Origin of the sequence: Photobacterium sp. TY1-4 (assembly GCF_025398175.1) — a bacterium.
Lineage (GTDB): Bacteria > Pseudomonadota > Gammaproteobacteria > Enterobacterales > Vibrionaceae > Photobacterium.
Genome location: NZ_CP099734.1, coordinates 400,284 through 457,954 on the forward strand (window position 1 = coordinate 400,284; position 57,671 = coordinate 457,954).

Here is a 57,671-nt window from a genome sequence, read left to right on the forward strand (position 1 = left end):
GAAGCCATCAAGGCAGAGCTGCAAGGCTCAGATATGATCTTTATCGCAGCAGGCATGGGCGGCGGTACCGGAACCGGTGCGGCGCCAATCATTGCGGAAGTGGCGAAAGAGCTGGGTATTCTGACTGTAGCTGTGGTGACCAAACCATTTAGCTTCGAAGGCAAGAAACGCATGGCGTTTGCCGAGCAGGGTATCGAAGAGCTGTCGAAGCATGTGGACTCTCTGATCACGATTCCGAACGAGAAGCTGCTCAAAGTACTGGGTCGCGGCATCACGCTGCTGGACGCGTTTGCGAAAGCGAACGATGTGCTGAAAAATGCCGTCCAGGGCATTGCAGAGCTGATCACCCGTCCGGGGATGATCAACGTCGACTTTGCCGACGTGCGTACCGTGATGTCCGAAATGGGTCACGCCATGATGGGCAGCGGCGTTGCGACCGGTGATGACCGTGCGGAAGAAGCGGCTGAAATGGCGATTTCCAGCCCGCTGCTGGAAGATATCGATCTGGCGGGCGCACGCGGCGTGCTGGTGAACATCACTGCCGGTCTGGATATGCGTCTGGACGAGTTTGAAACTGTGGGGAACACCGTGAAGGCGTTTGCGTCGGATAACGCTACCGTCGTGATCGGTACCTCGCTGGATCCGGAAATGTCAGACGAGCTGCGCGTGACTGTCGTTGCAACCGGGATTGGCAAAGAATCGAAGCCAGACATCACGCTGGTGACGACTTCGAAGCCCGTGCAGGCGACGACCGCGGTACAGGAAAAAGCAGCGCCCGTGGTTGCGGAAGAGCCAAAGCAGGCGCCGCTGACACAGCAGCCGGCTGCGGAAAGCAAGGTTCAGTCGGGCGGTACATCCGCGGCAGCGAAATCCAAGCCGCAGGCGGATCACGACTACCTGGATATTCCAGCCTTTTTGCGCAAGCAGGCGGACTGAACCGGGTAAATTATTTGGGTTACCGCTTGAACAGTGGTATTATGTCTGCCCATTTCTTATACGGCTGTATAAAAATGGGCCGATGTATTGGCTAACAATAGTTGAGAAAAGCAGATGATCAGACAACGAACACTGAAAAGCATAGTGCAAACGACTGGGGTGGGACTTCACTCCGGACGTAAAGTGACGCTTATTCTGCGTCCTGCCGCTGCAAATACCGGTGTGATCTATCGTCGTATGGATCTCAATCCACCCGTGGATTTTCCTGCGAATGCAGATTCTGTGCGAGATACCATGCTCTGCACCGCGCTGGTGAATGAAGACGGCGTTCGGATCTCAACTGTTGAGCACCTGAACGCCGCGTTAGCTGGCATGGGCATCGATAATGTCATTATCGAAGTGGATGCACCTGAAATTCCGATTATGGATGGGAGTGCCAGCCCGTTTATTTACCTGCTGCAATCTGCCGGGATTGATACCCTGAATGCGCCGAAGCGTTTCCTGCGTATCAAGAAAACTGTTCGCGTCGAAGATGGCGATAAATGGGCAGAGCTTCGTCCGTTCAACGGGTTCCGCCTGGATTTCGAAATCGAATTTAACCATCCGGCGATTGATTCAGAGCAGCAGCGTTTGGTGCTGGATTTCTCCAGCCAGTCATTTGTCAAAGACATCAGCCGCGCCCGGACCTTCGGTTTTATGCGTGATATCGAATATTTGCAGTCCCAGAACCTGTGTCTGGGCGGCAGCTTCGATTGCGCAATTGTGCTGGATGATTACCGCATCCTCAATGATGAAGGCCTGCGTTTTGATAACGAGCTGGTGACCCACAAAGTACTGGATGCCATTGGCGATCTGTACATGTGTGGTCATAACATCATTGGCGAAATGGTGGCTTATAAGTCAGGCCATGCCCTGAACAACAAGCTGCTGCGCGCGGTGCTGGCCGATCAGGAAGCTTATGAGTGGTCAACCTTTGTGGATGAGCAAGAGGTGCCGGTGACATTTGCCCAGCCAGGCATGGTGTTAGCGTAAGCTGAATTAAATCCTGTCATGAATACTGAAAACGCCGGACCCTGTCCGGCGTTTTTGTATCTGTTTTGTATTATAAATTTTTGCATCTGTTTTGTATCAAAGATGCGGCCGGCTGGATTTCAGCCGTGTGGTTTGCCGTGAGATGATTTACGGAAACGGGCTCAGCAGTTGGACTTTTTGGCCGACAGTGCCGCCAGTCGCTCCAGTCGGGCTTTGACTTTCGCCGGGGCATCCTGGGCGGTATTGAGCAGATACTGTGCTGCCAGGGGAGAAATCGGCTTTTGCACGATATCCGGTGCTTTGTCTTCCGGCCGCGAGATGGCGGCGGCCAAGGCCGGATTAACCCGGATTTCGATATTGGTCAGATTGGGTAAGAGCTGAGCACGCAGTTTGCGCATCAGGGTGTTGCGCTCATAATTGAGCCGCATCGACCAGGCCGCGGAAGCGACTTCGAGGATCAGGGTGCCCTGACGGTAGTTACTGACCCGGCAATGTTCGGCGCAGGCCAGGTGTTGCTTGACGGCATTGTTCAGCTTGCCGAGGGCTACAGCACGCTGCTGGATGTTGCCCAGCTGCGTCTCATCCAGCAGGCTGGCCGTCGATTGGGGGCGATGATCGCGCATGAAACACGGCTCCGGATCACTAATTAGCGGTAAAGTTCTAATTTTTCATTTATGAAAAGCGGGTCACCTGTTTTTATCATAGGCGGCCTTGGTAATATGTCATATTATATCAAGTCTATAGGATGCAGGTGAATCTTTGCCGCTGACTATAGCTGAGGCCCACGGGCCTTCGCCGGGCGACTTGCTGCAAGTATCTTTGCGGCGGTTGCTTTTCGGCAAATCCGGGTATTGTTTTCGTTCCACCCTTGAAAAGCAGTCAGGGCGTCACAATATCATTTTTATCCGATGTTTTTCGTGTCGGCTTCTGCGTCACTATGGGTGGCGAATTCAGATGGGACAGGGATGGCAATACCGGAGCAATTCATGCCTGAACATCACGAGAGCCGTGATGGATATGGCCAGAACATTTTTCCCGGTTGTGAAACCCAGATTTAGCGATGCAGCCTGTGCTGAAGCTGAAATAAACAAAGAGAAAACGGCAACGCCATGTTATCAAAACTACTGACCAAAGTTATCGGTAGCCGTAACGACCGCACCTTGCGTCGTTTGCGTAAAATTGTTGATCAAATCAACAAGCTAGAACCTCAATTTGAAAGCTTGCAAGATGAAGCGCTGAAAGCGAAAACGGTTGAATTCCGTGAGCGTATCGAGCAAGGCGAAACCCTGGATCAGTTGCTGCCGGAAGCGTTTGCAACCGTACGAGAAGCATCAAAGCGTGTCTTCGGCATGCGCCACTTCGATGTTCAGCTGATTGGCGGGATGGTGCTCAATGGCTGCCAGATTGCCGAAATGCGTACCGGTGAAGGGAAAACCCTGACCGCGACGCTGCCGGCTTACCTCAATGCCCTGACCGGCAAAGGGGTTCACATCGTTACCGTCAATGACTATCTGGCGAGCCGCGACGCCGAAACCAATCGCCCGCTGTTCGAATTCCTGGGAATGACGGTCGGGGTGAATGTTCCGAACATGCCGCCGCACGCCAAGAAAGAAGCCTACGCAGCAGATATCCTGTACGGTACCAACAACGAATTTGGCTTTGATTATCTGCGCGATAACATGGCCTTCCGTCCGGAAGATCGCGTGCAGCGCGAGCGTTTTTTTGCCGTGGTCGATGAGGTGGATTCGATCCTGATCGATGAGGCCCGAACGCCGTTGATTATTTCCGGTCCGGCGGAAGACAGCTCAGAGCTGTATACCAAGATTAATACCCTGATCCCGGAGCTGGTTCGCCAGGACAAAGAAGACAGCGAAGAGTACCGCGGGGAAGGGCACTACACAGTCGACGAGAAAGCCAAGCAGGCTTACCTGACCGAAAACGGCCAGGAATTTGTCGAAGAGCTGCTCAAGCAAAAAGGCATGATGGACGAAGACGATACCCTGTATTCGCCGGCCAATATCAGCTTGCTGCACCACGTGCATGCGGCGCTCCGTGCCCACGTGCTGTTTGAGCGGGACGTGGACTATATCGTCAAAGATGATGAAGTCATCATCGTTGATGAACATACCGGTCGTACCATGCCGGGACGTCGCTGGTCGGAAGGCCTTCACCAGGCGGTTGAAGCCAAAGAAGGGGTGAAGATCCAGAACGAAAACCAGACTCTAGCGTCGATCACCTTCCAGAATTACTTCCGTCTGTACACCAAGCTGTCCGGGATGACCGGGACAGCGGATACCGAAGCATTCGAGTTCCAGTCGATTTACGGTCTGGAAACGGTGGTGATCCCGACCAATAAACCGATGGTCCGTGATGATATGGGCGATCTGGTTTATATGACCGAGCGTGAAAAATTTGCGGCGATCAGTCAGGACATCAAGGCTCGGGTTGAGAGCGGCCAGCCGGTTCTGGTAGGGACCGTATCGATTGAGAAATCGGAGCTGCTGTCGAACGCCCTGAAAAAAGAAGGCATCAAGCACCAGGTGCTGAACGCCAAGTTCCATGAAATGGAAGCGGAAATCGTCGCCCAGGCCGGTCAGCCGGGTGCGGTGACGATTGCAACCAACATGGCCGGTCGGGGTACCGATATTGTGCTGGGCGGCTCCTGGCAGAATGAAGTGGCAAAACTGGATAACCCGGATGCGGGCCAGATCCAGCAGATTAAGACCAAGTGGCAGGATGTACATGAACAAGTCCTGGCAGCCGGTGGTTTGCATATTATCGGCACCGAACGCCATGAATCGCGCCGGATCGATAACCAGCTGCGGGGCCGTTCCGGTCGTCAGGGGGATCCGGGCTCTTCCCGCTTCTACCTGTCGATGGAAGATGGCCTGATGCGGATCTTTGCCTCAGATCGTGTGTCGAACATGATGAAAAAACTGGGGATGGAAGAAGGCGAAGCGATTGAGCACCCATGGGTGACCAAGGCGATTGAAAATGCCCAGCGCAAAGTGGAAGGTCGCAACTTCGACATCCGGAAGCAATTGCTTGAATTTGATGACGTGGCCAATGATCAGCGTAAGGTGGTTTACGAGCTGCGTGATGAGCTGATGAATGCCGAAGACATCAGCGAGATGATTGAGCAGAACCGTGAAGATGTGCTGCAAACCATGATTGATGGCTATATCCCGCCACAGTCGCTGGAAGAAATGTGGGACATTCCGGGCCTGGAAGAGCGCCTGAAAGCGGACTTCGATCTCGAGCTGCCAATCCAGCAATGGCTGGACAGCGAAGAGAAGCTGTACGAAGAAGCATTGCGTGAGCGGATCATCGAGAAAGCGGTTGAGATCTATCGTCAGAAAGAAGAAGTAGTTGGCGCCCCGGTGCTGCGCAACTTCGAGAAGACGGTCATGCTGCAGAACCTGGATACGCTGTGGAAAGAGCATCTGGCTGCGATGGATCACCTGCGCCAGGGGATCCACCTGCGTGGTTATGCACAGAAGAACCCGAAACAGGAGTACAAGCGTGAGTCGTTTGAACTGTTTGAAGGCATGCTTGAAGCGCTGAAATCGGATGTGATTGCGATTTTGAGCAAGGTCCGGGTGCAGCAGCAGGAAGAAGTTGAGCGGGTTGAAGAAGAGCGCCGCCGTCAGGCGGAAGAGCTGGCCCGTCGTCAACAGTACCAGCACCAGAACGCGGAAAGTCAGCTCGCTGATGACGGCGAGCAAGGCGATGAGAACGAACCTTACCATCGCGGTGAGCGTAAAGTTGGCCGTAACGAGCCCTGTCCGTGCGGCTCCGGCAAAAAATACAAGCAGTGTCACGGTAAAATTAACTAATTGAACTGTCACACGCGTTTGCTACCCTACCAAAGGCCGCATGATGCGGCCTTTGGTTTTTCAGTTTGAGTGCCAGTCGTCTCGGAAAATAGACGGAGGATTCTCGCTGAGTGATTTGATACAACAGCAGGTGAATACATTGGATAAGAAACAAGTGTGGATCTCCGCCGGGATTATTTTGAATGCCGAGCAGGATCATGTGTTTATCACCCGGCGTCCGGCCAAGGTCCACAAAGGTGGTTTTTGGGAATTTGCCGGCGGCAAGGTCGAGCAGGGTGAAACCGCTGAGCAAGCCGTGATCCGCGAGCTGGATGAAGAGGTCGGGATCCATGCCACAGAGCTGGAGCACTTCATGGCGCTTGAACATGACTATCCGGACAAAGCCCTGAAGTTTGATTTTTTCCTGGTTAAAGCGTTTGAAGGGGAAGCCTTTGGCAAAGAAGGGCAGCCGGGCGAGTGGGTGGAATTACAGTGCCTGCGGGACTACGCGTTTCCGGAAGCCAATGATGCTGTGCTGAATAAACTCTTAGCGAGATGAGCCCGACGAGTTAACCTCAGCCACCCGCGATGACGCGGTTGATTGCTGGGAAACAGCCCTGTGCTTTTGGGTATAAACAGCACGCGGTGCACAGGGCCCTGGTAAGGGGTCGCTTAGTATCCCATATCTTCCGACCACCCATCGGCATCGGACAGATCCGGCGCGCCCGGGATCGCTTTTCCCTCATCTGCCCATTCGCCTAAATCGATCAATTGGCAGCGCTTTGAACAAAACGGGCGGTACGGGCTTTGAGCGCTCCATTGAACCGGTGATTGGCAGGTCGGGCACTTCACGATGGTGATGGCAGCAGATGGGTTGGCTTGTGTCACGGATACCTCAGCAGATAGCTAGCTTGAATTCGATGGTCTCTGCAATGCCGGCTCCTTCCTCAAACGGCAGGAAACGGATCGCAAAGCGGCCACGATGGCCCGATATCATAGGGTAAACCCCATAGCTGGGGCAAATTTCCAGCCGCAGCAAGCTGGCATCTTCAGCTTCGTATTGAAAAAAACCGCCCCGGGCCACTTGGGGCTGATAACGGCCGAAGTCCCGGACCAGGCGCAGCCAGAGGTTTAATGCTTCATGCAGCTCATGAATTTGGCGGAGCCAGTTGGCCATATCATTTTGCTTATGGGCTAACGGCAAATGGAGCCAGTGATGCAGTGCCGGCAGGTCGAAGCAACAACTGCCGCCGGGGATGGAAAAGCGTTGTTTAATGCTGTTGAGAAAGCGGTCTTCGCGGATTTCCTGGCCCAGACGGGGCGCGGTGATCAACTGGTGATGGGTCAGATCGAGCTGATCCAACAGGGTCAGCAAGGCGGACTGATCCACGGCATCAATGTCCATCCAGGCCTTCAGTTTGGCCCGAAGCTTATCCAGATCCTTGGCCAGCTCGGCTTTGAGCTGGATCTGATCCAGGATCTCGAGCAAATCGAATAACGCCCGAAAAAAGATTTGATGTTGCCATTGATCGTTGAGTTGGCTGGCATGGCTCATCTGTCGAATGAGATACTCCAGACGCAGATAAATCCGGACTTTCTCATTTAACGGATGTTCAAAACGGTTCGTTAGCATACAGACGTCATCCGACATTGATTCATTGTTAGGCGTACGGGCGGCTCATGGTGAGATACTGCTGGTGCAGATCGCTGACGGCTGCCTGAAGATCCTGGCTGCTGCCGTTGTTGCTGATCACATCATCGGCCGCATCCAGGCGCGCTTGGCGTGTTGCCTGGGCCGCCAGAATTTTCCGGACATGGTCATCATCGACCTGGTCGCGTTGGCGGGTGCGGGCAATTTGAACCTCTTCCGTCACATCGACGACCAGCAAGCGATGCACCATGGCCTGAAGGTTGTTCTCGACCATCAGGGGGATCACCAGCAGGCAGTAGGGTGACTGTGCCTGGTGGATCCCCGCCTGCATTTTTTCCCGGATCATCGGGTGCAGCAGGTTGTTGAGCCAGTGTTTTAAGGCGCTGTCATTGAAAATCGCCTGTCTAAGCTTAGCGCGGTCCAGGGTGCCGTCTGTCAGTAGGATGTCAGAACCCAGTTTCTCAACAATGGCTTGCAGCCCCGGCGTACCGGGCTCAACAACTTCACGCGCAATCATATCGGCATCAATGATGTCAATATCGTAATGGGCAAACAAATCGGCAACGGTTGATTTGCCGCTGCCGATCCCGCCGGTTAGTCCGACAACCATGGTCATGTTCAGAGTCCTAAGTATGAAGTCAGGTACCAGCTCAGGATGGTATCTCCCCATAAAATGGCAATCCAGCCGGCAACGGCCAAATATGGTCCGAATGAAAATGGGGTTTGGCTATCTGAGCTTTGAATACGCATCAAGATGATGCCACAAATCGCCCCGACCAAGGAAGACAGCAGGACGACAAAAGGGAGTAACTGCCAGCCCAGCCAGGCACCGAGGGCGGCCAGCAATTTAAAGTCGCCGTAGCCCATCCCTTCTTTACCGGTCAGGAGCTTAAAGCCCCAGTACAGGCTCCAGAGCGACAGGTAGCCCGCCATGGTACCGATCACCGCATCCGTCAGCGACACCGGACTCCATCCCAACAGCGCGCAAACCAATCCGGCCCACAGTAGCGGCAGGGTGATTTGATCCGGCAGTAGCATCTTGTCGATATCGATAAATGTCAGGGCGATGAGGGCAAAACTGAAGCCGAGCACGGCAATGGCCCATTCGGAAGGCGGCAGCATCAGGGCGACTGTGGTCGCCATCACGGCGCTCAACAGTTCGACCGCCGGATAACGGGCACTGATTTTCGCCTGGCAGTGTTTGCAGCGGCCTTTGAGTAACAGCCAGCTCATTACCGGGATGTTCTCCCAGATACGAATCGGGTGCTGGCAATGCGGGCAACGTGAGCGCGGAACGCTGAGGTTAAAGGTTGCGCCGGGCTCCACCGGGCCGAATTCGGGGAAACACTCAGCGCAGTCGGCTTTCCACTGGCGCTCCATCATGACCGGGAGCCGGTAGATCACCACGTTGAGAAAGCTACCGATGATCAGGCCGAATACGGCGGCAACAACGGGAAAAAACCAGGGAGAGTAGCTCAGCAATTCCATGAAAACGTTCTCATATAACAGATTAAGGCTATTGTAGGGGAATCAGGGGCGAGATCCTAGAACCGAGTCCAGGCCCTGGATACGGCGCGTCAGCGCCGTTGTTTCAGAGCCAAACCCTCGTTTAGCCGATCACGCTCATCAGCTTGATGATCGGCATGTACATGGCAAACAGGAGGCTGGCGACTAAGCCACCGAGGAACAGGATGATGACTGGCTCAATGATTTTCCCGAGGTTGTCGACGATATTTTCGACCTCATCCTCAAACAGAAGTGCCATTTTATTGAGCATGTCATCGAGTGAGCCGGACTCTTCGCCGATCTGGGTCATTTGCAGCATCAACTCGGGAAATACACCGCTCTGGCGCAGCGCGATATGCAGCGGCATCCCGGCCGCGGTCGCAGCATGGACCTCCGCTACCGCCTGCTCGATATAGAGGTTATCGGCGGTTTTTCCCGCCGACTGCAATCCGCTCAGTAGCGGGATCCCGGCGCTGAAGGTGGTCGCCAGGGTGCGGGCAAAACGGGCCACGGTGGCTTTGAGGGTAATTTCTCCCAGCAAAGGCAGACGCAGTAACAGTTGATGTACTTTGCGCCGGAAGCTGATGACGCGCTTGTATTGATAGCTGGTGATGAGTGAGATCAGCACAAGGGCTGCAGCCATTATGGGGCCGTGGGTGATCATGACATCGGAGGCGTGGAGCACCTGGCGGGTAAACCAGGGTAGTTCGGCACCGAAACCGGCAAAAATTTGCGCAAATTGCGGGATCACCATCACCAGCATCAGGATGGTGACCCCAATCGCGGTGAAGGTAACCATGGCCGGGTAAATCATCGCCTTGATGACTTTCTTGCGCATGGCTTCGCTTTTTTCCCGGTAGGTGGCGATACGACCGAACACGTCACCCAGATGGCCGGTTTGCTCACCGGTCGCGACTAAATCGCAGTAGAACTTATCGAACAGCGGCGAGCTGGTCTGCATTGCCCGGGACAGCGAGGCGCCGGCTTCCACCTGGGCGGTTACTTGGGTCAGCACCGCTCTGGCTTCAGATTTATGGTGGCTGCTGGCCATCATATTCAGTCCCTGGACGACAGGCACGCCGGAGTTGGTCATGGTGGCCAGCTGGCGGGTGATGGCGGTGATATCCGCCGGCTTGAGCTGGTTTTTGAGTTGACTGAGAGCCGAGGGCTTGCACCGTTTGATCTTTTTCACCTGGATCAACTGGTCGTTCAGGATTTTACGGACATCCTGCTCCTGAAAGCCAAGCGTAATCCCACTGACTTTTTTACCTTTCTGGTTGACCCCACGCCAGTGATAGTGGCGAATCTTCGTGCTTTGGCTCATTGCCTGACTCCTGATTTATCGACTCGGGTTACGATTCGGCATGCGATAGGGCCGGGGACACCTGGTGAACCCGGGGCTCGTTGGTTTGCCGTGTCTGCCGCTGCGCTCGTTGTTGCTGTGCTGGGGTGACCGTCGGGGATGTAACGCTGATTTGCAGTACCCGCTGCAGCTCTTTGAGGCTGGTGATCCCGGCCTCAAGGGTTTCGATCCCGGATTGCTGCAGGGTTTGCATCCCTTCACGGCGGGCAATATCTTCCAGCTCCAGCGTAGACGCGCCGGCCATCAGTGCCTGGGCTAACGAGCGGCTGAAGGGCATGACTTCGTAAATGCCGATCCGGCCCAGATAGCCCTTGTTGCACTCATCGCAGCCTTGCTCGTTGGCTTTGAATAAGCTGGCTCCCGGCGCAATGGCCAGCGCCTCCCGGGTCAGCGGGTCAAGCGGATCGGGCTGTTTGCAGTGTTTGCATAGCCGGCGTGCCAGACGCTGGGCGATGATCAGGCTCAGGGACGAGGCCAGGTTGAAGGTCTCCAGGCCCATGTGCGTCAGGCGGGTGATGGTTTCCGCCGCTGAGTTGGTGTGCAGAGTGGACAGCACCAGGTGGCCGGTTTGGGCGGCTTTGACTGCGATTGAGCCGGTTTCCTGATCCCGGATCTCCCCGACCATCACAATGTCCGGATCCTGGCGCAGAAAGGAGCGCAGGGCTTCGGCAAACCCCAGCCCGACGGTGGGGTTGATCTGGACCTGGTTGACCCCGGGCAGGTTGATCTCGACCGGATCTTCGGCGGTGGAAATATTGCGCGCCTCGGTGTTGAGAATGTTCAGCCCGGTGTACAGCGACACCGTTTTACCGCTGCCGGTCGGCCCGGTCATCAGGATCATTCCCTGGGGTTTTTGCAGCGCTTCCAGATATGCCTGTTTTTGCTGCGGGGTGTAGCCGAGTAGATCAATATCGAGCTTGGCACTGGTACCGTCAAGGATCCGTAGCACCACTTTTTCGCCCCACAGGGTCGGCAGGGTCGAAACACGCAGATCGATTGCCAGGGTCGGCGAGAGCCGGAGTTTAATTCGTCCGTCCTGGGGCTGGCGCCGTTCGGCAATATTGAGTTTGGACATCACTTTGAGCCGGGTTGACAGGCGGCGCGACAGGTGTGCCGGCGGCGTGGCATGCTGGTGCAGGATCCCGTCACAGCGAAAGCGGATGCGGTAGGTTTCCTCGTAAGGTTCAAAGTGAATGTCCGAGGCGTGCTTGCGCACGGCGTCCAGCAATACCTGGTTGATGTAGCGGGTGACCGGGGCGCTGTCCTGGCTCAGGTCGGTGGCGGTCTCTTCAAACTCGCCTTCGCTCAAATTGACCAGCTCACCGAGATCGTGGTCACTGAGGCTGCGCTGGTGGCTGGTTTCGCCGATTTCACTGCCGTACAGGCGCCGGATCGCGCTGTCGAGCTGCTTGCACTCGAGCAGTAGCGGCTCAATAGTTTTACCGGTGACAAAGCGGAACTCATCCAGGGCATCCATTTGGGTCGGATCGCTCAGGCCGAGATACAGGGTGGTGTCATTCTGGCTCAGTGGCAGTGCCCGGTGGCGCAGGATCAGCTCGCGCTGGTTCAGGCTGTGGCAGCTGGCAGTGTAGTCGTACTGGTGGACATCAACCAGGGCGATGGCAAACAGGTGCTCAAGCTGGCGGGCCAGCTCCGCGCTGGTGAACAGCCCGAGCTGGACCAGGGCCGACGGCACCGGAATGCCGTCGGCCTGGACTGTATCCACCACTTGTTGCCGCTGCACCGGGCTGAGCAGCCCGGCCTGGTGCAGGGTAGAAGAGAGGTGGGTGTTCATTGATTAACAGTTACCTGGTTTTAATTCTGCCTTTGTAATATCTGTCGTACATGCCCATGCACCAGTGCCCATTGTTCTAGTTAACGTAACCGTTTTACCGTTAATGTCAGGGCTGGAGTTCGCAAATGTGTATTTCATTTCTGCCTTGGTTTTATCAAAAGAAATGGTGCCTTTTGAGCCTTGGGACGAACCATTAACATCAGCGACAGTAGCAGGAAATGCGCCATTGTTGAGGACATAATCTTCGACATTCGTTTTTAGTGCCGCCAATTCTCCTAAGCCTGTATTGGCTTCTGCTTTCGCCACATAGTTTTGATATGCAGGTACTGCAAAAGCACTCAAGATCCCAATAATCGCCACTACGATCATCAATTCAATCAGCGTAAAGCCCTGTTGTCTTTTCATTGTTTAATCCTTTGTTTATCCAAGATGACGAAATCATTTCAGTGGGTTCAGAATATTCACCATTGCAACTGTGTGAATATGGTTGTCGGCATTTCTCGGCACAGCAGAGAGAAAATGTGGTGGCTGTTTCACGGGTTACATACAGCCGTCGGGAGAGGACACGTTTTATCTGAGACATTGATAAAGCGGGTAATAACAGGGGGTGGGAAACGGCTTGGGAGACGGCTTGTTTATCGGGTGGAGGAGCGATGGATAAAAATGCAGATCAATCGGTGAGGCGCCCCGGCATGATAGGCCGGGGCGGGGGTTAGCGGTCGTGTCGAATGAGGGAAGGCGGTTTACTGGAACCGCATCGACAGATCCATGGCGCGGACATGCTTGGTCAGGGCGCCGACTGAGATGTAATCGATGCCGGTGTCGGCATAGTCGCGAATCGTCGCCAGGGTGATGTTGCCGGAATTTTCCAGTGCGGCGCGGCCGGCATTGATCTTCACGGCTTCGCGCATCATCTCCAGGGTGAAGTTATCCAGCATCACGATATCGGCTCCGGCATCAATGGCCTTGCGAAGTTCATCCAGGCTTTCGGTTTCCACTTCAACCGGTTTGCCGGGATTGAGTTGCTTGGCCGTGCGGATTGCCGCCTCAATGCCGCCGCAGGCAATAATGTGGTTTTCTTTGATCAGGTAAGCGTCGAACACGCCGATGCGGTGGTTGAAGCCACCGCCGCAGGTGACGGCATATTTTAGCGCGCTGCGCAGGCCTGGAATGGTTTTGCGGGTATCGAGCAGCCGGGTTGGGGTGCCAGCCAATTGCTTGACGTATTCGGCAACCGTGGTAGCGCAGCCGGACAGGGTCTGGATGAAGTTCATCGCGTTGCGCTCGCCGGTCAGCAAAATGCGAGACGGGCCGCGCAGGGTGCACAGGACCTGGTTCGGCGCAACGGTGTCGCCGTCTTTGACCTGCCATTCAATGGTGACTTCGCCACCGAGCTGCCGGAAGACTTCGTCGGCCCAGAGCCGGCCGCAGAATACGCCGGGTTCACGGGTGATGATGGTGGCGACGCCCTGGCTGTCGGCCGGGATCAGGCTGGCCGTGATATCACGGCTGGGATCGATCACACCGCCTAAGTCTTCGCGCAGAGTATCGGCGACGGCCCGGGTAATTTCGGCCGGTAGTTGCTGTTTAAGGTATTCGAGGCGCGAGGCGCTGTCGTGCTTTTGTTCCATCTCGGTCATGACAAATCCATAGCAAGGTGAGGTGCCGGATTCCGATCCACCCGGCGCAATTGAATGGGTAAATGATACAGCGTGCAATCGGCAGATCCTAGGACGTGCTTCATGATTTCTGCGCGCGCGATCGTCCGGTAGGTGCTTTCCCAAGGGCGCATGATGGACAGGGCCTGTCGCGATTTGGATTCCGTGTTGATCAACGCTTGATCTCCAGCGTGCAGGCGTTAGGCTGTCGGGCAGACTTTGAATACAGGGGAGCGCCATGCTTGCGATTGCTCAGAACCATTGGTTAGCCGGGGTGAAACATGTGCCGTCCCCGTTTTATGATCAGCGCCCGGACCATGAGGATATCTCGTTGCTGGTGGTACATAACATCAGCCTGCCGCCGGGTCAGTTTGGTGGCCCTTATATTGAGCAGCTGTTTACCGGCAAACTCGATCAGAATGAACATCCGTATTTTGCTCAAATATCAGGCTTTCGTGTTTCAGCTCACTGTTTAATTAGACGAGATGGCGGTATTATTCAGTTTGTCCCGTTTGATTGTCGGGCCTGGCATGCCGGGGTGTCGCAATTTGCCGGGCGTGAGCGGTGCAATGACTATTCGATCGGCATTGAGCTGGAGGGGACCGATGCGTTGCCCTATACCCCAGCACAATATGACACGCTGACGGCGTTGACCCAGGCTTTGATGGTGCGATATCCCGCGCTCACTCGCGAGCGGATCACCGGCCATGAGTTTATCGCCCCGGGACGCAAGACCGACCCCGGCCTGGCCTTCGACTGGCGGGCGTTTAAAACGGCGCTGGATAAAATGTAACAATTTTCCGCACAGGTCTCTGTGAGCGTAAATTGGTCAGACCAATAATGATTTGCTCATCTCTTCATCCACTTCTACCCTGTTGTGTAGCCATGATGACCTTGTTTTCACAAGTTTTCATAAGTTGAAATTTTTGTTAAACGGGTCATCGTTCTATGATTTCTGTCAAGTTGCTGGTGGACATCCTCAATTATTTCTGTAAAATTTCCTCTCAAATTTAATTGGTAATACCAATTATCCAGCTTCAGGTTTCCTGAGACGATATAAGTACAAGAAGCATAACGAAAAAAATGACTTATAAACGAATTCGCCAGCCAAAGCTCTCTGACGCGATCGAGCAGGAACTGGAGCATCTGATCCTGGAAGGCATTTTGTCTCCGGGGGAGCAGTTGCCCTCTGAGCGCGAGCTTGCCAAGCAATTCGACGTTTCACGCCCGTCCGTACGGGAAGCCATCCAGCGCCTTGAAGCCAAACGCCTGCTGACCCGTCGTCAGGGCGGCGGTACGTTTGTCACCGAAAAACTATGGCAGAGTTTTTCCGAGCCGCTGTTGGACTTGCTCAGTGCCCACCCTGAAACCCAGCTAGATTTACTCGAGTCTCGCCATGCCCTGGAGGGCCTGGCTGCCTACTATGCAGCCCTGCGAGGCACCGAAGAAGATTTTACCCGTATCCGCGACTGCCATGCGCGTATACAGGACGCCCAGCAACAAGGTGATTTGAAGGCCGAAGCCGCCGCCGTGATGCAGTACCTGATCGCAGTGACCGAATCTGCGCACAATGTGGTGCTGCTCCATATCATCCGGAGCCTTGCCCCGTTGCTGGAGCAAAACGTATTACAAAACTTTGAACTCCTGAACCGCCGTCCAGAGGTGGTCGAAAAAGTAAGAAAGCATCGAGCCAATATTGTGCATGCGATTGTTTCCGGAGAGCCCGAGCTGGCCCGCGAAGCATCTCATGCACATTTGGCTTATATCGAGGAAACACTGTTGGATTTATCGCGTGAAGATAGCAGACGTGAACGCTCTCTTCGTCGGATTCAACAACGCAAGGACGGGCTGGATTAGGGCTCCTCATTTTGGTTGAGACAGGTCTTAAGCACAGTCGCGACATTGTTAGTTTTGTAGATTATCAACGAAAGGATAGATCGCATGTCTGAAGTCATGAAGAATGACGTGGACGCACTTGAGACTCAAGAGTGGCTAGCAGCCCTAGAGTCAGTCGTTCGTGAAGAAGGTGTAGAGCGCGCCCAGTTCCTACTTGAGCAAGTAATGGACAAAGCGCGTTTAGACGGTGTAGATATGCCAACCGGCATCACTACGAACTACATCAATACAATTCCATCGGCCCAGGAGCCTGCGTATCCTGGTGATACCACGCTTGAGCGTCGTATCCGCGCTATCATCCGTTGGAACGCTGTGATGATCGTACTGCGTGCATCGAAGAAAGACCTGGAACTGGGCGGCCACATGGCGTCATTCCAGTCTTCTGCTGCATTCTACGAAGTCTGTTTCAACCACTTCTTCCGTGCCCCGAACGACGTTGATGGCGGCGACCTGGTGTACTACCAAGGCCACATCTCTCCAGGGATCTATTCTCGTGCGTTTGTTGAAGGCCGTCTGACTGAAGCCCAACTGGACAACTTCCGTCAGGAAGTCGATGGTAAAGGTCTGCCGTCTTACCCTCACCCGAAACTGATGCCTGAATTCTGGCAGTTCCCGACTGTATCTATGGGTCTGGGTCCAATCGCTTCTATCTACCAAGCGCGCTTCCTGAAATACCTGGACGGCCGTGGTATGAAAGATACCTCCAAGCAGCGCGTTTACGCGTTCCTGGGCGACGGTGAGATGGATGAGCCGGAATCACGTGGTGCGATTTCTTTCGCTGCGCGTGAGAAACTGGACAACCTGTGCTTCCTGATCAACTGTAACCTGCAACGTCTTGACGGCCCGGTAATGGGTAACGGCAAGATCATCCAAGAGCTGGAAGGCCTGTTCAAAGGCGCCGGCTGGAACGTGGTGAAAGTGATCTGGGGTAACAACTGGGATTCTCTGCTGGCGAAAGATACCACTGGTAAACTGCTGCAGCTGATGAACGAAACCATCGATGGTGACTACCAGACGTTCAAGGCTAAAGACGGCGCTTACGTGCGTGAGCACTTCTTCGGTAAGTACCCAGAAACAGCTGCCCTGGTTGCAGACATGACTGACGACGAGATCTTCGCGCTGAAGCGTGGTGGTCACGAGTCATCTAAGCTGTTCGCGGCATTCAAGAACGCCCAAGACACCAAAGGCAAGCCGACTGTGATCCTGGCCAAGACTGTAAAAGGTTACGGCATGGGTGAAGCGGCTGAAGGTAAGAACATCGCGCACCAGGTTAAGAAAATGGACATGACCCATGTTCTGCACCTGCGTGACCGCCTGGGTCTGCAAGACCTGGTTTCTGACGAAGATGTGAAGAGCCTGCCGTACCTGAAACTGGAAGAAGGTTCGAAAGAGCACGAGTACCTGCACGCGCGTCGTAACGCCCTGCACGGTTACACGCCACAGCGTCTGCCGAACTTCACGCAAGAATTCATCGTTCCTGAACTGGAAGAGTTCAAGCCGCTGCTGGAAGAGCAGAAGCGTGACATCTCTTCAACCATGGCATTCGTCCGTTCGCTGAACGTTCTGCTGAAGAACAAGAACATTGGTAAGAACATCGTTCCTATCATTGCTGACGAAGCCCGTACGTTCGGTATGGAAGGTCTGTTCCGTCAAATCGGTATCTACAACCCGCACGGCCAGAACTACACCCCGCAAGACCGCGACATCGTTTCTTACTACAAAGAAGCCACGTCTGGCCAGGTGCTGCAGGAAGGGATTAACGAACTGGGTGCAATGTCATCTTGGGTTGCTGCAGCGACGTCTTACAGCACCAACGATCTGCCAATGATCCCGTTCTACATCTACTACTCGATGTTCGGTTTCCAACGCGTTGGCGACATGGCATGGATGGCTGGTGACCAGCAAGCCCGTGGTTTCCTACTGGGTGCAACTGCCGGTCGTACCACCCTGAACGGTGAAGGTCTGCAGCACGAAGACGGTCACTCGCACATCATGGCGGGTACGGTACCGAACTGTATTTCTTACGATCCAACATTCGCGTACGAAGTCGCGGTCATCATGCAAGACGGTATCCGTCGCATGTACGGTCCAGAACAAGAAAACGTGTTCTACTACCTGACCCTGATGAACGAAAACTACGCAATGCCAGCGATGCCGGAAGGTTCTGAAGAAGGCATCCGTAAGGGTATCTACAAGCTTGAGTCTTACGCGGGCGACAAGTCTAAAGTTCAGCTGATGAGCTCCGGTACCATCATGAACGAAGTTCGTAAAGCCGCTCAAATCCTGAGCGACGACTACGGCATCGCTTCTGACGTTTACTCGGTGACCTCGTTCAACGAACTGACCCGTGACGGCCAGGATGCAGAGCGTTTCAACATGCTGCACCCAGACGCTGAGCAGAAAGTGCCTTACATCACTGAAGTGATGGGCAGCGAGCCAGCAATCGCCGCAACGGACTACATGAAGAACTACGCAGAACAAGTCCGTGCGTTCATGCCTTCAGAGTCTTACAAGGTTCTGGGCACCGACGGTTTCGGCCGTTCTGACAGCCGTGAAAACCTGCGTCGCCACTTCGAAGTTAACGCCGGCTACGTTGTTGTTGCTGCGCTGACTGAACTGGCGAAGCGTGGTGATGTTGAGAAATCTGTAATTGCTGAAGCAATTGCGAAATTCGACATCGACGCTGACAAGATCAACCCGCTATACGCGTAAGAGGCAATAAATAATGGCAATCGAAATTAATGTACCTGACATCGGTGCGGATGAGGTTGAAGTAACTGAGATTCTTGTCAGCGTTGGCGACAAGGTTGAAGAAGAGCAGTCTCTGATCACGGTTGAAGGCGATAAAGCTTCTATGGAAGTGCCAGCCTCTCAGGCGGGTATCGTAAAAGAAATCAAAATCGCTGAAGGCGACAAGGTTTCTACCGGTTCTCTGATCATGATTTTCGAAGCCGAGGGTGCAGCAGCTGCTGCACCTGCTCCTGCGGCAGAGGCAGCTCCTGCAGCTGCACCTGCTCCAGCAGCAGCGGCTCCAGCGACTTCTGAGCTGAAAGAAGTTCACGTCCCGGATATCGGTGGCGACGAAGTTGAAGTGACTGAAATCATGGTTGCGATCGGCGACAGCATTGAAGAAGAGCAATCTCTTCTGACGGTTGAAGGCGATAAAGCATCAATGGAAGTCCCAGCACCGTTTGCCGGTGTTCTGAAAGAAATCAAAGTTGCAGCGGGCGACAAAGTCTCAACCGGCTCTCTGGTGATGATCTTTGAAGTGGCGGGTTCAGGTGCACCAGCAGCGGCTCCGGCAGCGGTTGAAGCCCCGGCAGCAGCCCCAGCGGCAGCAGCTGACAAAGAAGTCAACGTCCCGGATATCGGCGGCGACGAAGTCGAAGTGACTGAAATCATGGTTGCCGTTGGCGACATGGTGGAAGAAGAGCAATCACTGATCACTGTTGAAGGCGACAAAGCTTCGATGGAAGTGCCTGCGCCATTCGCGGGTAAAGTGAAAGAAATCAAAGTAGCTGCAGGTGACAAAGTGTCAACCGGCTCTCTGATCATGGTCTTCGAAGTGGCGGGTGCAGCACCAGCAGCAGCCCCGGTTGCAGCGGCTCCGGCTCCAGCAGCGGCGGCTTCTGCGCCAGCAGCACCGGCAGCAGCGCCTGCGGCATCAACGGGTGATTTCCAAGAGAACAACGAGTACGCGCACGCGTCTCCGGTTGTTCGTCGTCTGGCGCGCGAGTTCGGCGTGAACCTGGCGAAAGTGAAAGGCACCGGTCGTAAGAACCGTATCCTGAAAGAAGACGTACAGAACTTCGTGAAAGATGCGCTGAAACGTCTGGAGTCTGGCGCAGGTGCAGCAGCATCTGGCAAAGGCGACGGTGCAGCCCTGGGTCTGCTGCCTTGGCCGAAAGTAGACTTCAGCAAGTTCGGTGAAACCGAAGTGAAGCCACTGTCTCGCATCAAGAAGATCTCTGGCGCGAACCTGCACCGTAACTGGGTGATGATCCCGCACGTGACGCAGTGGGACAACGCTGACATCACTGAGCTGGAAGCATTCCGTAAAGAGCAGAACGCGATTGAAGCGAAGAAAGACTCTGGCATGAAGATCACCCCACTGGTGTTCATCATGAAAGCGGCTGCAAAAGCTCTGGAAGCATTCCCAGCGTTCAACTCTTCGCTGTCTGACGACGGTGAGAGCCTGATCCTGAAGAAATACGTGAACATCGGTATCGCGGTTGACACACCAAACGGTCTGGTTGTTCCTGTCTTCAAAGACGTGAACAAGAAAGGCATCTATGAGCTGTCTGAAGAGCTGATGGCCGTGTCGAAGAAAGCCCGTGCCGGTAAGCTGACTGCTGCAGACATGCAGGGCGGCTGTTTCACAATTTCTAGCCTGGGCGGCCTGGGTGGTACTGCATTCACACCAATCGTGAACGCACCTGAAGTTGGGATCCTGGGTGTGTCTAAGTCTGAAATGAAGCCAGTGTGGAACGGTAAAGACTTTACGCCACGCCTGCAACTGCCACTGTCGCTGTCATACGACCACCGTGTGATCGACGGCGCGGAAGGTGCACGCTTCATCACTTACCTGAACGGTTGTCTGTCTGACATTCGCCGTTTAGTGCTTTAAGGTTCATATCCGCAACCCCATGCCTGCAACAGCAGGCATGGAATTGTTGTGTAGCTCACAGGCTATGGCAATTTACTTTTCAGTTTGTTAACACCTCTGTAAAATCAGTTGACTAACTGAAAGAAAGAAGAGCCTACGCCTGTTAGGGATAAAAGACTTACAACGAGGTCATGATGAGTAAAGAAATTAAAGCCCAGGTAGTGGTGTTGGGTTCAGGCCCTGCTGGTTACTCTGCGGCGTTCCGTTGCGCAGACTTGGGTCTGGAAACAGTCCTGATCGAAAAATACAGCACCCTGGGTGGTGTTTGTCTGAACGTTGGCTGTATTCCTTCCAAAGCGCTGCTGCACGTAGCCAAAGTGATTGAAGAAGCCAAAGCGATGGCCGACCACGGTGTGGTATTCGGTGAGCCTCAAACCGATATCAACAAGATCCGAGTGTGGAAAGAAAAAGTAATCAACCAACTGACTGGCGGTCTTGGCGGTATGGCTAAGATGCGTAAAGTTAACGTGGTGAACGGTTACGGTAAATTTACCGGCCCGAACACCATCGTGGTTGAAGGCGAAGAAACCACCACCATCACGTTCGACAACGCGATTGTTGCGGCCGGTTCTCGTCCAATCGAACTGCCATTTATCCCGCACGAAGACCCACGTATCTGGGACTCGACTGACGCGCTGGAACTGAAAGAAGTTCCTGAAAAGCTGCTGGTCATGGGTGGCGGTATCATCGGCCTGGAAATGGGTACGGTTTACCACGCACTGGGTTCTCAGATCGACGTTGTTGAAATGTTCGACCAAGTGATCCCTGCGGCAGATAAAGACATCGTTAAAGTCTTCACCAAGCGCATTCAGAAGAAATTCAACCTGATGCTGGAAACGAAAGTGACCGCGGTTGAAGCGAAAGAAGACGGTATCTACGTGTCAATGGAAGGCAAGAAAGCACCGGCTGAGCCTGTACGTTACGACGCGGTTCTGGTTGCCATCGGCCGTGTACCAAACGGTAAGCTGATTGACGCTGAGAAAGCGGGTATCGAAGTTGACGAGCGCGGCTTCATCAATGTTGATAAGCAAATGCGTACCAACGTGCCTCACATCCACGCAATCGGCGACATCGTTGGCCAACCAATGCTGGCGCACAAAGGCGTGCATGAAGGCCACGTTGCGGCTGAAGTGATCTCTGGTAAGAAGCACTACTTCGACCCGAAAGTGATCCCTTCAATCGCGTACACTGAGCCAGAAGTTGCATGGGTTGGTAAGACTGAGAAAGAAGCGAAAGCGGAAGGTATCAACTACGAAGTTGCGACGTTCCCTTGGGCGGCATCTGGCCGTGCCATCGCCTCTGACTGCTCTGACGGTATGACCAAGATGATCTTCGACAAAGACACCCACCGTGTGATCGGTGGTGCGATTGTCGGGACGAACGGTGGTGAGCTGCTGGGCGAAATCGGTCTGGCGATCGAGATGGGTTGTGATGCAGAAGACATCGCACTGACCATCCACGCGCACCCAACGCTGCACGAATCTGTTGGTCTGGCTGCTGAAGTGTTCGAAGGTTCGATCACTGACCTGCCAAACCCGAAAGCCGTAAAGCGTAAGAAGTAAGCGCCGGCTTGAGAGATGGATAAAAAGCGCCTTTCGAGGCGCTTTTTTTGTGCCTGACGCTTAGCGTTGCCTGCGTCCGACAACGGGGCTGACTTGTTTCCAAACCCTTTGTTCTGTTGCTCTCCACCCTATCTTCCTTCACGTTCGTTGTCTTTGTACCACATGGCCCTCGAGCCAAACGACCTTCAGGCCAATGTGTTTCAACGTTATTCGCTTTCAGTTCCGTCATCTGCCCCGGCTTTTTCCGGCCGTCTTAATCCGAAGACGCCTTTTTGTCATGGTGCTCGTCACAGGCTGGGGCGGCAGGGCTGTGACATGGTGATGTGGAGCGTTGGTTTTTCGCTGGCTGTTGAAGCGGGGAGGCGAGTGCGATCAAAAAAGGAGAGCCGAAGCTCTCCTGTGGGGATCCCTGAATTGGGGTTACAGCCTGAAGGTCCCGACCATGTCGTCAAGGCGCTGCGACAGTGCCTGAAGCTCCTGGCTGGCGGTCGCCAGCTCGGCGGCCGTGTCTGCCGTCCGCTGGGTGGTGTCGTTGATCTCTTCAATGTTGCAGTTGATGTCGTTGACCACGGTCGACTGCTCTTCGGTTGCGGTCGCGACCTGGGTGTTCATGTCCGAAATCAGAGTGATCCGCTCGGCAATCGATACCAGGGCGCCGGAGGCTTCATCAGCCGAGGACACGCCGTCCGAGGTCAGCTGGCGGCTCTGCTCCATCGCATTCACCGCGTTGCCAGCTTCTTCCTGCAGGCGGTTGATCATTTGCTGGATCTCGTCGGTCGAGGCCGCGGTACGGCTGGCCAGGTTGCGCACTTCATCGGCCACTACGGCAAAGCCGCGGCCCTGCTCTCCGGCCCGGGCCGCTTCGATGGCGGCGTTGAGCGCCAGCAGGTTGGTCTGCTCGGAGATCCCGCGGATCACATCCAGAATACTGCCGATGGCCTGGGTGTTGTTGGCCAGCGAGCCAATCACGTCGCTCACCTGAGCGACATCCCGCGCCAGCTGGTTGATGTTATCACGGGCCTGAGCGACAACCTGCTGACCGCTCTGGGTCTCGGCATCAGCATTGTGGGCGGCTTCAGCGGCCTGGGCAGCATTGCCGGCAATCTCACTGACGGTGGCGCCCATTTGATTGATGGCGGTGACGACCTGGATGGTACGATCCCGTTGGCTATGGCTGTTATCCAGGGTCTGCTGGGCCTGCGAGGCGACTGATTCCGAAGCATGGCGCAGGGCAATACCGGTTTCAGCCACTTCCCGCACCGAGTGGTGGATTTTGCTGATAAAGCTGTTAAAGCCCGAAGAGAGTTGGGCAATCTCGTCTTTGCCTTCGATTTCAATCCGGCGGCGCAGATCGCCTTCGCCTTCGCCCAGATCCTTGAACACGTTGGCCAGTTGTTCAATCGGACGGGTGATATTGGTGCCGAGCCAGATTGCCAGCAGGGCAAATACAGCGGCAACGGCCAAAGTCAGCAGCATGATCTGATTCCGTGCCTGGTTCAGCCCGGCAAAGGCTTCTTCTTTGGGCAGCTCAGCCACGACATACCAGTCCATCGACGGAATATAGATGGTGGCCAGCAGACGGTCCTGACCGGCCAGGCGGGCCTGGGCCAGGTTGAAGTCGTTCTTACGCAGGAGCTGCTGGGCCACGGTCGGGCTGTATTCCTGGCGCAGATCCCGCTGTCCCATTTTCTGCTGATCTTTGTGCAACTGGATCATCCCAGCGGCATCGGTCAGGTAGACATAGCCACTTTGCTCCAACCGGAACTGGTTAATAAAGTCGACCATTTCATCCATTGAGCGGGAGAGGCCGGCCAGACCGCGGCCATTGAGTTGCTGGTAGTTGATAAACAGTTTGACCTCGCCGTTGGCTTCGCGAAACACATTGAGCATGTGTGCGTTACCGCTGGCGGTAAAGTTATAGAACCAGCTGTCCTGTTGTTGGGTGAGCTGGCGCAGGAAGCCATTCTGATTCCAGTAACGGCCGGACTGGCGATCAGCAATCGAGGCGTCGAGCAGCTGGTATTGGGACTTGATGTCATTGAGCTGGCCGACCAGCAGCGCTTCCTGCTGTGGCGTCACTTCGGTTGCGAACAAGGCGTTGGTCATCCGGTTGGTTGCCAGTTGCTGTGCGGCGGATTGCAATGCTGACACTTCTTTGTCAATGTGGTTGCGTATCTGCATTAAGGTGGCAGGAAGTTCGCTGGTGAGCAGTCGGTCTTCGACCACCTGGCGTGCTTGCTGCTGGCTGAGGATCCCGACCAGGGCGGTCGAGGCCAGCACGGCGAAAATCATCGCCATGATCAGTTTCTTTTTAATCGTTAACTGGTTGAACTTCATAGTGCTTAACCCGCTTTTAGCTAGTCGGTAGTATGAACGTCGGTATAGTATGAACGTCGGTATAGTAAGAACGAGCCTGTCGTCCACGGATAAAGTTGCTAATGACCCAACAACAGCCATCAGATCTAAATCTCTCTTCGGTAGGTTATCTGCCGATCCGTTACATTTCTTTAGTGATCCTGCTTCCACTAATGGCAATGTTCTACTCTTTTTCTGCGGTTGCCGACGAGCGGCCCAAAGTCGGGCTGGTGCTTGGTGGGGGCGGGGCAAAAGGGGCCGCACATATCGGGGTGCTCAAAGCTCTGGAAGAGATGCAGATCCCGGTAGATTACGTGGTCGGGACCAGTATGGGGGCGTATGTCGGCGGGCTGTATGCGACCGGCATGAGCGCCGAGGAGATCGAGGCGCTCATGACTTCGGTTGACTGGGTGAGTGGGTACGAAGATCGGGTCCGGCGCAGTGAACGCCGGGTGCGGGAAAAGCAGCAGGAGGATCGCTTCCAGGTCACCAGTGGGGTCGGGTTTGAGTTCTGGAAGCTGAAGGTTCCCCGGGGGATCGTACAGGGCCAGCGGATGGGGGAGATCCTGCGCTCGACTTCCGGCAACCTGCCGATGATGCGCAGTTTTGATGATCTGGCGATTCCGTTTCGCGCGGTCGCCACCGATATCGAGCGGCTGGAGCCGGTGGTGCTGAAGGCGGGGGATCTGGCCGAGGCGATGCAGGCCAGTATGTCGGTGCCCGGGTTGCTGCCGCCGCTGGCGCTGGACGACCGTCTGCTGGTGGATGGTGGGATCACCAATAACCTGCCGATCTCCGTCGTTCAGGAGATGGGGGCCGATATCATCATTGCCGTCGATATCAGTAACGAGTTCAAAACTCGGGATGAGCTGGAAGACTATGTCGCGGTGATGGATCAGCTGACGGATTTTATGGTGCGGGATAATGCCGCGCGCCAGCTGGCGTTGCTCAGCGAGCAAGATACGGTGATCCGCCCGGACATTCGCGGGATCACCACCACAGATTTCGACAAGATGCCTGAAGCGTTTGACCAAGGCTACCGGGCAACGATGGCGTCGAAACTGAAACTGCAGCGCCTGGGCGACCCGGTGTGGTTCCAGACGTATATCGATCGCAAGCAGCGCAAGCGCCGGGCGCTCAACTATCTGGATCAGCTGCGGGTCGATCAGATCAAGTTGGTGAATCTCAGCCACTACTCCGATCAGGTGCTCTTGAACCGGCTGGCCCTGAAGCCGGGGAAAGTGATCCGATCGGAGGCGTTGGCCCAAGGGGTGCGCAACCTTTATGCGCTGGATCGGTTCGAGCGGGTGGATTACCGCATCCTGCAGGACAAGGGTGAAAATGTGGTCCAGATTGAGGTGAAGGAAAAAAGCTGGGGACCGAACTTTATCGACTTGCGTTTTGCGCTGGAAGATGACTTTCAGAACAGCACCGACTATTCCATCGGGGCTGCGTTTAACGTCACCGGCCTCAGCGGCGCGGGGGCGGAGTGGCGGACCGAGCTCGAATACGGCACCAAGAAACGGATTGCCACTGAGCTGTACCTGCCGTTTGTGAAAGATCAGGCCTGGTTCAGTCTGTTGCGCGCCGATTACACCTCGGCCGAGAAAAATATCACCGGTTTCGGTGAAGAGCCGAGCTTGGAAGAGATCGGGAACTTCGTCTCTGCCACCTATACCGATACTGTACTGGATGCATCCTTCGGCTGGCAGCCGGAGCTGTGGCAGGAATTTCGCGTGGGGGCCCGATATCTTTACGGGGAAACCGAGTTTCCGCAAATTTTCGGCGTCGGTATCGATACCCGCCATAGCCGGGTTGGCTATCTGAACTATAACCTCGATACCCTGGATGACTTTATGATGCCGCGTCACGGCAATCTGTTTGAGGTTGAGCTGGCGGCCTCTGACGACACCAATGAGTTTCTCGGTCAGGAGCAGACGGATGTTGCCTTTCACCTGGATGTGATATGGAAAGGCGCTTACAGCTTTGGTCCCCATACCCTGATGGGCAAGGCCGAGCTGGGTCGGGTGAAGTCGGATGAAGATCTGCGGCTGGATCCCAAAGAGCTGGGCGGCTTTTTGAATCTGTCCGGGATCCCGAAAAACAGCCTGGCGGGCAATAACAAGATTTTCTCGGCCCTGGTTTATCGCTATGACCTGCTGGAGCAGGACTTCGGACTGTTTAACTCGACGATTTATCTGGGGAGTTCGGTGGAGTGGGGCGGCGTGTATAACGATGACGACATTGCTCTGCGGGATGCGCCGCTGTATCTCGCCGGCAGTCTGTTTACCGGTTTGACCACGCCGTTGGGACCGTTGATCCTGGCCTATGGTCAGACAGAGCAGAGTCATCATGCAGTTTACCTATTTTTCGGCGGTGCACTGTAATGACAGAGGTATGTCTATCTCTCTGATTATTTGAAAAAGATTTATCAATCACGCCGGAATACCGGGCAAAAGATTGGTCAAAATTATGCGAAAAATGTGAATGTTGTATAAAACGGGTAGATTTTAATTTTACGTTAAAACTGGTATGCTCGCTAAACGGTTTTGGTCCCTTCTGCCCAAGATGCCGTCTAAGGACAACATGAATAGACCCGGATGCAGAAGACGATCAATTACGTCCAAGGATGTTTGGCCATCGCGGCCAAACCAACAATGAGGAATATGTCGTGCTTGAAGCCTACCGTAAACACGTCGAAGAGCGTGCCGCCGAAGGAGTCGTGGCAAAGCCACTCGATGCTGAGCAGGTTGCCGCCCTGGTTGAACTGTTAAAGAACCCGCCGGCCGGCGAAGAAGCGTTCTTGCTGGATCTGCTGGAAAATCGTATTCCCCCGGGTGTTGATGAAGCCGCTTATGTCAAAGCCGGCTTCCTGGCCGCTGTCGCCAACGGTGAAGCCGAGTCGCCGATTGTCAGTCAAGAAAAAGCGGCGGAGCTCCTGGGCACCATGCAGGGTGGTTATAACATCGAGCCGCTGATCGCGCTGCTGGACAACGACGCGCTGGCGCCGATTGCCGCGAAGGCGCTGTCCCATACTCTGCTGATGTTTGATGCTTTCTACGATGTTGAAGAGAAGGCGAAAGCGGGGAATGTGCATGCCAAGCAAGTGCTCCAGTCTTGGGCTGACGCGGAGTGGTTCCTGAGCAAGAACCCAGTGCCTGAGAAAGTCACGCTGACCGTATTCAAAGTCACCGGTGAAACCAATACCGATGATCTGTCGCCGGCACCAGATGCCTGGTCTCGCCCGGATATTCCACTGCACGCCCTGGCGATGCTGAAAAACGAACGTGAAGGTATTTTCCCGGATCAACCTGGCGTGATTGGCCCAATCAAGCAACTGAAGGACCTGGAAGCGCAAGGTCACCCGCTGGTTTATGTCGGGGATGTGGTCGGGACCGGCTCTTCCCGTAAATCGGCGACCAACTCCGTGCTGTGGTTCATGGGCGAAGATATTCCTTATGTACCGAATAAGCGCGCCGGCGGTTACTGCCTGGGCGGTAAAATTGCGCCGATTTTCTTTAACACCATGGAAGATGCCGGTGCCCTGCCGATTGAGCTGGATGTTTCCAAGCTCAACATGGGCGATGTGATCGACCTGTATCCGATTGAAGGCAAGGTGTGTAAGCACGGCACCGATGAAGTACTGTCGACTTTCAAGCTTAAAACGGATGTCCTGTACGATGAAGTGCGTGCCGGTGGCCGGATCCCGCTGATCATCGGCCGTGGCCTGACGGATAAAGCGCGTGAGAGCCTGGGCCTTGCGCCGTCTGACGTGTTCCGCCGTCCGCAAGCCGTGGCGGATACCGGCAAAGGCTATACCCTGGCGCAGAAAATGGTCGGGAAAGCCTGTGGCGTGGACGGGATCCGTCCGGGCACTTACTGTGAGCCGAAGATGACGACCGTTGGTTCTCAGGATACCACCGGCCCGATGACCCGTGATGAGCTGAAAGACTTGGCCTGTCTGGGTTTCTCTGCTGAGCTGACCATGCAGTCATTCTGTCACACCTCGGCTTATCCGAAGCCGGTGGATGTGGTCACGCACCACACCCTGCCTGATTTCATCATGAACCGTGGCGGGGTTGCCCTGCGTCCGGGCGATGGTGTGATTCACTCCTGGCTGAACCGCATGCTGCTGCCGGATACCGTCGGTACCGGTGGTGACTCGCACACCCGTTTCCCGTTGGGGATCTCGTTCCCGGCCGGCTCTGGCCTGGTGGCGTTCGCTGCCGCAACCGGCGTCATGCCGCTGGATATGCCGGAATCGATTCTGGTGCGCTTCAAGGGTGACATGCAGCCGGGGATCACCCTGCGTGATCTGGTGCATGCAATCCCTTACTACGCGATTCAGCAAGGTCTGCTGACCGTTGAGAAATCCGGCAAGATCAATGAATTCTCCGGCCGCATCCTGGAAATCGAAGGGGTCGAGCACCTGACGGTTGAGCAGGCATTCGAGTTGTCTGATGCCTCTGCAGAGCGTTCTGCGGCCGGTTGTACCGTGAAACTGTCGCAAGCCTCGGTTGCAGAATACCTGGAATCGAACATCGTCATGCTGAAATGGATGATTGCCGAAGGTTATGGTGATCGCCGTACCATCGAGCGCCGTATCACCGCGATGGAAGGCTGGCTGGCAAATCCTGAGCTGATGGAAGCGGATCAAGACGCTGACTATGCGCACGTGATTGAAATTGATCTGGCTGAGATCAAAGAGCCGATCCTGTGTGCGCCGAACGATCCGGATGATGCCCGCCTGCTGTCCGAAGTCCAGGGTACTGGCATTGACGAAGTGTTCATCGGCTCGTGCATGACCAACATCGGCCACTTCCGGGCTGCCGGTAAGCTGCTGGAGAAATTTGGTGGCCAGCTCGATACCCGCCTGTGGGTGGCACCGCCAACCAAGATGGACCGCGACCAGCTGACCGAGGAAGGCTACTACGGTATCTTCGGCCGTGCCGGGGTGCGGATTGAAACGCCGGGATGCTCCCTGTGCATGGGGAACCAGGCGCGGGTTGCGGACAAGGCAACGGTAATGTCGACGTCGACCCGTAACTTCCCGAACCGTCTGGGAACCGGGGCGAATGTGTACCTGTCTTCTGCCGAGTTGGCAGCGGTGGGAGCTATTCTGGGCCGGATCCCGACCCTGGAAGAGTACCTGGAATATGCCAAGCAAATTGATGCGACGGCTGCCGATACTTATCGTTACCTGAACTTCCATCGCATGGACAGCTACACCAAGAAAGCCGGTGAGGTGATTGTTCAGGCTGCGGTCTAACATCATCTGAGTGAATCGGAACAACGCAGGGGAAGCCGGATGGCTTCCCCTTTTTTATTCGCTGTTTTTTGGCTGTGTTTTTTGTCCGCGTCAGTCGACGTTGCCGGTCAGCGAAGGTGTTGCAGCTGGATCAGCGCGGCGATATTGCGGGCGGTGGTTTCGACGTTGGCTGCGGCTTCGGCCAGCGCCTGCTCGAGTGGCATGGCGCCCGGCACCACACTGAAGACGGCATCAATGCCGTGCTGATGGACCATGTGGGCGTCCGGCGCAAGGCTGCCGGCGATCGCAATCACCGGTCGCTGGAACTGTTTGGCAATGCGGGCCACCCCGACCGGCGTTTTACCGTGAATACTCTGGCTGTCGAGCCGGCCTTCGCCGGTGATCACCCAGTCGGCATCCCGGACGGCGTCTGCCAGCCCGGCAGCTTCGGTCACGATCTCAATCCCCGGCCGCAGGCTGGCATCCAATAGCCCCAGCAGCGCTGCACCCAACCCGCCGGCGGCGCCGGCGCCCGGGATATCTTTCACGTCACGTCCAAGTTGCGAATGGATGATCGCTGCATAGTGCGCCAGATTGGCATCGAGCTGTGCCACCATCGCCGGTGTCGCGCCTTTTTGCGGACCGAACACGGCTGAGGCACCTGTTGGTCCGCACAGCGGATTATCAACATCGCAGGCAACTTCCAGTGTGACGGCGGCAAGGCGCGGATCAAGCTGGCGCAGGTCGATGGTGGCGAGTCGGGCCAGCGCCGCGCCACCGGCACCGAGGTCCTGGCCGTCCCGATCAAGCAGGCGGATCCCCAGGGCCTGGGCCATACCGATGCCACCGTCATTGGTGGCGCTGCCGCCGATGCCGAGCAGGATTTTGCCAACGTCGAGATCCAGGGCGGCTTTGATCAGCTCGCCGGTTCCGTAGGAGGTGGTCAGCAGCGGATTTCGCTGCGCGGGGGACACCTGATGCAGGCCGGATGCTGCGGCCATCTCAATCACTGCGGTGCTGCCGTCTCCCAGCAGGCCGAAGAATCCCTGCACGGGGGCGCCAAGCGGACCGGTGACGGTGGTTTCGATCCGGGTGCCGCCGGTGGCATCAATCAGTGCCTGCACGGTTCCTTCGCCGCCGTCTGCCATCGGGAGTTTCCGGTAGTCAGCATCCGGCAGCACTTGGCGAAACCCGGCTTCAATGGCCGTGGCCACTTCCATGGCAGTCAGGCTTTCTTTGTACGAGTCCGGCGCGATGATGATTTTCATATTCTCTCCTTCCCTGAGCGGCTCGCACGCCGGGATCAGCCGTCGGCGTTTGCCATCGTGAGTTGCTTTTTGGCGCCAGATCCTGACAATGTGCGGTCTCTGGGCCAACCTGAAAAACGATGTGGCGATTTTTCACATGAAAAAACGGGCCATCGAGGGCATCAGATTGGTATGGCCCGCATCGCCTGTGACGCGCATGCTGTGTTCGGGTAACTTCTCATTGTATCAAGCCTGTAGCTGAGGACGGAACCGGGCCGGGCGGCAAACGCGATTCTCGGAGAGAGCGATGGATTACGAATTTAAGAAAAACACCCTGGACGGCAGCTACCACGCCATCTTCTCCATGGGGCACGAAGCGCTGGGACGCTGGCTGATTGAGGAAGTTGGCCGGAATTTGGCGAAGGTCGAACAGATCCTGTCCCAGATTGGTGCATTGAAAAACAGCTCCCGGGAGTGGCGGCTGGTGGGGGAAGAGCTAACTCTGAGCCTTCAGGACAATGAAGCCCTGGTTCAGGCTAACTACCTGTTTTCTGAAGATGACACCGAGCTGGATGAGGACATGCATTTTTACGATGAGGAATGTATGGCGCTGTGTGGCTTTGAGGATTTTGAACACATGCTGCAAGCCTGGCGCGTTTTTGTGACCCGATTTTAATCAGGATGTCTTCCCGGGCAAAAAATTGCTTCTTTTCAGTGAAAAGGCTGCACCTTGTTGGTGCGGCCTTTTTTGCGTTTTTGAGCGTTGTCTTATTAAGTTTCTGATAAAAAAGGAAATAAAAAACTGGCACAAAGCTTGTTAATTAACCTGTGTGAGAGGAATGGCGTATACAGGTTAAGGAGCAGGCAATGAAAATAATTAACGCAATTATCAAACCCTTCAAATTGGACGACGTGCGCGAGGCGTTGGCGGATGTCGGTGTCGAGGGGATGACCGTGTCTGAGGTCAAGGGATTTGGCCGCCAGAAAGGGCACACCGAGCTGTATCGGGGTGCGGAATACCAAGTCGATTTCCTGCCGAAGGTCAAACTGGAAATTGCCACCCAGGCCGAAAACCTGGATGCCATTATTGAAGCCATTACCAAAGCGGCGCAAACCGGCAAGATTGGTGACGGTAAGATTTTTGTTTACGACCTCGATCATGCCGTACGGATCCGTACCGGCGAGACCGATCTGGAAGCATTATAAGTATCGAGTGAGAAGGGGATAATGACCATGGAACTAACGACAACCGTAACAGAGCTGCGCTACGCGCTCGACACATTCTTTTTCCTGATGTCAGGGGCACTGGTGATGTGGATGGCAGCCGGGTTTGCCATGCTGGAAGCGGGGCTGGTCCGCTCGAAAAACACCACCGAGATCCTGACCAAAAACTTTTGTCTGTACGCGATTGCCTGCACCATGTACCTGATTGTAGGTTACAACATTATGTATGTGGATAACGGGGAAGGCGGTTGGCTGCCTTCGTTCGGCACCCTGATCGGCAGCCAGGCCGACGGCGCGGATCACTCGCTGGAATCGGACTTCTTTTTCCAGGTGGTGTTTGTTGCGACGGCGATGTCAGTCGTTTCCGGCGCTGTCGCTGAGCGGATGAAATTGTGGTCGTTCCTGATTTTCTCAGTGATTTTGACCGCGTTTATCTATCCGATTGAAGGCTACTGGACCTGGGGCGGCGGCTTCCTGTCTGAAGCGGGCTTTAGCGACTTTGCCGGCTCGGGGATTGTGCACATGGCCGGTGCGGCGGCTGCGCTGGCCGGGGTACTGCTGCTCGGTGCCCGGAAAGGGAAATACGGCAAGAACGGCGAGATCCACCCGATCCCGGGCTCGAACATGCCGCTGGCAACGCTGGGGACCTTTATTCTGTGGTTCGGCTGGTTCGGCTTCAACGGTGGCTCACAGCTGATGCTGTCTGACTTTGAAAACGCCACGGCGGTGGGCCAGATCTTCCTCAACACTAACGCCGCAGCCGCAGCGGGTGCGATTGCAGCGTTGGCGGTGTGCAAAACAACCTGGGGCAAGGCTGACCTGACCATGGTGCTGAACGGCGCGTTGGCCGGTCTGGTGGCAATTACGGCTGATCCGCTGTCACCGTCACCATTGTCCGCGGTCGTGATTGGTGTGGTTGCGGGGGCACTGGTGGTCTTTAGTATCATCGGTCTGGATAAAGTGAAAATTGACGACCCGGTGGGTGCGATTTCGGTGCACGGTGTGTGTGGCTTCTTTGGCCTGATGGTCGTACCGCTGAGCAATGCGGACGCAACCTTCGGTGCGCAGCTGCTCGGTGCGGTGGTGATTTTCGGTTGGGTCTTCGGCATGAGCTTGGCGGTCTGGGGTATCCTGAAAGCGACAGTCGGCATCCGGGTGTCTGAAGAAGAAGAGATGGCCGGTATGGACTTGCACGATTGTGGTATCGATGCTTATCCTGAGTTCGTCAGCGTTAAATAAGAGCTTGAACCTGATGGTCACTGAAGAGGCCGGACCACGATTGACAGGTTGAATCTGAAATCAAACCGGTTCCATATCTTCAGATCACAAATCAATCACAAGCCGCGAAATAACGCGGCTTTTTTTGTGTTCAATTGTTGCTGCGCATTGTTTCTCACGGGTGCTAAAGTATAATCAATTGCTATTGATAAAACTTATCATTAGATTTTACACCAAGAGGGATGAATAAATGAAAAAGCTGTTGGCATCAGCAATGTTACTGGGACTGGCTGCACCGCAAGCTGCGACGGCAGCTGAAGAAGTCAACGTCTACTCCTACCGTCAACCGTTCCTGGTTGAACCGATGTTTGAAGAGTTCACCAAAGAAACCGGGATTAAGGTTAACGTGAAGTTTGCCAAAAACGGTTTGGCAGAAGCGCTACAGCGCGAAGGCGAATACAGCCCGGCTGACGTGATGCTGACCACAGATATCAGCCGTCTGGTGGAACTGTCTGACAAGAAACTGGTTCAGGCCGTGGACAGCGACGTCATTGATAAGAATGTTCCGGCGCAATACCGCGACTCTGATGATGAGTGGTTTGCACTGACCCTGCGGACGCGGAGCGTCTATTCATCCCGTGATCGCGTTGGCCGCCTGCCAGCCGATTTTGACTACATGGATCTGGCGAAGCCGGAGTGGAAAGGCAAGATCTGTACGCGTTCCGGGAAGCACCCGTACAATATCTCGCTGGTCTCTGCCATGATTGCCAATCACGGTGAAGCCGAAGCGAAGCAGTGGCTGGAAGGTGTGAAAGCGAACCTGGCGCGTAAACCGCAAGGCAACGACCGTGCGCAGGTAAAAGCGGTGAAGGAAGGCCTGTGTGATCTGGCGATCGGCAACAGCTACTACCTGGGCAAGATGGTCAACGACGAGAAGCAAAAGTCTTGGGCTGAAGCCGTTTACATCAACTTCCCGGGTCAGAAAGCTAACGGTACGCACGTGAACGTCAGTGGCATGGCCATGGCGAAATATGCCCCGAACAAAGCCAATGCGATGAAGCTGATGGAATTCCTGACGGATGAAACCGCGCAGCACATGTATGCTGAAGTAAACTTTGAGTACCCGGTGAAACCTGGGGTTGAGCGCTCTGAGCTGGTTGCCTCTTGGGGTGATTTCCGTGCGGACCAGGTTTCCCTGGAAAAAGTTGCGGATTACCACAGTGCAGCGATCAAACTACTGGATGAAGTGAAGTTCGACCTGTAAGTTGGCTTAAAAATGGGGCGTATTGCCCCATTTTTGTTTGAGGCTTAGTATCTTTTCCAATAACTTATGGTACTTTCATCCTCTTTTTGACGGCGGGGATGCGAATTGGACGTCGCCAGCGGTTGTCCGGGGCACCATAACGTGAATGCAAAAGGTATTTAGTCCGCAATGAAAGAGAAATTTTTGTGCTGGCAAACCAGTGGTTGGGGACTGTCCCTGCTGCTGGTTTTGCCGATCGTCGCCATCTTCTACACAGCTGCCGGGGAAAGCGATGAAGTGTTTTCCCACCTGATGGGCACGGTGATGGCGACTTACACCGCTAACACCTTCTGGCTTGTTGTCACTACCATGGTACTGGCCCTGATCTTCGGTTTGCCTGCGGCCTGGATCATGGCTATGTGCCGGCTGCCGGGCGAGAAAGTCCTGCAGTGGGCACTGGTGCTGCCGCTGGCGATGCCGGGCTATATTATCGGCTATATCTACACAGACTGGTTTGACTATGCCGGTCCGATCCAGATCTTTCTGCGCGACAGCTTTGGCTGGCAAAGCGTCCATGACTACTGGTTCCCGGATATTCGCTCGCTGGGCGGGGCCAGCATGGTGCTGGCGCTGGTGCTTTATCCTTACGTCTATCTGCTGGCCCGGGCTGCTTTTCTGGAGCAAAGTACCAGCTTGCTGCAATCGGCCCGCTTGTTGCGATGCACGCCTTGGGAGAGTTTCCGCCGGGTGTCGCTGCCGCTGGCGCGTCCTTCCATTGCGGTGGGATTATCGCTGGTCGCCATGGAAACCCTGGGCGACTTCGGCACCGTCAGCTATTTTGCCGTCAACACCCTGACCACCGCGGTCTATGATACCTGGCTGGGGTATTCGAACCTGAATGCGGCCGCCAAGATCTCGGCCATCATGCTGATGGTGATCTTTTTGCTGATCAGTGCCGAGCGGTTCAGCCGCCGGAAACAGAAACTGTTCCAGCAGGAGATGGAGCATGGCGATGATGTCCGTTATGTGCTGCGCGGTCCCCGCAAGTGGCTGGCCATGTGCTGGTGCTGGGGGCTGGTCGCGGGGGCGTTTGCCCTGCCGCTGATCCAGTTGGGATATTATGCCTGGCATTATTTTGCCGACAGCTGGACATCGGAGTTCCGGGAATACAGTCTCAACAGTTTGCAGGTGTCGCTGGTGGCTGCGGTGCTGGCGGTGTTGCTGGCGCTGATTGTGAATTTCTATCGTCGCCTGGACGGGCGGCGGATGACGCTGGTGCCGCTCCGGATCTCCTCGTTGGGCTACGCCGTGCCGGGAACGGTGCTGGCAATCGGGGTGATGATCCCGCTGACTCAGGCTGATCACCTGATCAATGATATCGCCAACCACTTGGGATTATCCCGCCCCGGCCTGGTTTTTTCCGGGACCATGGTGGCGATTATTTTTGCGTTTGTGGTCCGCTTTGCGGCGGTGGCTATCGGCAGTATTGAAAGCAGCCTGACCAAGATCTCGCCGTCGCTGGATATGGCTGCCAAAACCATGGGGTATGCATCCACCCGGATGCTGCGGCGGGTGCACTTGCCGCTGATCCGACGCGGATGCCTGATTGCCGGTTTGCTGGTGTTTATCGAGTCGATGAAAGAGCTCAATGCTGCTTTACTGCTTCGGCCGTTTAACTTCGAAACCCTGGCGACCTATGTCTTTAACTTTGCTTCCGATGAGCAGCTGGAGCTGGCCGCCTTGCCAGCGATCTTACTGGTGATGGTCGGCCTGATCCCACTGGTGATGGTGAACCGATCTTTGGAGAAGAAACACTGATGAGCCATGCATTATCCGTTCGCAACCTCACTTGCCGCTATCAGGGACAGCCGGTGCTGCAGAACCTCTCGTTGCCGGTTGAAGACAATGAAATTGTGTGTTTGCTGGGTGCCAGTGGTTGCGGTAAAACCACCTTGCTCAAAGCCATCGCCGGGTTGCTCCCGCTGGAGCAGGGGGAGATCCATATTCACGGCCGGACCATTGCCGATCAGCACACCTGGCTGCCGCCGGAAAAGCGCAATATCGGGATGATTTTCCAGGACTACGCGCTGTTCCCGCACTTGACGGTGGCGGAAAATATCGCATTTGGCCTGCAAGGCTGGGATAAGTCGCGAGTCGCCGGCAAAGTACAGGAAATGCTGACGCTGGTGCACCTGGATGGTCTGGGCGGCCGCTATCCGCACCAGCTGTCGGGCGGACAGCAGCAACGGGTGGCAATTGCCCGGGCGCTGGCCAGCGAGCCGGATCTGATTTTGCTTGATGAGCCGTTTTCCAACATTGATACCCAGGTCCGACATGGCCTGATCAAGGAAATCCGACGTATTTTCAAGGCCCAGGGCGTAACGGCGATTTTCGTGACCCACAGTCGGGAAGAAGCATTTGCGTTTGCCGATCGGATGGCGGTGATGAACCAGGGGGTGATCGAACAATTCGGCACGGCGACCGAGCTCTATTACCGGCCGAGCAGCCGTTTTGTGGCGGAGTTCCTGGGGGCGGGCTCGTACCTGCCGGCAACGCTTCAGCACAACCATCTGATGACGCCGTTCGGTACCATGAACCTGCCGTCGGCCCAACCGGCAGTGGCGGAAACCAGCGTTGAGTGGTTGATCCGGCCCCAGAACCTCAAGGTTGCACCGGCCGAAAACGGGGAAGGGGTGATCACCGAGCAACTGTTTATGGGAGACAACTGTCGCTATACCGTAGACTTCCAGGGCTACAATCTGGTGGTGAATTCCAATCTGATCCTGCAAACCGGTCAGCGGGTAGATGTGGCCGTAGAGCCGCATGAGCCGGTGGTGTTTGCAGCGGCCAGTTGATACCAATCGTCGTCAATAAGGGGTCATCCTAGCTTGTTAAAACGCTCGATAACTGCGTTAGATTTTTTGTTTGTAGAATTACTACTTATCGAAAAGTTCCGCCTTGTGCTCAAGCATTTTTCCGTCGCTAGTTCTAAACACTGACTGAGTGTGATTGGTATAATATCCGGCGTATCAACATAAATCAGGCCAGCATTATGCTGGCCTGTTTGATCTTGCTTGTTTCCCAAGCGGGGAAATGGCGATCCCGACGGGAGATTATTTCCCGAGCAGCGATGCGATGTGTGATCCGGCTTGCTGGCGCATCGCCTCCTGATCCGGACTGATGTTGCTCTGCAGGTACAGCACGTAGCAAATACCATGCAGTTGCCAGGTCAGCTCTTCGGCGCTGCGTGTGTTCTCAACTTCCTGATTGTTGATGCCCTGGGCAAACATTTCGACGATCCGCTCGTGATTGACTTTGTTGCTGCCGACAAACTGCGGCCAGATTTCATCGCGTACCGAGGTGCTCCATTCATACCAGACTTTCAGCCAGTCCTGTTGCTCGATGACGGCATCAATCAGGTGATCCGTGAAGCAGGTCAGGCGCGCGTAGAGCGGCCGGTTGTCCGCGCCCAGACAGTCGGTCAGGACTTGGCTGAAACGGTTTTCTACCTGGCTCAGTACTTGCTCGACCAGGGCTTCCCGGGTCGGGAAGTAGTTAAACACCGTCGCGACGGAGACATTGGCCATTTCGGCGATGTCTGCGTGGCCGGCCCGGCCAATCCCGCGTCGGGCGAAGACTTCCAAGGAAAAATCCAGCAGTTGCTGTTTTCTCTTTTCAGGTGAGAGACGAGTTCTGGTTTTTTTGACGATCGTATCCATTTCGCTTATTCCCTAGCCATGATCATGGTGCGTGAAGTTATATAGTTGTTTTAAATGATAACTTTACAATAGCGGGTAGTTGCAATCAAACTAGTTTTATACAAACTGTATCATATAATTGACAACTTTGAAAAATAACTATTGTTTGTGAGGGATGTTAGAATAGAGATCCGTTGAGAAAAGTTAGCCGACAGGCGGCCTTTGTCGCTGTCCTGATGGAGAAAAAAATGAAACATACCGTGGAAGTGATGATTTCTGAGCAGGATGTTCAGGCGCGTATCCAAGAGCTGGGACAACAAATTACAGAACATTACAAGGATTCAGAAAACCTGGTGATGGTAGGTTTGCTGCGTGGTTCGTTCGTCTTTATGGCTGATCTGGCGCGTGCCATTCACCTGACACATGAAGTCGACTTCATGACCGCCTCAAGCTACGGCAATACCATGGAAAGCAACCGTGATGTCCGGATCCTCAAAGATCTCGATGATGACATCAAAGGGAAAGACGTGCTGCTGGTGGAAGATATAATTGACACCGGGAATACCTTGAACAAGGTGCGCGAGATCCTGACCCTGCGTGAGCCGAACTCGATCCGTATCTGTACGCTGCTGGATAAGCCGGAGCGCCGTGAAGTCCACGTCGACGTGACGTGGGTTGGCTTTGCGATCCCGGACGAGTTCGTCGTCGGCGTGGGGATCGACTATGCACAGAAATACCGTCACCTGCCATACATCGGCAAAGTGATCCCGCTGGAAGGTTAATCGACCGGCCGGTGCAAAAAAGCGACCTTCCGGTCGCTTTTTTCATGTCGGGGGCGGCTCGGTCAATCAGACTTTGGCACCCGGCAGAATTTTGGCCATCGCGCTGGCGTACGCCTCTTCCAGGCCTTCGCGGCTGGTGGCGGCAACGCCCAGATCGCGCAGAATCCCGTCTTCGATCCCGTACACCCAGCCGTGGATCTTAATTTGCTGACCCCGCTCCCAGGCTTGTTGCATGATGGTCGAGTTCCCCAGGTTGTAGACTTGGGAGGCGACGTTGATTTCGCACAGCTTGTCGCTCCACTGCTCGCGCGGTAGGGCTTCCAGCTCGTTGCGGTGTTTCAGGTACAGATCGCGAATGTGCAGCAGCCAGTTGTTGATCAGGCCCAGCTGCGGGTTGTCAATCGAAGCGGCAACCCCGCCACAGCCGTAGTGGCCACAGACGATGACGTGACGGACCTTGAGCACGTCCACGGCGTACTGGACCACGGAGAGGCAGTTGAGGTCGGTATGAATAACCTGGTTGGCAACATTGCGGTGCACGAATAGCTCGCCGGAGTCCAGGCCGGTCAGTCGCTCTGCCGGCACCCGGCTGTCGGCACAGCCGATCCACAGGTATTCCGGATGTTGGGCTTTGGCCAGGTGGGAAAAAAACTCTGGCGTTTCTTCCTTAATGTTTTCTGACCAGGAAAGATTATTTGCAAAGAGCTGCTTAATATCTGCCATGTTGGTGCCTTAGTTTGATACAGTCGTTATCCCGATAGGAATCACCCATTTACATAACGCCTCACGACGGTTGCAACAAGCGATCTCGCACTGGGCGTTTTCGCGTAGCACAAGGTGCAGGAGCGCAAAGCACTATGTAAATCGGCTTTACTATACACAAGCGAGTCAGTAAGCAAATCGGATTAGTTGCTCGCCTGATGAAAATTTCTAACACAAAGATCGCATTTTATGAACGCACTGGAAATAAAAAATGTAAGTAAAACTTACAAAGGTGGCGTTAAGGCATTGAAAAATATGACACTTGACGTTGAGGAAGGTGATTTTTTCGCTTTGCTCGGCCCGAATGGTGCCGGTAAGTCGACCACCATTGGGATTATCAGCTCGTTAGTTAACAAGACATCCGGCTCGGTAAAAGTGTTTGGCTACGACCTCGACAGCCAGGTGGTTGAGGCGAAAAACCATTTAGGGCTGGTGCCGCAGGAATTTAACTTCAACCAGTTCGAGACGGTTGAGCAGATCGTGGTGAATCAGGCCGGTTATTACGGGGTGGAGAAAGCCCTGGCGCGCGAGCGGGCGGAAAAGTACCTCAAGCAACTGGACTTGTGGGAGAAACGCCATGAGCGGGCGCGGAACCTGTCGGGCGGGATGAAGCGCCGTCTGATGATTGCCCGGGCCTTGATGCACGAGCCGAAACTGCTGATCCTTGATGAGCCGACGGCCGGAGTGGATATTGAGCTGCGCCGCTCAATGTGGGCGTTCCTGCGCGAGATCAACCGCCAGGGGATCACCATTATCCTGACCACTCATTACCTGGAGGAAGCGGAGATGCTGTGCCGCAATATCGGCATCATCAACCACGGGGTGCTGATTGAGCATACCAGCATGAAAGCGTTGCTCGGCAAGCTGGAGGTTGAAACCTTTATTCTGGATATCAAACTCAACGGCAACAAGCCGTCGCTGGACGGCGTGCAGTGGAAACTGCCGGATAACCATACCCTGGAGATTGATGTACCGAAAGGGACCGGGTTAAACACGGTGTTCAGCCAGTTGAGTGCGCAGGGGGTTGAGGTGTTGTCGATGCGCAACAAAGCCAACCGTCTGGAGGAGTTATTTGTCAGCCTGGTGGCTGCAGAGAAGAAGGAGCAGTCATGAGATACCAGTACTGGGTGGCGTTTAAGAGTCTGATCACCAAAGAAGTCAACCGGTTTGCCCGGATCTGGATCCAGACCATGGTCCCTCCTGCGATCACCATGACGCTGTATTTCATCATTTTCGGGAGCCTGATCGGCAGCCGGATCGGGGAAATGGGCGGGTTTACCTACATGGAATACATTGTGCCGGGGCTGATCATGATGTCAGTGATCACTAACTCGTACTCCAACGTGGCCTCGTCATTTTTCAGCGCCAAGTTCCAGCATAACATTGAAGAGCTGCTGGTCGCGCCGGTGCCGAACTATGTCATCATTATCGGTTATGTCGGGGGCGGGGTGCTGCGCGGTTTGGGCGTCGGTCTGATCGTCTCAGTGGTGTCGCTGCTGTTTGTGGATTTGCAGATTGCCCATCCGGGCGTCATCGTGGCAACCGTGCTGATGACGTCCATCGTGTTTTCCTTGGGCGGGTTGATCAATGCGGTTTATGCCAAAACCTTCGATGATATCAGTATTATTCCGACCTTCGTCCTGACGCCGCTGACTTATCTGGGGGGCGTGTTCTATTCTTTGAGCTTGCTGCCCGAGTTTTGGCAGGGCGTGTCGAAACTCAACCCGATTGTTTATATGGTCAATGCGTTTCGGTACGGCTTCCTGGGCGTGTCAGATGTCGGGATCGTGACTTCGTTCAGCGTGCTGGGGGTGTTTGTCGCCATGCTGTATGCGATTTGCCATTACCTGATTTCACGCGGGATCGGTTTGCGCTCTTAATCCGGCCATATTCTTCAAGTAAAAAGCGTCAAACAGAAAACGCCAAACAAAAATCCCGGCCAGAGGCCGGGATTTTTTATGCGGTGTGTCAGGTGTGACTTACTCGTCTGTCGCCGCTGTCGGCTGGGCCAGCTCAACCACTTGGTTGTCGATCAGACGGGCGCTGCCGAGGAAGGCTGACATCAGGATGACGGCTTGCTGGGTGGACTCGCTGATCGGCTGCAGGGTGGCGGCATCGCGGATGTAAATTTCATCCGGTTGTAGTCCGGCGGCGCGGAGCTGATCGTTGGCATCAACGATGATCTCGGCAAAATCATTGCGGCCGCCACGGATCTGGCTGCTGATCCAGCGCATGGTGCGGGCCAGGACCGGGGCGCGCTGGCGCTCGTCGACCGTGAGATAGCCATTGCGCGAACTCATCGCCAGGCCGTCCATCTCCCGAACGGTCGGCACACCGATGATCTCGATGTCCATCGCCATATCGGTCACCATCTGGCGGATCAGGGCCAGCTGCTGGTAGTCTTTTTCGCCAAAGCAGGCCACATCCGGCTGGACGATGTTGAACAGTTTGGTCACTACGGTGGAAACGCCGCGGAAGTGGCTCGGGCGCAGGGCCCCTTCCAGCATGGTTGACAGGCCCGGGACATCGACAGCGGTCTGGCGATCCAATCCCTGTGGGTACATGATGTCCGGCGTCGGGGTAAAGACCAGCTCCACACCTTCTGCATTGAGTTTGGCCAGGTCGTCATCCAGCGTCCGTGGATAGTTGTTCAGGTCGTCGGCTTTGTCGAACTGCATCGGGTTGACAAAAATGCTCACCACGACCACGTCCGCCAGCTCGCGTGCTTTGCGAATCAGGGTCAGATGGCCTTCATGCAGGTTGCCCATGGTCGGAACAAAGGCAATCCGGCGGCCGTCACGGCGCCAGGCCCGGATTTGTTCCCGGATCGGGGCAATCTCAGCGAATGTTTGCATTGTTATTCCTTACTCAAAGGTATGCTCTGGACCCGGGAAGACCCCGGCTTCGACTTCTTCCAGGTATTTGGTCACGGCGGCACGCATCTCGCCGGTTTCTGCCAGGTAGTTCTTGGAGAAACGCGGCATATAGTTGGCCGAAATGCCAAACATGTCGTGCATGACCAGGATTTGACCATCGGTCACATTGCCTGCACCAATCCCGATCACCGGGACATCCACCGCCTGGGTAATGCGCTCGGCCAAGCTGGCCGGGACACACTCCAGCAAGATGATCTGGGCACCGGCTTTTTGCAGCACAATCGCATCTTTGACCATCTGCTCGGCGTGGTCAGCATCACGCCCCTGGATTTTATAGCCACCGAAAATGTTGACCGATTGTGGGGTCAGGCCCAGGTGGACACAGACCGGCACCGCACGCTCGGTCAGCTTCGAAACGGTTTCTGCCAGCCAGGCACCGCCTTCCAGCTTGACCATGTTGGCGCCCGCGCGCATCAGCTCTGCGGCATTGTCACAGGCTTGTTCCGGGGTGCTGTAACTCATAAACGGCATATCGGCCATCAGCAGCGCGTTCGGGCTGCCGGCACGCACACAACGGGTGTGGTAGGCGACATCAGCGACCAGAACCGGCAGGGTATCCGGCTTGCCTTGCAGCACCATGCCCAGCGAATCACCGACCAGTAGTATCGGCACACCCTGTTGCTCGAACAGCTGGGCGAAGCTGGCATCATAGGCGGTGACCGATGCAAATTTACGACCTTCTTTCTTCCATGTCATCAGGTCATTGATTGTGATTTTCTTCATTACTTTTCCCTTTCCCTATCGCGGCGGCTAGTCGTGCCAGATGGCAAGGCCATTGCGGTCTACCTGAGTCAGCAGCGTTTGCAGTGCGCTCTGATCCGGCAGGATTAAATCCGGGGCGATCTCTGCCAGCGGGTACAGGACAAATTCCCGCACCTTCATGCCGTAGTGCGGGACGGTCAGCCGCTCACACTCATGGGTCAGATCGCCATACAGGATGATATCGAGATCCAGGGTACGCGGCCCCCAGCGCTCGGCTTTGCGAACCCGGCCATGGGCCAGTTCGATCGCTTGGGTTTGATCCAGCAGTTCAAGCGGCGTCAGCGTGGTGTCGACGGCGACGACAGCGTTGATGTAATCCGGCTGGTTCTGCGGCCCCATCGGTGTACTGCTGTAGAGCGAGGACTCGGCGACCACGTCAATTCCCGGGACGGCGCTTAAGGCCGCCATCGCTTCACGGGCTTGCCCGACCGGGTTGCCCAGGTTACTGCCGATGGCGATATAAGCCCGGATCATGATGATTTCACTTGTGGTTTTTTACGGCGCGGCGGACGGCGGCGGCGACGCTGGCCGGTGCCCTCGTTCAGTTGTTGCACCATGTTGCCGCGCTGGGTGCGATCTGCCGACTGGAAATCGCGCCACCAGGCTGCCAGTGTGGCAACGTCTTTGCCTTCAAACTGACCGCGCATTTCCAAAAAGTCGTATGCCGCACGGAATTTCGGATGTTCCAGCATTTTAAAGGAACGCTTGCCGCTGCGACGGCTAAAGCGCAGCTGTTGTTGCCAGATGTCCCGTGCGGTGGTGGTAAAGCGGCGTGGGATGGCAATGGTTTTCACCTGCTCATCCAGAATATCGTTGGCCGCCACCATAAAGGCGTCGTAGTAGGACAGGCCACCGGTGACCGAGATTTCTTCGGCACGGGTGGTCATCGGATACCACAGCATCGCAGCGTACATGAAGGCTGGGTTGACCCGTTTTTCTTCGGCGATGCGGGCATCAGTCGCAGCCAGGATATGCTCCAGCATTTTCTCGGTCGGGCTACTGTGATCTTCCGTGAAGTGTTCAGCCAGGATCGGGAACAGTTGCTGGAACAGGTTGTATTCGCGCAGCAGTTTATAGGTCGCCAAGCCGTTGCCTGATTGCAGCAGCTTGAGGCTTTCTTCAAACAGACGTGCCGGCGGAATATCCTGCAGCAGACTCGACAAACGCTGGATCGGCTCGGCGGTGTTCGGCTCGATGTCCATGTCCAGCTTGGCGGCAAAGCGAACGGCACGCAGCATCCGGACCGGATCTTCGCGGTAGCGGGTTTCCGGATCGCCGATCAGGCGGATGATCCGATCTTCCAGGTCCGGCACCCCGTTGGCATAGTCGCAGACCGTGAAGTCTTTGATGTTGTAGTACAGGGCGTTGATGGTGAAGTCGCGGCGCTCGGCATCTTCATCGATGGTGCCGTAGACATTGTCACGCAGCAGCATGCCTTCGTTGTTCTGGGCTGCAACCTGTTGCTTGATATTGCCGGATGGCTTGGTGTCAGCATGGTGGCCACGGAAGGTGGCAACTTCGATGACATCGCGGCCAAACAGAATATGCGCCAGGCGGAAACGCCGGCCGATCAGGCGACAGTTGCGAAAGAGTTTTTTGATCTCTTCCGGGGTGGCATTGGTGGCGATATCGAAATCTTTCGGCGTTTGATTCAGTAACAGATCGCGGACGCCGCCGCCAACCAGATAAGCGTCATAACCGGCCTTGTTGAGACGATAAAGTACCTTCAGCGCGTTTTCGCTGATATCTTTACGGGAAATACCGTGCTCTTGGCGTTGATAAATTTGCAAGGTCAAGTCCTCGGTAGCATGAGTACTGCTTTGTCGATTCAATACCTTACGGCAAAAGCTGGCTACTCGATTAAAGATAATACACCTCATTTATGTGGCTCGGATGTTATAGACAGCCGCATATGATATATCACGGCCGGGCATTTTAGAATGCCAGCGTGATGGCTGTGGTTTGTGGCAGTTTTTCAACGTGCCAGTTCTGACATCCCCAGCGCAGGATTGTATCCAGGCTGCTGGCTGCCAGTTCGGCAGGCGGTGCCATTCCCAAAAATGCCATGGCCTGAACCAGGGCCGGGACCGGATTGTGCTTGTCAATCGCCGGTGCATGGTTCTGCTTCGACAACTTATTGCCGTTTTCGCTGACCGCCAGGGGCAAGTGAAGGTAGCTGACTTCCGGCTGGCCCAACTGACGGTAGAGTCCGATTTGGCGGCCGGTCGGGTCAATCAGATCGGCCCCGCGTACCACTTCGGTGACGCCTTGGGCAATATCATCCAACACCACGGCGAGGTTGTAGGCATAGAGCCCGTCCCGGCGATGAATAATGAAATCTTCCTGTGCCAGGGCTGGCGGGATGTCAATCCGGCCGTGGAGGATATCATGGAAATGGGTGATCGGGGTATCGACCCGCAACCGGACGGCACTGTTTTCAGCACTGTGGTGACGGCTTCGGCAGGTTCCCGGGTAAAATCCCCCGGCAGCTTTGATTTCCTTGCGGGTACAGCGGCAATAATAAGCAGCACCGCTGTGCAACCAGGCGTCGATTTGGGCTTGATAGGCGTCGTGGCGCTGGCTCTGGTACATCACCGGACCATCCCACTCGAAGCCGTAGGCCTCTAAAGTTCGCAAGATATCATCGGCGGCACCGGGCATTTCCCGGGGAGGGTCGAGATCTTCCATCCGGACCAGCCAGCGGCCTTGCCGGGATTGGGCTTGCAGGTAGCTGCCGAGGGCAGCGACCAGGGAGCCGAAGTGAAGTGGGCCGGATGGCGACGGGGCAAAGCGGCCGATATAAGGAGTGCTTAAGCTCATAAACCGATCATCAGAAAAAGGAAAGAGGGAGCTTGCCGCTCCCCCTTCGGTATTACTGTCGCAGATCATGTCCTGGTCGGATTAACCGGCCATCTGCTTTTCTTTGATTTCAGCCAGTGTTTTGCAGTCGATGCACAGCTCGGCAGTCGGGCGCGCTTCCAGGCGACGGATCCCGATCTCGACACCGCAAGAATCACAGAAGCCAAAGTCGTCATCTTCAATACGTTGAAGCGTCTTTTCAATCTTCTTGATCAACTTGCGTTCGCGGTCACGGTTACGTAGTTCAAGGCTGAACTCTTCTTCCTGTGCAGCGCGATCCACAGGATCAGGAAAGTTTGCGGCTTCATCCTGCATGTGGTTCACCGTACGGCCAACTTCTTCACGAAGTTGGTTACGCCAGGCTTCAAGAATTTTGCGGAAGTGCTCTAGCTGAGCTTCACCCATATATTCTTCGCCGGCTTTTTCCTGATAAGGCTCAACCCCAGCAATAGCCAGGATGCCTAGCGATTTCTTAACGTTGCTCTCTGGCATATAGCATCTCCTAATATACCTAATAACCGTCACTGGTTAATTTTGGGCGGTATCTATAGCAGAAAGGGTTATTTGTGGCAATTGCTGCATATCTTCAATTTTATACCAATGTGAAGAAAGCATCATTTTTCACAGCGGTTGATGGAAATCTATGCGGTTGCTTAAGTAGAGCTCATCCGGGTTCAATACCGCTTTGTAACCGATGATCTCAACGCCTGCCTGTTCTGCTTGCTGAATTAACTGATGGTAGACCGGGTCTATATGGTGCGCCGCGGCTACGTTTTCAATCCCCGAATGCAAAATTGCAAAAAAAAGTATGGCTCGGTTTCCGCTTTGTGCCACTTCAATCAACTCCCGCAAATGTTTCTGGCCCCGAGTGGTGACAGCGTCGGGGAAAAAACCTTGTCCGTGTTGCAGCAGGGTGACGCTTTTCACTTCAATATAGCACGGCGGTTTGTCATCAGCAGTCAACAGGATATCTATCCTGCTGTTTTCACTACCATACTTCACTTCTGTCCGCAGTGACGAATAGCCTTGTAATTCTGTGATGATATCCCGGTTTATCGCCTCTTCAACCAGGCGGTTAGCGCGGGCGGTGTTGACGCAAATCCAGTGGCCGTCCGGGGTATGGGTCAGCTCCCAGCTGTTGGGATATTTGCGTTTGGGATTGTCAGAGGTGGAGTACCACACCGTGCTGCCGGGCTCGGCGCAGCCGGTCATTGCCCCGGTGTTGGCACAGTGGATGGTACGGATTTCCCCGTCAGGAAGTTCGATGTCAGTCAGAAAGCGTTTGTAGCGTTTGATGAGCTGGGCGGCCTGCAACGGCGGATCAAATTTCATGGCATTTCCTGGTGGTCCGGTGGAGCCGGGGTGAGCGGCCACTGTTTCAGACAACGGTAGTGGACCCCGCCCCCCCGGGGGCTATTGAACAGCTCTGAAATATACAGGCCAAAGTGGCGGATGTGAAACGCCAACGGCGGGATTTCCGGCAGGGCATCCGGTCGGGCGCGCAGGTGTTTCAACAAAGTGATATGCGGGGAATAAGGCCGCGTTTCCTGGGGCAAACCGACCTGCTCGGCGATGGCCTTGAGGTTTTCGGCGAGCTGCGCGAGCGGCGCCGGTAGCGTACAGCTCAGCCAGATCAGACGGCTGCGCTTTTGGTATTTCAGCGCGGTGGTGGTGAGGGTAAATGCCGATTCTTCGAGTGGATCGGCCAGCTGGCACAGCTGCGTTTTTTGCGCGGCGCTCACGTTGCCGAGAAAAGCCAGCGTCAGGTGCAGGTTGGCCGCAGGCACCGGCCGTCCTTCTCCGGGCATCATTTGGAGCAGTTGCCTGAGTTGATGAAAGGCACTGCTGTTTTCCGCCGGGATATCTAAGGGCAGGGCAAAGAACAGCCTTTCCGGGGCCGATGGGATCCGGGTGTCGGTTTCGGATATCGTGTGAGGCATAGGCATCTCCTGAGCAGCGGCGTTGGCGGGTGGTTGCGGCGGGTTCGGCCACCGGGCGATTTTTGTTCAGTCTGGCCGCCAACTTTCTTGTACAATCATCTGCAGCTTCGTTTGAATATGACACAAGGTTTTTACATTGTCACAGCTGCCGATTGATACCGTCCTGCCCTCGCTGCTTGCCCAGCTTCGTGTTTCCTCTCAATTGATCCTCAAGGCGCCGCCCGGGGCCGGTAAGTCGACCCGGCTGCCGCTGGCGTTGTTGCAGGAGGCTGCGGTTCGCGGGCGGATTGTGATGCTGGAGCCGCGTCGTCTGGCGGCTCGCAATATTGCGTCGTACCTGGCGGCCCAGCTTGGCGAGTCGGTCGGGCAGACGGTGGGGCTGCGGGTACGGGGCGAGACCAAGGTGAGCGCCGCGACCCGGCTGGAAGTTGTCACTGAAGGGGTGATGACCCGGATGCTGCAGCAGGATCCGGAGCTCAGCGGCATTGAATTGCTGATCTTTGATGAGTTTCATGAGCGCAGTATTCATGCCGACACCGCATTGGCGCTGGCACTGGAAGTGCAGGAAGCCTTGCGGGACGACCTGAAATTGCTGGTGATGTCGGCCACGTTGGATCAGGAAGCGCTGATCGCGCTACTGCCGGAAGCGACGTCTCTCGAATCGGAAGGGCGTTGCTATCCGGTCGAGCACCGTTATCAGCCGGTGCGCGATCCGTATCAGCTGATTGAGACCGCCGCTCAGGCGGTGAGCCGGCTGCTGGCCAGTGAGCCGGGATCGATCCTGGTATTTCTGCCGGGGGCCGGGGAAATCCGGCAACTGGCTGAACAACTGACCGAGCGGGTAGGGCCGGAAGTGCTGGTCTGCCCGCTGTTTGGCCAGCTCAGCAGCGCGGCGCAGCAGCAGGCAATCACTCCGGCACCGGCCGGTCAGCGTAAGGTGGTGATTGCGACCAATATTGCCGAAACCAGTCTGACCATTGAAGGGATCCGGATCGTGGTCGACTGCGGTCTGGAGCGGGTGGCGCTGTGGGATCCGAAAACCGGGATCAGCCGGCTGGAGCTGGCCCGAATTGCGCGCTCGTCGGCCGAGCAGCGCGCCGGGCGGGCCGGGCGTCTGGCGCCGGGGGTGTGTTTGCGTTTGTATAGTGAAGAGATGCTGAGCCGTCAGCCGGCCACGCCGCAGCCGGAAATTTTGCGCGCGGACCTGACCTCCCTGGCGCTGGAGCTGGCCCAATGGGGCTGTCTGGAGGCTGCGGATTTGCGCTGGCTGGATACGCCACCGGCGCCGGCCCTGGCTCAGTCTCGCCGCCTGCTGCAGGATCTGGGCGCGTTGACGTCGCGTCATCAGTTGACCGAAGCCGGCCAGCAAGTCCAACGTCTGGGCACCGATCCCCGTCATGGCGCGATCTTATTGCTGGCCCGCGAAAAAGGGCGGGCGGCACAGATGACCGCGGCCTTGCTGGTGGCGCTGCTGGAAGAGCCGCCGCGGGGGATCAACAATCCGGATCTGCATTTTCAGCTTAGCCTGCTGGAGAGCGGCAAACTGCCGCGGGCCAAGGCTTATTTGCAACGGGCCCGGCAGCACTTGCAGAAAATTGCCACTGCAGAGTCCGGCGCGGCGACATCGGCGCCGCTGCAAGTCGCTGCGGCCTGGATTGCACCGCTGATGGCAGCGGGTAATCCGGATCGCATTGCGCTGTCACGGGGACGGGACGGGCGCTACCAGCTGGCCAACGGCCAGGGGGCGATGTTGTCACCGGATGAGCCGCTGGCTGATGCGGCGATGCTGGTGGTGGCGGATATCGTCAAAACCCGTCAGGGTGACAGCCGGATCTTTACCGCCATTGCAGCCGATCCTGAGCAGCTGCAGGCTGAGTTGCCGCACCTGTTTACCGAGCGGGAGTGGCTCGACTGGGATGACAAAAAAGGGCGGCTGGCGGCCGAGCAGCACTTGTGCTGTGGTCAGCTGGTGCTCAAACGCACCGTCCTGGCAGAGCCGGATCCGGGCCGGGCCAGCGAAGCACTGCTCAATGCCATTGTCCGCAAGGGGCTGAAAGTGCTGCCGTGGGATGCGCGAGCGGAAAGTCTGCTGGTACGGGCCCGGTGCGCGGCGGATTGGTTGCCTGAGCTGGCCCTTCCGGCCATGGATGAAGCCACCTTGCTTGCCGAAGCCGAACAGTGGCTGTTGCCGTTTATGAGCGGGATGACCCGGCTCAAGATGATTGAAAAATTGGACTTGGTGGCGGCGCTGGAGGCGCGGCTGGGTTGGGAGAATGCCAAAGCGCTCAACGAAGCCTTGCCGACCCATTATCAGGTACCGACCGGTTCGCGTTATCCGATCCGCTATCAGCTCGGGCAGCAGCCGGCGCTGGCGGTTCGAATGCAGGAAATGTTCGGCGAGCAGACCTCGCCGCGGATCGCCTACGGCAAGGTTGCCCTGGTGCTGGAGCTGTTGTCCCCGGCCCAGCGGCCGTTGCAGATCACTCAGGATTTGGCGGCGTTCTGGCAGGGCTCATATCGGGAGGTGCAGAAAGAGATGAAGGGGCGCTATCCTAAGCACGTCTGGCCGGACGATCCGGCCACCCATGCGCCGACCAGAAAAACCAAAAAGTATATGTGATTGGCTGGCTGGTCGCCTGAGGGGATCAGTCAGGCAAATTTGATTGCCGTGCCGGGACGGACCAAGGAGCCGGCAGGGACAGAATTCGGGAAACGTTGTGAAGATGAAGATAACCCAGCACGTGGGTGCTGCGGCGCCGCAGAAGCCGGGAGCCAAAAAGCCGGGAGCCAAAAAGCCGGGACCAAAACCGGGTGCGAAAAAGCCTGCGGCCACACGGAAAAAAGCACCGGTGAAAAAGGCGGCCAATACCAGCCGCACCCGCAAACCCCGGAAAAAAGCCGGGAAGCCGTCGCCGCGGCTTCCGGGATGGCTGCGTTGGCTCCTGGGCTTTGGCCTGAAAGTGGCGGTCGTGGTGCTGGCGGTGCTGCTGGTAGCTGGAATTTATCTCGATAAAGTGGTGCGCGATAAGTTCGACGGCCAGCTGTGGAACTTGCCGGCCGTGGTGTACGGCCGGGTGCTGACCCTGCAGCCGGATCAGCCTGTCACCATTGATGAGGTCAAGCGGGAGCTGGATCTGCTGCAATACCACAAGGTGCGTAATCCGCAGCGGATCGGGGAGTATTCTGCCTCTTCAAGCCGGATTGAGCTGATCCGCCGGCCGTTCGAGTTCGAAGACGGCCATGAGGGAGAGCGCCACATCATGCTGACGTTCTCAGACAATACTCTGCAGCGTATCGAGGACATGAGTCGTGAGCGTCCGCTGGGCTATATCCGGATTGAGCCGAAAATGCTGGGGATGCTGGGAACGAAAGAAGGTGAGCAGCGGATCTTCCTGCCGCGGGAGCGGTTTCCGGAAGTGTTGGTGGATGCCCTGCTGGTGACAGAAGATCGCGATTTTTATCATCATGAGGGCGTCTCGCCACTGGCGATTGTCCGGGCGCTGGTGGTGAACCTGCAAGCCGGTCGGACAGTGCAGGGGGGCAGTACTTTAACCCAGCAATTGGCGAAGAATATTTTCCTGACCCGGGAGCGGACCCTGCTGCGTAAGATCAGCGAGGCGTATATCGCCCTGATCATCGATTATCGCTATAGCAAAGACCGTATTCTGGAAGCATATCTCAACGAGATCTACCTGGGGCAAGAAGGCGGCAAGGAAGTCCATGGTTTCGGGCTGGGTGCCCGGTTGTATTTCGGCCGACCGTTGCAGGAGCTGCGGATCGACCAGCAAGCCTTGCTGGTGGCGTTGGCCAAAGGGCCGTCGTATTACAATCCCTGGCGCAATCCGGAGCGGGCGAAACAACGGCGGGATCTGGTCCTGCGCCTGATGATGGACAACGGTATTCTCAGCGGCGCGCAGTATGAGCAGGCCGCATCCCGGCCGCTGGATATTCAGAGCAAGCCGCAAATTGCCAGCCGCCAGCCGGCTTACTTCCAGCAGTTGCAGCGGGAGTTGAAGCAGAAAGTCGGGGAGCGCTTTACCCCGGGTATCGGGCTGCGGGTGTTCAGTACCTTAGATCCGTTGTCGCAGCAGGAGGCCGAGCTGGCAGTGATGGCCCAGGTGCCGCTGCTGGAGAAAAAAGCCGGGGTTTCGGTCGAGACCGCACTGGTGGCCGTGGATCGCCGCAGTGGTGAAATCCGGGCCATGGTCGGCGGCAGTCGGCCGGGGTATGCCGGCTTTAACCGAGCGCTGGACGGCCGCCGCCAGATCGGCTCGCTGGTGAAACCGGCGGTGTACCTGGCTGCGTTGCGCCAGCCGGAGAAGTTTTCTCTGGCAACCACCATCGACGACAAACCGATTGCGCTCAAAGGCAACCGGGGCAGTGCCTGGAAGCCGCGAAATTATGACCGTCGGTTCCGGGGGGAAGTCCCGTTGTACTACGCCCTGGCGAAATCCCTCAATGTGCCGACCGTCAATCTGGGCCTGAGCGTGGGCCTGGGTCCGGTGATCGATACCATGGTGCAGTTGGGCGTCTCGCGGGATGAAGTTCCGAAGCTGCCGTCGATTTTGCTGGGTGCCTTTACCCTGACGCCGTTTGAGGTGACGCAGATGTATCAGACGGTGACCAGCGGCGGCCGTAAGGCCGAGCTGACGGCGTTACGCTCGGTGGTTGATCAGCAGGGCCAGCGCTTGTACCAGAGCTATCCGAAAGCGGCACAGGTGGTGCCGGAGCAGGCGGCCTGGCTGACGACCTACGGGATGAAAAATGTGGTCAGCCAGGGCACCGCACGCTTTTTGCAGCCAACCTTTGGCTGGGCGGCGCTGGCCGGGAAAACCGGGACTACGGACAACAACCGCGATAGTTGGTATGTCGGTGCAGACGGGCGCGAAGTGGTGACGGTTTGGGTTGGCCGGGATGATAACCAATCGGTGAACCTGACGGGATCGGCCGGGGCACTCCGGTTGTACAACGACTATCTCAAGCGTCGCCAGCCGGAGCCGCTGCGTCTTGCCTGGCCGCAAAAGCTGACGACGATGAAGTACAACCGCTTGCCAAACGGAACCCTGAGCTTAGATTGTGCGGGCCAGCAGTCGCTGCCGGTCTGGGATAAAGACGGCTTGCTCAAAGCCCACTGCAGCCAGAAGCAACCGGCCGGGTGGATCCGGAATATGTTTGGCCAGTAAACCAGTAAACAAAACGCCGCAGACATGCGGCGTTTTGTTATACCCAATTAGTCATCCGGCTCAAAGTAGTAAGAAATCCGGATCCGAGGATTGAGATAGGTATAGACTTTTTCCGGCAGCTTGCTGGGCGCAATCGCACGCTCGATCCGCAGATCACTGTCTTCCAGTTCCAGGATCGGGGCCTCGTTGGAGGGGACGGTCGGATCATAGAGCAGGACATTCGGAAACAGCAGGCTCTCGGAGTTCACCGAGATCACCAGCCCGAGTTGCTGGTTGGACAGCTGCACCACACTACCGGGCGGGTAAACGCCCAGCAGACGAATGAGCAGCGCCAGGAAATCGTTGTTGTATTGTTCTTTTTTGTTCTTGAACAGGTAGGAGAGGGCACTGTACGGGATCCGGGACTTTGACGGGTCCTGCGGATGGCACAGGTTATCGTAAGCATTGACGACCGCAACCAGCTGGGCTTTGAGATCGATCTTGTCACCCGGCAACTGATAGGGGTAACCGTTGCCATCAAGCAGCTCATGGTGCTGGCTTAAAATCGGCTTGGCAGATTCCGGAAAATCTTCGGCCAGGTTGGCCAAATCCAGGCTGTATCTGGTATGCAGCTTGAGATAATTGTCTTCCGGCTCGGTGAGCGGCGTGGTCTTGCGGGTAATCGCCGTCGGAACCTTGAGCTTCCCCATATCGTGGAACAGCGCACCCAGCGCGATTGCTTTGATATCTTCCGCCGGCATCCCGCTGGATTTTGCCAGCATCATCGACATGATGGCCACGTTCAGGGAATGGAAGTAGATGTCTTCCGACTCCTGACTGTCATTCATCAGGTGCAGGGCGAGATTGTCGCTCTCCATCAGCGCATCGACCATTTCCTCAACCAGCAGCTCGGCTTCCTGGATGGCCGTGACCGGGCGGCTTTTGATCTTTCCGACAATGGCGCGCAATTGGGACATGGAGCGGTTGAAGCTTTTTTCGCACCGCTGCAGCTTACGTTTATAGTTTTTTAAACGGGTGATCCGGGACTGTTTTTCCTGCCACAGCTTTTCAGCCTGCCTGTCGAGGAACTGACTTTCGTCTTCCGTGAGTGCCTCGACCGGCGTCTCCGGATCCAGCGGCTTGGTGTCGCTTTTTTCCGGGATCAGATAAACAAACTTCACCCCGAGATTCTTAATCAGGCGAATTTGTTGATGATCTTTAATTTTGAAATGATTCAGTAGAAAAGGATGATCAGTCCACTGCAAGGGGAGCTTGATATACAGCCCTTCGGTTAAACGCTCTACCGAGAGTTTGATGCTTGCCATTGTTATTCAGCGCAGCCTGTCTTTTTATACTTGTACACGAATTTGCCCCGCTCGACACATTGTCCTCTTCCCTGATACGGCCAGATGTGGATCTGGTTGTGGCGTCAGCAATCCGGATGGCAATATTTTATTGTAAACTATATCAATCAGCCTCCCAATATGCCACGCAGTGGGTACTCGCCCGATTTTTCCCGGAAAGTTGATGAAGGTCAGGCAAGATTTTCGAGGATGGGGCGTCCAGCCCCCGCGTTTGGTAAGGCAATTGAGGGGCTGAATAAGCCTCCGAACACGCGACAAGGCTTCTATAGTGGTTCACCCTGCTGGACTTGGACTTGGACTTGGACTTGGACTTGGACTTGGACTTGGACGGGGCGGCCTCCCGCCAGCGACATTTGATATCGGTGAAAAAGACGCGCAGCGTGAACAGCCGGTATAAAAAAGCCTCGTCTTTCGACAAGGCTTTAAAGTGGCTCCCCCTGCTGGACTTGAACCAGCGACATACGGATTAACAGTCCGCCGTTCTACCGACTGAACTAAGGGGGAATTGTTTGTTACTGTGTTGCTATCGTGCTAAGCACCACATTGTAAAATGGTGCCTCGAGGCGGAATCGAACCACCGACACGAGGATTTTCAATCCTCTGCTCTACCGACTGAGCTATCGAGGCAAATGGTGCCGACTACCGGAATCGAACTGGTGACCTACTGATTACAAGTCAGTTGCTCTACCTACTGAGCTAAGTCGGCACACAAATTTGGCTCCCCCTGCTGGACTTGAACCAGCGACATACGGATTAACAGTCCGCCGTTCTACCGACTGAACTAAGGGGGAATTGTTTGCTACTGTGTTGCTATCGTGATGAGCACCACATTTTAAAATGGTGCCTCGAGGGCGGAATCGACCGCGCCCGGCCAGGGACCGACACATGATTGCGAAGCAATCACAAACGGTTTGGCTATCGTGCTAAGCACCACATTGTAAAATGGTGCCTCGAGGCGGAATCGAACCACCGACACGAGGATTTTCAATCCTCTGCTCTACCGACTGAGCTATCGAGGCAAATGGTGCCGACTACCGGAATCGAACTGGTGACCTACTGATTACAAGTCAGTTGCTCTACCTACTGAGCTAAGTCGGCACACAAATTTGGCTCCCCCTGCTGGACTTGAACCAGCGACATACGGATTAACAGTCCGCCGTTCTACCGACTGAACTAAGGGGGAATTGTTTGTTACTGTGTTGCTATCGTAATGAGCACCACATTTTAAAATGGTGCCTCGAGGCGGAATCGAACCACCGACACGAGGATTTTCAATCCTCTGCTCTACCGACTGAGCTATCGAGGCAACGGGGCGCATTAAATCGGTTTTGGACCATTGCGTCAATGCTTTTTTAGTGAAAACAGGCCAAAACAGCTTTTTTTAGGCTGATCGCTCGGTTTTTGAACTTTGCACGTTTGGCCTGCAGTTCATTGCGATGATTCAGGGGTGGTTGAGCGCTTGTTGTTCAAGGGCCAGGGCCCGGGCCAGTGCCGGTCGGCGATTGACGAACTGGCGGTATTTTTCCAATTTATCCGGGATTTTCTGGTCGAATTTCACCGCCCAGTTCAGCGTGTGCGTCAGTAAGATATCAGCGACCGTGGGGAAATTGCCGAGCAGGTATGTGTCCTGAGGACAGCGGGCATCTGTCACTTGGACTGCTTTTTTAAATTCCCAGGCTGCGACCGAGAGCATTTCCGGCAAGCGAATTTTTTCCGGTAGCGCGAAGCGGTGTTTTCCCAATGTCCACAGCGGTTGTTCCAATTCGGTGATCGTGAAGCTGATCCATTCATGGTGTGCCGCGGACTCCGGGGTGCCTGGTTTCGGGAGCCAGTGCTGACCATATTTCTCTGCCAGATAGAAGCAGATGGCCGCTGATTCTGTTACGAACGTTTTATCATCTTTCAGGCAGGGAACTTTGCCACTGGGGTTGATGGCGAGGAATCCGGGGGAGCGGTGCTCGCCGCTATTGAAGTCGACCAGCTGGTATTCCCATTCCAGCCCCAGTTCCTCCAGGAGCCATGACACCCGCAGGGAGCGGGTTCGGGGGTATCCGTACAGCGTTATCATACCGTCATCCTTGAATGTTGACTGTGTGATTAACCTTAGTCAATAACCTCCGAAGGAGCTAAGTCCGGCGTGTTCTCCTGTTTTAGGCTGGCGATTAAAATGCTTTTCGTTGCACATGCTGAGCGTGATTTCAGCTGTTTCCATGTTGTTCAAGGTTGATGGTTGAGAGAAGTTCCATGAAATACTGTGATCTGGATCTTGTTTAGAGTTATTATTTTAATGCGAATGAAACTGAGAATTGATCTCATTACATTGCGGGTGCATGATGTGCCGCAAAATTGCAGGGAAGGAAGTGCTTTGCCCTGTCTTGAGATTCTTTGACGTTGTGGGTGCATCATGAGACGCAGTTGGGTTGGCATTATTTGTTGTGTATTGAGCGCTCTGGTTGCTCCGGCTGCTTTGGCGGGCAACGCGACAAATCCAAACCCGGCCGACCCGTCTTATCAGTGGCTGCGGGATGACACCCGCCAGTCAGCGGTCGTGTTGAATTTCCTGCAGCAGGAAAATCAGCGCACGGAGTCACAGTTAGCGGCTCAACAACCGCTGGAGCAAACCTTGCTGTCTGAGTGGCAGTCGCGCAGCCGACAATCAACTGCGCAGCCGTGGCGGCTGCAGGGTGAGTTTAATTATCGCGTCGATGCATCGGGCCAGCAGCTGATCCGGCAAAATGCCCAAACCCAGGCTGAAGCTGTGGTGCTGGATCTGAGCACGCGTCGCGAGGGCGCGGCTTACTATTCGTTGGGCAACTGGCAGATCAGTCCGGACCATCGCTGGGTTGCACTGGCCGAAGATCGCCGGGGCGATCGCAACTATCAAATTTCTGTGATAGCGCTGGACTCGGGCAAAGCGCAGCCGGCGGTACTGCCGGGCGTTGCCACGGATCTGGTGTGGAGCAACGACAGCCAGAGTCTGTATGTGGTCGG

46 protein-coding genes and 8 tRNA genes (2 of these 54 cut by a window edge) are annotated in these 57,671 nt (G+C 55.6%); 23 read left to right on the plus strand and 31 right to left on the minus strand.

Translation table 11 applies throughout. The features are described from left to right. A protein-coding gene (gene ftsZ, locus NH461_RS01955) for a cell division protein FtsZ (RefSeq protein WP_261601671.1) crosses the window boundary here: on the plus strand, positions 1–936 show its 3' portion. 258 nt of this gene lie to the left of the window's left edge; only the last 936 of its 1,194 coding nucleotides appear in the window; its start codon lies beyond the left edge, outside the window; the stop codon is at positions 934–936. Between the two features lie 114 nt (positions 937–1,050). Then, the gene (gene lpxC / locus NH461_RS01960) at positions 1,051–1,968 is read left to right on the plus strand and encodes a UDP-3-O-acyl-N-acetylglucosamine deacetylase (protein WP_261601672.1); all 918 of its coding nucleotides are present in this window, start codon (positions 1,051–1,053) and stop codon (positions 1,966–1,968) included. A 161-nt stretch (positions 1,969–2,129) separates the two neighbouring features. Here the strand turns inward: lpxC and NH461_RS01965 are convergent, their stop codons facing one another. Further along, positions 2,130–2,591, minus strand: coding sequence for a DUF721 domain-containing protein (locus NH461_RS01965; RefSeq protein ID WP_261601673.1), 462 nt, complete (start codon positions 2,589–2,591; stop codon positions 2,130–2,132). Positions 2,592–3,077: 486 nt separating this feature from the next. Here NH461_RS01965 and secA point away from each other — a divergent pair, with 486 nt between their 5' ends. After that, complete coding sequence (gene secA / locus NH461_RS01970; RefSeq protein ID WP_261601674.1) at positions 3,078–5,804, plus strand: preprotein translocase subunit SecA; 2,727 nt, start codon at positions 3,078–3,080, stop codon at positions 5,802–5,804. 139 nt (positions 5,805–5,943) lie between these two features. Next, entirely contained in the window at positions 5,944–6,342 is a 399-nt protein-coding gene (gene mutT / locus NH461_RS01975; protein ID WP_261601675.1) for an 8-oxo-dGTP diphosphatase MutT, read from the plus strand. Positions 6,343–6,455: 113 nt separating this feature from the next. On the opposite strand, the gene yacG is transcribed toward mutT, so the two are convergent. The 8 genes from yacG to nadC all read right to left on the minus strand — a co-directional run bounded on the left by yacG (position 6,456) and on the right by nadC (position 13,729). Continuing rightward, positions 6,456–6,671 (minus strand): DNA gyrase inhibitor YacG, encoded by a 216-nt coding sequence (yacG, locus tag NH461_RS01980; RefSeq protein WP_261601676.1) that lies wholly within the window; start codon positions 6,669–6,671, stop codon positions 6,456–6,458. Between the two features lie 7 nt (positions 6,672–6,678). Beyond that, the gene (zapD, locus tag NH461_RS01985; protein ID WP_261601677.1) at positions 6,679–7,416 is read right to left on the minus strand and encodes a cell division protein ZapD; all 738 of its coding nucleotides are present in this window, start codon (positions 7,414–7,416) and stop codon (positions 6,679–6,681) included. Positions 7,417–7,444: 28 nt separating this feature from the next. Next, entirely contained in the window at positions 7,445–8,050 is a 606-nt protein-coding gene (gene coaE, locus NH461_RS01990) for a dephospho-CoA kinase (RefSeq protein ID WP_261601678.1), read from the minus strand. Positions 8,051–8,052: 2 nt separating this feature from the next. Continuing rightward, positions 8,053–8,922: a prepilin peptidase gene (locus NH461_RS01995; RefSeq protein ID WP_261601679.1), complete on the minus strand. Its 870-nt coding sequence runs from the start codon at positions 8,920–8,922 to the stop codon at positions 8,053–8,055. Between the two features lie 121 nt (positions 8,923–9,043). Continuing rightward, positions 9,044–10,264, minus strand: a complete 1,221-nt coding sequence (locus tag NH461_RS02000; protein ID WP_261601680.1) for a type II secretion system F family protein — start codon at positions 10,262–10,264, stop codon at positions 9,044–9,046. Between the two features lie 28 nt (positions 10,265–10,292). Beyond that, a complete protein-coding gene (gene pilB, locus NH461_RS02005; RefSeq protein ID WP_315903232.1) occupies positions 10,293–12,098 on the minus strand; it encodes a type IV-A pilus assembly ATPase PilB in 1,806 nt (601 codons plus the stop codon). 3 nt (positions 12,099–12,101) lie between these two features. Beyond that, entirely contained in the window at positions 12,102–12,503 is a 402-nt protein-coding gene (locus NH461_RS02010; protein WP_315903233.1) for a pilin, read from the minus strand. Between the two features lie 338 nt (positions 12,504–12,841). Beyond that, on the minus strand, positions 12,842–13,729 hold the full coding sequence (gene nadC / locus NH461_RS02020) for a carboxylating nicotinate-nucleotide diphosphorylase (RefSeq protein WP_261602808.1): 888 nt from the start codon (positions 13,727–13,729) through the stop codon (positions 12,842–12,844). Between the two features lie 265 nt (positions 13,730–13,994). On the opposite strand from nadC, the gene ampD reads away from it, so the two are divergent. The 5 genes from ampD to lpdA all read left to right on the plus strand — a co-directional run bounded on the left by ampD (position 13,995) and on the right by lpdA (position 21,880). After that, positions 13,995–14,549, plus strand: coding sequence for a 1,6-anhydro-N-acetylmuramyl-L-alanine amidase AmpD (ampD, locus tag NH461_RS02025; RefSeq protein ID WP_261601681.1), 555 nt, complete (start codon positions 13,995–13,997; stop codon positions 14,547–14,549). 290 nt (positions 14,550–14,839) lie between these two features. Beyond that, on the plus strand, positions 14,840–15,613 hold the full coding sequence (pdhR, locus tag NH461_RS02030) for a pyruvate dehydrogenase complex transcriptional repressor PdhR (protein WP_261601682.1): 774 nt from the start codon (positions 14,840–14,842) through the stop codon (positions 15,611–15,613). 84 nt (positions 15,614–15,697) lie between these two features. After that, positions 15,698–18,364: a pyruvate dehydrogenase (acetyl-transferring), homodimeric type gene (aceE, locus tag NH461_RS02035; RefSeq protein WP_261601683.1), complete on the plus strand. Its 2,667-nt coding sequence runs from the start codon at positions 15,698–15,700 to the stop codon at positions 18,362–18,364. A 13-nt stretch (positions 18,365–18,377) separates the two neighbouring features. Continuing rightward, on the plus strand, positions 18,378–20,279 hold the full coding sequence (gene aceF, locus NH461_RS02040; protein WP_261601684.1) for a pyruvate dehydrogenase complex dihydrolipoyllysine-residue acetyltransferase: 1,902 nt from the start codon (positions 18,378–18,380) through the stop codon (positions 20,277–20,279). A gap of 173 nt (positions 20,280–20,452) precedes the next feature. Further along, positions 20,453–21,880, plus strand: a complete 1,428-nt coding sequence (lpdA, locus tag NH461_RS02045) for a dihydrolipoyl dehydrogenase (protein ID WP_261602809.1) — start codon at positions 20,453–20,455, stop codon at positions 21,878–21,880. A 420-nt stretch (positions 21,881–22,300) separates the two neighbouring features. On the opposite strand, the gene NH461_RS02050 is transcribed toward lpdA, so the two are convergent. Then, positions 22,301–24,217, minus strand: coding sequence for a methyl-accepting chemotaxis protein (locus tag NH461_RS02050; protein ID WP_261601685.1), 1,917 nt, complete (start codon positions 24,215–24,217; stop codon positions 22,301–22,303). A gap of 101 nt (positions 24,218–24,318) precedes the next feature. On the opposite strand from NH461_RS02050, the gene NH461_RS02055 reads away from it, so the two are divergent. Both NH461_RS02055 and acnB read left to right on the plus strand, forming a co-directional pair. Next, entirely contained in the window at positions 24,319–26,622 is a 2,304-nt protein-coding gene (locus tag NH461_RS02055; protein ID WP_261601686.1) for a patatin-like phospholipase family protein, read from the plus strand. A gap of 284 nt (positions 26,623–26,906) precedes the next feature. Next, positions 26,907–29,504, plus strand: a complete 2,598-nt coding sequence (gene acnB / locus NH461_RS02060; RefSeq protein ID WP_261601687.1) for a bifunctional aconitate hydratase 2/2-methylisocitrate dehydratase — start codon at positions 26,907–26,909, stop codon at positions 29,502–29,504. 107 nt (positions 29,505–29,611) lie between these two features. On the opposite strand, the gene NH461_RS02065 is transcribed toward acnB, so the two are convergent. Next, positions 29,612–30,751: a glycerate kinase gene (locus NH461_RS02065; protein ID WP_261601688.1), complete on the minus strand. Its 1,140-nt coding sequence runs from the start codon at positions 30,749–30,751 to the stop codon at positions 29,612–29,614. A gap of 286 nt (positions 30,752–31,037) precedes the next feature. On the opposite strand from NH461_RS02065, the gene NH461_RS02070 reads away from it, so the two are divergent. From NH461_RS02070 to NH461_RS02095, 6 genes are all read left to right on the plus strand, one after another. Next, on the plus strand, positions 31,038–31,406 hold the full coding sequence (locus NH461_RS02070; RefSeq protein ID WP_261601689.1) for a YacL family protein: 369 nt from the start codon (positions 31,038–31,040) through the stop codon (positions 31,404–31,406). Between the two features lie 191 nt (positions 31,407–31,597). Next, the gene (locus tag NH461_RS02075) at positions 31,598–31,936 is read left to right on the plus strand and encodes a P-II family nitrogen regulator (RefSeq protein WP_261601690.1); all 339 of its coding nucleotides are present in this window, start codon (positions 31,598–31,600) and stop codon (positions 31,934–31,936) included. Positions 31,937–31,963: 27 nt separating this feature from the next. Further along, positions 31,964–33,193, plus strand: coding sequence for an ammonium transporter (locus tag NH461_RS02080; protein ID WP_261601691.1), 1,230 nt, complete (start codon positions 31,964–31,966; stop codon positions 33,191–33,193). Positions 33,194–33,422: 229 nt separating this feature from the next. Continuing rightward, the gene (locus tag NH461_RS02085) at positions 33,423–34,436 is read left to right on the plus strand and encodes a Fe(3+) ABC transporter substrate-binding protein (RefSeq protein ID WP_261601692.1); all 1,014 of its coding nucleotides are present in this window, start codon (positions 33,423–33,425) and stop codon (positions 34,434–34,436) included. A gap of 168 nt (positions 34,437–34,604) precedes the next feature. Then, positions 34,605–36,233 (plus strand): ABC transporter permease, encoded by a 1,629-nt coding sequence (locus tag NH461_RS02090; protein WP_261601693.1) that lies wholly within the window; start codon positions 34,605–34,607, stop codon positions 36,231–36,233. After that, entirely contained in the window at positions 36,233–37,270 is a 1,038-nt protein-coding gene (locus NH461_RS02095; RefSeq protein WP_261601694.1) for an ABC transporter ATP-binding protein, read from the plus strand. Before NH461_RS02090 ends, NH461_RS02095 begins: the two co-directional genes overlap by 1 nt. A 258-nt stretch (positions 37,271–37,528) precedes the next feature. On the opposite strand, the gene NH461_RS02100 is transcribed toward NH461_RS02095, so the two are convergent. Beyond that, positions 37,529–38,134 carry a TetR/AcrR family transcriptional regulator gene (locus NH461_RS02100; RefSeq protein ID WP_261601695.1) on the minus strand — a complete coding sequence of 202 codons (606 nt, stop codon included), beginning with the start codon at positions 38,132–38,134 and terminating at the stop codon, positions 37,529–37,531. A 227-nt stretch (positions 38,135–38,361) separates the two neighbouring features. Here NH461_RS02100 and hpt point away from each other — a divergent pair, with 227 nt between their 5' ends. Next, entirely contained in the window at positions 38,362–38,895 is a 534-nt protein-coding gene (gene hpt / locus NH461_RS02105; RefSeq protein ID WP_261601696.1) for a hypoxanthine phosphoribosyltransferase, read from the plus strand. Between the two features lie 66 nt (positions 38,896–38,961). Here hpt and can read toward each other — a convergent pair whose 3' ends face one another. After that, positions 38,962–39,618, minus strand: coding sequence for a carbonate dehydratase (gene can / locus NH461_RS02110; protein ID WP_261601697.1), 657 nt, complete (start codon positions 39,616–39,618; stop codon positions 38,962–38,964). Between the two features lie 228 nt (positions 39,619–39,846). On the opposite strand from can, the gene NH461_RS02115 reads away from it, so the two are divergent. Beyond that, on the plus strand, positions 39,847–40,770 hold the full coding sequence (locus NH461_RS02115) for an ABC transporter ATP-binding protein (protein ID WP_261601698.1): 924 nt from the start codon (positions 39,847–39,849) through the stop codon (positions 40,768–40,770). Next, positions 40,767–41,537, plus strand: coding sequence for an ABC transporter permease (locus NH461_RS02120; protein ID WP_261601699.1), 771 nt, complete (start codon positions 40,767–40,769; stop codon positions 41,535–41,537). The genes NH461_RS02115 and NH461_RS02120 overlap by 4 nt, the downstream gene beginning before the upstream one ends. 99 nt (positions 41,538–41,636) lie before the next feature. Here NH461_RS02120 and panC read toward each other — a convergent pair whose 3' ends face one another. The 8 genes from panC to thpR all read right to left on the minus strand — a co-directional run bounded on the left by panC (position 41,637) and on the right by thpR (position 48,154). Next, positions 41,637–42,512, minus strand: a complete 876-nt coding sequence (panC, locus tag NH461_RS02125) for a pantoate--beta-alanine ligase (protein WP_261601700.1) — start codon at positions 42,510–42,512, stop codon at positions 41,637–41,639. Positions 42,513–42,521: 9 nt separating this feature from the next. Beyond that, positions 42,522–43,316: a 3-methyl-2-oxobutanoate hydroxymethyltransferase gene (panB, locus tag NH461_RS02130; RefSeq protein ID WP_261601701.1), complete on the minus strand. Its 795-nt coding sequence runs from the start codon at positions 43,314–43,316 to the stop codon at positions 42,522–42,524. 27 nt (positions 43,317–43,343) lie between these two features. After that, positions 43,344–43,829, minus strand: coding sequence for a 2-amino-4-hydroxy-6-hydroxymethyldihydropteridine diphosphokinase (folK, locus tag NH461_RS02135; RefSeq protein WP_261601702.1), 486 nt, complete (start codon positions 43,827–43,829; stop codon positions 43,344–43,346). Beyond that, on the minus strand, positions 43,826–45,235 hold the full coding sequence (gene pcnB / locus NH461_RS02140) for a polynucleotide adenylyltransferase PcnB (protein WP_261601703.1): 1,410 nt from the start codon (positions 45,233–45,235) through the stop codon (positions 43,826–43,828). The genes folK and pcnB overlap by 4 nt, the downstream gene beginning before the upstream one ends. A gap of 55 nt (positions 45,236–45,290) precedes the next feature. Then, positions 45,291–46,175, minus strand: a complete 885-nt coding sequence (gene gluQRS / locus NH461_RS02145; RefSeq protein WP_261601704.1) for a tRNA glutamyl-Q(34) synthetase GluQRS — start codon at positions 46,173–46,175, stop codon at positions 45,291–45,293. An 81-nt stretch (positions 46,176–46,256) separates the two neighbouring features. Then, on the minus strand, positions 46,257–46,706 hold the full coding sequence (gene dksA / locus NH461_RS02150; protein WP_261601705.1) for an RNA polymerase-binding protein DksA: 450 nt from the start codon (positions 46,704–46,706) through the stop codon (positions 46,257–46,259). Positions 46,707–46,835: 129 nt separating this feature from the next. Next, positions 46,836–47,546, minus strand: coding sequence for a DNA/RNA nuclease SfsA (gene sfsA / locus NH461_RS02155; RefSeq protein ID WP_261601706.1), 711 nt, complete (start codon positions 47,544–47,546; stop codon positions 46,836–46,838). Then, positions 47,543–48,154, minus strand: coding sequence for an RNA 2',3'-cyclic phosphodiesterase (gene thpR, locus NH461_RS02160; protein WP_261601707.1), 612 nt, complete (start codon positions 48,152–48,154; stop codon positions 47,543–47,545). The genes sfsA and thpR overlap by 4 nt, the downstream gene beginning before the upstream one ends. Before the next feature lie 136 nt (positions 48,155–48,290). Between thpR and hrpB the strand changes: the two genes are divergently transcribed. Further along, positions 48,291–50,774: an ATP-dependent helicase HrpB gene (hrpB, locus tag NH461_RS02165; RefSeq protein WP_261601708.1), complete on the plus strand. Its 2,484-nt coding sequence runs from the start codon at positions 48,291–48,293 to the stop codon at positions 50,772–50,774. Positions 50,775–50,877: 103 nt separating this feature from the next. Further along, on the plus strand, positions 50,878–53,337 hold the full coding sequence (mrcB, locus tag NH461_RS02170) for a penicillin-binding protein 1B (protein WP_261602810.1): 2,460 nt from the start codon (positions 50,878–50,880) through the stop codon (positions 53,335–53,337). Between the two features lie 47 nt (positions 53,338–53,384). Here the strand turns inward: mrcB and NH461_RS02175 are convergent, their stop codons facing one another. From NH461_RS02175 to NH461_RS02220, 10 genes are all read right to left on the minus strand, one after another. After that, entirely contained in the window at positions 53,385–54,641 is a 1,257-nt protein-coding gene (locus NH461_RS02175; RefSeq protein WP_261601709.1) for an HD-GYP domain-containing protein, read from the minus strand. A 467-nt stretch (positions 54,642–55,108) separates the two neighbouring features. Beyond that, positions 55,109–55,184, minus strand: a tRNA-Asn gene (locus NH461_RS02180). Between the two features lie 47 nt (positions 55,185–55,231). Next, positions 55,232–55,307: transfer RNA gene (locus NH461_RS02185), tRNA-Phe, on the minus strand. Positions 55,308–55,310: 3 nt separating this feature from the next. Then, positions 55,311–55,386 (minus strand) — tRNA-Thr (locus tag NH461_RS02190). Positions 55,387–55,395: 9 nt separating this feature from the next. Continuing rightward, a tRNA-Asn gene (locus NH461_RS02195) sits at positions 55,396–55,471 on the minus strand. A gap of 152 nt (positions 55,472–55,623) precedes the next feature. Beyond that, positions 55,624–55,699 (minus strand) — tRNA-Phe (locus tag NH461_RS02200). A gap of 3 nt (positions 55,700–55,702) precedes the next feature. Next, positions 55,703–55,778, minus strand: a tRNA-Thr gene (locus tag NH461_RS02205). 9 nt (positions 55,779–55,787) lie between these two features. Further along, positions 55,788–55,863 (minus strand) — tRNA-Asn (locus NH461_RS02210). Positions 55,864–55,910: 47 nt separating this feature from the next. Continuing rightward, positions 55,911–55,986 (minus strand) — tRNA-Phe (locus NH461_RS02215). Between the two features lie 135 nt (positions 55,987–56,121). Further along, the gene (locus NH461_RS02220; protein ID WP_261601710.1) at positions 56,122–56,748 is read right to left on the minus strand and encodes a glutathione S-transferase family protein; all 627 of its coding nucleotides are present in this window, start codon (positions 56,746–56,748) and stop codon (positions 56,122–56,124) included. A 336-nt stretch (positions 56,749–57,084) separates the two neighbouring features. Here NH461_RS02220 and NH461_RS02225 point away from each other — a divergent pair, with 336 nt between their 5' ends. Beyond that, positions 57,085–57,671: the 5' end (the start) of a prolyl oligopeptidase family serine peptidase gene (locus NH461_RS02225; protein WP_261601711.1), read on the plus strand. The gene runs 1,468 nt beyond the window's last position; the window shows 587 of its 2,055 coding nt (coding positions 1–587); it begins with the start codon at positions 57,085–57,087; its stop codon lies beyond the right edge, outside the window.

What these genes read in the sequence shown, in the direction of transcription:
- lpxC (WP_261601672.1), top strand. Translation starts at nt 1,051, where the DNA reads ATGATCAGACAACGAACACTGAAAAGCATAGTGCAAACGACTGGGGTG.
- NH461_RS01965 (WP_261601673.1), bottom strand. Translation starts at nt 2,591, where the DNA reads ATGCGCGATCATCGCCCCCAATCGACGGCCAGCCTGCTGGATGAGACG.
- secA (WP_261601674.1), top strand. Translation starts at nt 3,078, where the DNA reads ATGTTATCAAAACTACTGACCAAAGTTATCGGTAGCCGTAACGACCGC.
- zapD (WP_261601677.1), bottom strand. Translation starts at nt 7,416, where the DNA reads ATGCTAACGAACCGTTTTGAACATCCGTTAAATGAGAAAGTCCGGATT.
- coaE (WP_261601678.1), bottom strand. Translation starts at nt 8,050, where the DNA reads ATGACCATGGTTGTCGGACTAACCGGCGGGATCGGCAGCGGCAAATCA.
- NH461_RS01995 (WP_261601679.1), bottom strand. Translation starts at nt 8,922, where the DNA reads ATGGAATTGCTGAGCTACTCTCCCTGGTTTTTTCCCGTTGTTGCCGCC.
- NH461_RS02000 (WP_261601680.1), bottom strand. Translation starts at nt 10,264, where the DNA reads ATGAGCCAAAGCACGAAGATTCGCCACTATCACTGGCGTGGGGTCAAC.
- pilB (WP_315903232.1), bottom strand. Translation starts at nt 12,098, where the DNA reads ATGAACACCCACCTCTCTTCTACCCTGCACCAGGCCGGGCTGCTCAGC.
- NH461_RS02010 (WP_315903233.1), bottom strand. Translation starts at nt 12,503, where the DNA reads ATGAAAAGACAACAGGGCTTTACGCTGATTGAATTGATGATCGTAGTG.
- nadC (WP_261602808.1), bottom strand. Translation starts at nt 13,729, where the DNA reads ATGGAACAAAAGCACGACAGCGCCTCGCGCCTCGAATACCTTAAACAG.
- ampD (WP_261601681.1), top strand. Translation starts at nt 13,995, where the DNA reads ATGCTTGCGATTGCTCAGAACCATTGGTTAGCCGGGGTGAAACATGTG.
- pdhR (WP_261601682.1), top strand. Translation starts at nt 14,840, where the DNA reads ATGACTTATAAACGAATTCGCCAGCCAAAGCTCTCTGACGCGATCGAG.
- aceE (WP_261601683.1), top strand. Translation starts at nt 15,698, where the DNA reads ATGTCTGAAGTCATGAAGAATGACGTGGACGCACTTGAGACTCAAGAG.
- aceF (WP_261601684.1), top strand. Translation starts at nt 18,378, where the DNA reads ATGGCAATCGAAATTAATGTACCTGACATCGGTGCGGATGAGGTTGAA.
- lpdA (WP_261602809.1), top strand. Translation starts at nt 20,453, where the DNA reads ATGAGTAAAGAAATTAAAGCCCAGGTAGTGGTGTTGGGTTCAGGCCCT.
- NH461_RS02050 (WP_261601685.1), bottom strand. Translation starts at nt 24,217, where the DNA reads ATGAAGTTCAACCAGTTAACGATTAAAAAGAAACTGATCATGGCGATG.
- NH461_RS02055 (WP_261601686.1), top strand. Translation starts at nt 24,319, where the DNA reads ATGACCCAACAACAGCCATCAGATCTAAATCTCTCTTCGGTAGGTTAT.
- NH461_RS02065 (WP_261601688.1), bottom strand. Translation starts at nt 30,751, where the DNA reads ATGAAAATCATCATCGCGCCGGACTCGTACAAAGAAAGCCTGACTGCC.
- NH461_RS02070 (WP_261601689.1), top strand. Translation starts at nt 31,038, where the DNA reads ATGGATTACGAATTTAAGAAAAACACCCTGGACGGCAGCTACCACGCC.
- NH461_RS02075 (WP_261601690.1), top strand. Translation starts at nt 31,598, where the DNA reads ATGAAAATAATTAACGCAATTATCAAACCCTTCAAATTGGACGACGTG.
- NH461_RS02080 (WP_261601691.1), top strand. Translation starts at nt 31,964, where the DNA reads ATGGAACTAACGACAACCGTAACAGAGCTGCGCTACGCGCTCGACACA.
- NH461_RS02085 (WP_261601692.1), top strand. Translation starts at nt 33,423, where the DNA reads ATGAAAAAGCTGTTGGCATCAGCAATGTTACTGGGACTGGCTGCACCG.
- NH461_RS02090 (WP_261601693.1), top strand. Translation starts at nt 34,605, where the DNA reads ATGAAAGAGAAATTTTTGTGCTGGCAAACCAGTGGTTGGGGACTGTCC.
- NH461_RS02095 (WP_261601694.1), top strand. Translation starts at nt 36,233, where the DNA reads ATGAGCCATGCATTATCCGTTCGCAACCTCACTTGCCGCTATCAGGGA.
- NH461_RS02100 (WP_261601695.1), bottom strand. Translation starts at nt 38,134, where the DNA reads ATGGATACGATCGTCAAAAAAACCAGAACTCGTCTCTCACCTGAAAAG.
- hpt (WP_261601696.1), top strand. Translation starts at nt 38,362, where the DNA reads ATGAAACATACCGTGGAAGTGATGATTTCTGAGCAGGATGTTCAGGCG.
- can (WP_261601697.1), bottom strand. Translation starts at nt 39,618, where the DNA reads ATGGCAGATATTAAGCAGCTCTTTGCAAATAATCTTTCCTGGTCAGAA.
- NH461_RS02115 (WP_261601698.1), top strand. Translation starts at nt 39,847, where the DNA reads ATGAACGCACTGGAAATAAAAAATGTAAGTAAAACTTACAAAGGTGGC.
- NH461_RS02120 (WP_261601699.1), top strand. Translation starts at nt 40,767, where the DNA reads ATGAGATACCAGTACTGGGTGGCGTTTAAGAGTCTGATCACCAAAGAA.
- panC (WP_261601700.1), bottom strand. Translation starts at nt 42,512, where the DNA reads ATGCAAACATTCGCTGAGATTGCCCCGATCCGGGAACAAATCCGGGCC.
- panB (WP_261601701.1), bottom strand. Translation starts at nt 43,316, where the DNA reads ATGAAGAAAATCACAATCAATGACCTGATGACATGGAAGAAAGAAGGT.
- folK (WP_261601702.1), bottom strand. Translation starts at nt 43,829, where the DNA reads ATGATCCGGGCTTATATCGCCATCGGCAGTAACCTGGGCAACCCGGTC.
- pcnB (WP_261601703.1), bottom strand. Translation starts at nt 45,235, where the DNA reads ATGAGGTGTATTATCTTTAATCGAGTAGCCAGCTTTTGCCGTAAGGTA.
- gluQRS (WP_261601704.1), bottom strand. Translation starts at nt 46,175, where the DNA reads ATGAGCTTAAGCACTCCTTATATCGGCCGCTTTGCCCCGTCGCCATCC.
- dksA (WP_261601705.1), bottom strand. Translation starts at nt 46,706, where the DNA reads ATGCCAGAGAGCAACGTTAAGAAATCGCTAGGCATCCTGGCTATTGCT.
- sfsA (WP_261601706.1), bottom strand. Translation starts at nt 47,546, where the DNA reads ATGAAATTTGATCCGCCGTTGCAGGCCGCCCAGCTCATCAAACGCTAC.
- thpR (WP_261601707.1), bottom strand. Translation starts at nt 48,154, where the DNA reads ATGCCTCACACGATATCCGAAACCGACACCCGGATCCCATCGGCCCCG.
- mrcB (WP_261602810.1), top strand. Translation starts at nt 50,878, where the DNA reads ATGAAGATAACCCAGCACGTGGGTGCTGCGGCGCCGCAGAAGCCGGGA.
- NH461_RS02175 (WP_261601709.1), bottom strand. Translation starts at nt 54,641, where the DNA reads ATGGCAAGCATCAAACTCTCGGTAGAGCGTTTAACCGAAGGGCTGTAT.
- NH461_RS02220 (WP_261601710.1), bottom strand. Translation starts at nt 56,748, where the DNA reads ATGATAACGCTGTACGGATACCCCCGAACCCGCTCCCTGCGGGTGTCA.